The sequence below is a fragment of the Chromohalobacter sp. HP20-39 genome (assembly GCF_033052815.1).
Lineage (GTDB): Bacteria > Pseudomonadota > Gammaproteobacteria > Pseudomonadales > Halomonadaceae > Chromohalobacter.
This window is the reverse complement of sequence record NZ_JAWHTP010000009.1, coordinates 1-55,962: the sequence shown is the minus strand read 5'-3', so window position 1 is coordinate 55,962 and position 55,962 is coordinate 1. Positions and strand designations below refer to the sequence as shown.

At 63.5% G+C, this 55,962-nt stretch carries 52 protein-coding genes and 4 tRNA genes (1 of these 56 only partly in view); 30 read left to right on the top strand and 26 right to left on the bottom strand.

What is annotated here, in order from left to right:
- The 6 genes from RVY79_RS14770 to RVY79_RS14745 form a co-directional block, all read left to right on the top strand.
- Positions 1–2,616, top strand: partial view of a [protein-PII] uridylyltransferase gene (locus tag RVY79_RS14770; protein ID WP_317465150.1) — the 3' portion only. 60 nt of this gene lie to the left of the window's left edge; 2,616 of the gene's 2,676 nt are visible here — the last part of the coding sequence; its start codon lies off the left edge, out of view; it ends in the stop codon at positions 2,614–2,616.
- Between the two features lie 116 nt (positions 2,617–2,732).
- The gene (gene dapC, locus RVY79_RS14765; protein ID WP_317465149.1) at positions 2,733–3,932 is read left to right on the top strand and encodes a succinyldiaminopimelate transaminase; all 1,200 of its coding nucleotides are present in this window, start codon (positions 2,733–2,735) and stop codon (positions 3,930–3,932) included.
- Positions 3,896–4,321 (top strand): ArsC family reductase, encoded by a 426-nt coding sequence (locus tag RVY79_RS14760; RefSeq protein WP_317465148.1) that lies wholly within the window; start codon positions 3,896–3,898, stop codon positions 4,319–4,321. Before dapC ends, RVY79_RS14760 begins: the two co-directional genes overlap by 37 nt.
- Before the next feature lie 59 nt (positions 4,322–4,380).
- The gene (gene dapD, locus RVY79_RS14755; RefSeq protein WP_317465147.1) at positions 4,381–5,406 is read left to right on the top strand and encodes a 2,3,4,5-tetrahydropyridine-2,6-dicarboxylate N-succinyltransferase; all 1,026 of its coding nucleotides are present in this window, start codon (positions 4,381–4,383) and stop codon (positions 5,404–5,406) included.
- Positions 5,393–6,550, top strand: a complete 1,158-nt coding sequence (gene dapE, locus RVY79_RS14750; protein ID WP_317465146.1) for a succinyl-diaminopimelate desuccinylase — start codon at positions 5,393–5,395, stop codon at positions 6,548–6,550. Before dapD ends, dapE begins: the two co-directional genes overlap by 14 nt.
- Positions 6,551–6,558: 8 nt before the next feature.
- The gene (locus tag RVY79_RS14745; protein ID WP_317465145.1) at positions 6,559–6,948 is read left to right on the top strand and encodes a hypothetical protein; all 390 of its coding nucleotides are present in this window, start codon (positions 6,559–6,561) and stop codon (positions 6,946–6,948) included.
- 77 nt (positions 6,949–7,025) lie between these two features.
- On the opposite strand, the gene RVY79_RS14740 is transcribed toward RVY79_RS14745, so the two are convergent.
- Positions 7,026–7,493, bottom strand: coding sequence for a cold shock domain-containing protein (locus tag RVY79_RS14740; protein WP_317465144.1), 468 nt, complete (start codon positions 7,491–7,493; stop codon positions 7,026–7,028).
- Between the two features lie 183 nt (positions 7,494–7,676).
- Between RVY79_RS14740 and RVY79_RS14735 the strand changes: the two genes are divergently transcribed.
- Positions 7,677–7,913: a SlyX family protein gene (locus RVY79_RS14735; protein ID WP_317465143.1), complete on the top strand. Its 237-nt coding sequence runs from the start codon at positions 7,677–7,679 to the stop codon at positions 7,911–7,913.
- Between the two features lie 31 nt (positions 7,914–7,944).
- On the opposite strand, the gene RVY79_RS14730 is transcribed toward RVY79_RS14735, so the two are convergent.
- The 3 genes from RVY79_RS14730 to polA form a co-directional block, all read right to left on the bottom strand.
- Positions 7,945–9,495 (bottom strand): DHA2 family efflux MFS transporter permease subunit, encoded by a 1,551-nt coding sequence (locus tag RVY79_RS14730; RefSeq protein ID WP_317465141.1) that lies wholly within the window; start codon positions 9,493–9,495, stop codon positions 7,945–7,947.
- A complete protein-coding gene (locus tag RVY79_RS14725) occupies positions 9,496–10,554 on the bottom strand; it encodes an HlyD family secretion protein (protein WP_317465140.1) in 1,059 nt (352 codons plus the stop codon).
- A 191-nt stretch (positions 10,555–10,745) separates the two neighbouring features.
- Positions 10,746–13,520 (bottom strand): DNA polymerase I, encoded by a 2,775-nt coding sequence (polA, locus tag RVY79_RS14720; protein ID WP_317465138.1) that lies wholly within the window; start codon positions 13,518–13,520, stop codon positions 10,746–10,748.
- Positions 13,521–13,700: 180 nt separating this feature from the next.
- On the opposite strand from polA, the gene RVY79_RS14715 reads away from it, so the two are divergent.
- The 4 genes from RVY79_RS14715 (at position 13,701) to speA (ending at position 17,437) form a co-directional block, all read left to right on the top strand.
- On the top strand, positions 13,701–13,979 hold the full coding sequence (locus RVY79_RS14715) for a DUF2782 domain-containing protein (protein ID WP_317465137.1): 279 nt from the start codon (positions 13,701–13,703) through the stop codon (positions 13,977–13,979).
- 96 nt (positions 13,980–14,075) lie between these two features.
- On the top strand, positions 14,076–15,041 hold the full coding sequence (locus RVY79_RS14710) for a homoserine kinase (protein WP_317465136.1): 966 nt from the start codon (positions 14,076–14,078) through the stop codon (positions 15,039–15,041).
- 99 nt (positions 15,042–15,140) lie between these two features.
- Positions 15,141–15,446 (top strand): hypothetical protein, encoded by a 306-nt coding sequence (locus RVY79_RS14705; RefSeq protein WP_317465135.1) that lies wholly within the window; start codon positions 15,141–15,143, stop codon positions 15,444–15,446.
- An 89-nt stretch (positions 15,447–15,535) separates the two neighbouring features.
- Positions 15,536–17,437 (top strand): biosynthetic arginine decarboxylase, encoded by a 1,902-nt coding sequence (gene speA, locus RVY79_RS14700; protein WP_317465134.1) that lies wholly within the window; start codon positions 15,536–15,538, stop codon positions 17,435–17,437.
- A 23-nt stretch (positions 17,438–17,460) separates the two neighbouring features.
- On the opposite strand, the gene RVY79_RS14695 is transcribed toward speA, so the two are convergent.
- Entirely contained in the window at positions 17,461–18,132 is a 672-nt protein-coding gene (locus tag RVY79_RS14695) for a fumarylacetoacetate hydrolase family protein (protein WP_317465133.1), read from the bottom strand.
- 68 nt (positions 18,133–18,200) lie between these two features.
- On the bottom strand, positions 18,201–19,214 hold the full coding sequence (locus RVY79_RS14690; protein ID WP_317465131.1) for a GlxA family transcriptional regulator: 1,014 nt from the start codon (positions 19,212–19,214) through the stop codon (positions 18,201–18,203).
- Between the two features lie 128 nt (positions 19,215–19,342).
- Between RVY79_RS14690 and RVY79_RS14685 the strand changes: the two genes are divergently transcribed.
- The 11 genes from RVY79_RS14685 (at position 19,343) to RVY79_RS14635 (ending at position 29,833) form a co-directional block, all read left to right on the top strand.
- Entirely contained in the window at positions 19,343–20,506 is a 1,164-nt protein-coding gene (locus RVY79_RS14685; RefSeq protein ID WP_317465129.1) for a TauD/TfdA family dioxygenase, read from the top strand.
- Entirely contained in the window at positions 20,503–21,081 is a 579-nt protein-coding gene (locus RVY79_RS14680; RefSeq protein ID WP_317465127.1) for an HD domain-containing protein, read from the top strand. The genes RVY79_RS14685 and RVY79_RS14680 overlap by 4 nt, the downstream gene beginning before the upstream one ends.
- Positions 21,078–22,670, top strand: coding sequence for a 5-guanidino-2-oxopentanoate decarboxylase (locus RVY79_RS14675; RefSeq protein WP_317465126.1), 1,593 nt, complete (start codon positions 21,078–21,080; stop codon positions 22,668–22,670). Before RVY79_RS14680 ends, RVY79_RS14675 begins: the two co-directional genes overlap by 4 nt.
- A 26-nt stretch (positions 22,671–22,696) precedes the next feature.
- The gene (locus RVY79_RS14670; RefSeq protein ID WP_317465124.1) at positions 22,697–23,635 is read left to right on the top strand and encodes an ABC transporter substrate-binding protein; all 939 of its coding nucleotides are present in this window, start codon (positions 22,697–22,699) and stop codon (positions 23,633–23,635) included.
- 43 nt (positions 23,636–23,678) lie between these two features.
- Complete coding sequence (locus tag RVY79_RS14665; RefSeq protein ID WP_317465122.1) at positions 23,679–24,869, top strand: pyridoxal phosphate-dependent aminotransferase; 1,191 nt, start codon at positions 23,679–23,681, stop codon at positions 24,867–24,869.
- Between the two features lie 61 nt (positions 24,870–24,930).
- On the top strand, positions 24,931–25,722 hold the full coding sequence (locus tag RVY79_RS14660) for an amino acid ABC transporter ATP-binding protein (protein ID WP_317465120.1): 792 nt from the start codon (positions 24,931–24,933) through the stop codon (positions 25,720–25,722).
- A gap of 76 nt (positions 25,723–25,798) precedes the next feature.
- Positions 25,799–26,587 (top strand): transporter substrate-binding domain-containing protein, encoded by a 789-nt coding sequence (locus tag RVY79_RS14655; protein WP_317465119.1) that lies wholly within the window; start codon positions 25,799–25,801, stop codon positions 26,585–26,587.
- Positions 26,588–26,653: 66 nt separating this feature from the next.
- Positions 26,654–27,358 (top strand): ABC transporter permease subunit, encoded by a 705-nt coding sequence (locus tag RVY79_RS14650; protein ID WP_317465117.1) that lies wholly within the window; start codon positions 26,654–26,656, stop codon positions 27,356–27,358.
- A gap of 12 nt (positions 27,359–27,370) precedes the next feature.
- Complete coding sequence (locus tag RVY79_RS14645) at positions 27,371–28,102, top strand: ABC transporter permease subunit (protein ID WP_317465115.1); 732 nt, start codon at positions 27,371–27,373, stop codon at positions 28,100–28,102.
- Positions 28,103–28,251: 149 nt separating this feature from the next.
- The gene (locus RVY79_RS14640; protein ID WP_317465113.1) at positions 28,252–29,223 is read left to right on the top strand and encodes an XdhC family protein; all 972 of its coding nucleotides are present in this window, start codon (positions 28,252–28,254) and stop codon (positions 29,221–29,223) included.
- Positions 29,213–29,833 carry a nucleotidyltransferase family protein gene (locus RVY79_RS14635; RefSeq protein WP_317465111.1) on the top strand — a complete coding sequence of 207 codons (621 nt, stop codon included), beginning with the start codon at positions 29,213–29,215 and terminating at the stop codon, positions 29,831–29,833. Before RVY79_RS14640 ends, RVY79_RS14635 begins: the two co-directional genes overlap by 11 nt.
- Before the next feature lie 12 nt (positions 29,834–29,845).
- Here the strand turns inward: RVY79_RS14635 and RVY79_RS14630 are convergent, their stop codons facing one another.
- The 5 genes from RVY79_RS14630 to RVY79_RS14610 all read right to left on the bottom strand — a co-directional run bounded on the left by RVY79_RS14630 (position 29,846) and on the right by RVY79_RS14610 (position 34,378).
- Positions 29,846–32,074 (bottom strand): xanthine dehydrogenase family protein molybdopterin-binding subunit, encoded by a 2,229-nt coding sequence (locus tag RVY79_RS14630; protein ID WP_317465109.1) that lies wholly within the window; start codon positions 32,072–32,074, stop codon positions 29,846–29,848.
- Positions 32,075–32,097: 23 nt separating this feature from the next.
- On the bottom strand, positions 32,098–33,084 hold the full coding sequence (locus RVY79_RS14625; RefSeq protein ID WP_317465108.1) for a xanthine dehydrogenase family protein subunit M: 987 nt from the start codon (positions 33,082–33,084) through the stop codon (positions 32,098–32,100).
- The gene (locus RVY79_RS14620) at positions 33,081–33,764 is read right to left on the bottom strand and encodes a (2Fe-2S)-binding protein (RefSeq protein ID WP_317465107.1); all 684 of its coding nucleotides are present in this window, start codon (positions 33,762–33,764) and stop codon (positions 33,081–33,083) included. The genes RVY79_RS14625 and RVY79_RS14620 overlap by 4 nt, the downstream gene beginning before the upstream one ends.
- 279 nt (positions 33,765–34,043) lie before the next feature.
- A tRNA-Thr gene (locus RVY79_RS14615) sits at positions 34,044–34,119 on the bottom strand.
- Positions 34,120–34,177: 58 nt separating this feature from the next.
- Positions 34,178–34,378, bottom strand: a complete 201-nt coding sequence (locus RVY79_RS14610) for a hypothetical protein (RefSeq protein ID WP_317465105.1) — start codon at positions 34,376–34,378, stop codon at positions 34,178–34,180.
- 353 nt (positions 34,379–34,731) lie between these two features.
- Here RVY79_RS14610 and RVY79_RS14605 point away from each other — a divergent pair, with 353 nt between their 5' ends.
- Positions 34,732–36,966, top strand: coding sequence for an NADP-dependent isocitrate dehydrogenase (locus RVY79_RS14605; RefSeq protein ID WP_317465103.1), 2,235 nt, complete (start codon positions 34,732–34,734; stop codon positions 36,964–36,966).
- A 629-nt stretch (positions 36,967–37,595) separates the two neighbouring features.
- Positions 37,596–38,150, top strand: a complete 555-nt coding sequence (locus tag RVY79_RS14600; RefSeq protein ID WP_317465101.1) for a flavin reductase family protein — start codon at positions 37,596–37,598, stop codon at positions 38,148–38,150.
- Positions 38,151–38,246: 96 nt separating this feature from the next.
- Here the strand turns inward: RVY79_RS14600 and RVY79_RS14595 are convergent.
- The 7 genes from RVY79_RS14595 to RVY79_RS14565 all read right to left on the bottom strand — a co-directional run bounded on the left by RVY79_RS14595 (position 38,247) and on the right by RVY79_RS14565 (position 42,891).
- Positions 38,247–38,322, bottom strand: a tRNA-Thr gene (locus RVY79_RS14595).
- Between the two features lie 21 nt (positions 38,323–38,343).
- Positions 38,344–38,418: transfer RNA gene (locus tag RVY79_RS14590), tRNA-Gln, on the bottom strand.
- Positions 38,419–38,424: 6 nt separating this feature from the next.
- A tRNA-Phe gene (locus RVY79_RS14585) sits at positions 38,425–38,500 on the bottom strand.
- Between the two features lie 84 nt (positions 38,501–38,584).
- Positions 38,585–38,857 carry an oxidative damage protection protein gene (locus RVY79_RS14580; RefSeq protein ID WP_317465100.1) on the bottom strand — a complete coding sequence of 91 codons (273 nt, stop codon included), beginning with the start codon at positions 38,855–38,857 and terminating at the stop codon, positions 38,585–38,587.
- Between the two features lie 42 nt (positions 38,858–38,899).
- Positions 38,900–39,958: an A/G-specific adenine glycosylase gene (gene mutY / locus RVY79_RS14575; RefSeq protein ID WP_317465099.1), complete on the bottom strand. Its 1,059-nt coding sequence runs from the start codon at positions 39,956–39,958 to the stop codon at positions 38,900–38,902.
- Positions 39,959–40,072: 114 nt separating this feature from the next.
- Positions 40,073–42,439, bottom strand: coding sequence for an AsmA family protein (locus tag RVY79_RS14570; RefSeq protein WP_317465098.1), 2,367 nt, complete (start codon positions 42,437–42,439; stop codon positions 40,073–40,075).
- Positions 42,436–42,891 carry an acetyl-CoA sensor PanZ family protein gene (locus RVY79_RS14565; protein ID WP_317465097.1) on the bottom strand — a complete coding sequence of 152 codons (456 nt, stop codon included), beginning with the start codon at positions 42,889–42,891 and terminating at the stop codon, positions 42,436–42,438. Before RVY79_RS14565 ends, RVY79_RS14570 begins: the two co-directional genes overlap by 4 nt.
- Positions 42,892–43,096: 205 nt before the next feature.
- Between RVY79_RS14565 and hisB the strand changes: the two genes are divergently transcribed.
- The 4 genes from hisB to hisF all read left to right on the top strand — a co-directional run bounded on the left by hisB (position 43,097) and on the right by hisF (position 45,949).
- Entirely contained in the window at positions 43,097–43,690 is a 594-nt protein-coding gene (gene hisB / locus RVY79_RS14560; RefSeq protein ID WP_317465096.1) for an imidazoleglycerol-phosphate dehydratase HisB, read from the top strand.
- Between the two features lie 28 nt (positions 43,691–43,718).
- A complete protein-coding gene (gene hisH, locus RVY79_RS14555) occupies positions 43,719–44,360 on the top strand; it encodes an imidazole glycerol phosphate synthase subunit HisH (RefSeq protein ID WP_317465095.1) in 642 nt (213 codons plus the stop codon).
- Between the two features lie 63 nt (positions 44,361–44,423).
- Entirely contained in the window at positions 44,424–45,173 is a 750-nt protein-coding gene (gene hisA, locus RVY79_RS14550) for a 1-(5-phosphoribosyl)-5-[(5-phosphoribosylamino)methylideneamino]imidazole-4-carboxamide isomerase (protein ID WP_317465094.1), read from the top strand.
- Between the two features lie 2 nt (positions 45,174–45,175).
- Positions 45,176–45,949, top strand: coding sequence for an imidazole glycerol phosphate synthase subunit HisF (gene hisF, locus RVY79_RS14545; RefSeq protein ID WP_317465092.1), 774 nt, complete (start codon positions 45,176–45,178; stop codon positions 45,947–45,949).
- A 10-nt stretch (positions 45,950–45,959) separates the two neighbouring features.
- Here hisF and RVY79_RS14540 read toward each other — a convergent pair whose 3' ends face one another.
- Both RVY79_RS14540 and RVY79_RS14535 read right to left on the bottom strand, forming a co-directional pair.
- The gene (locus tag RVY79_RS14540; RefSeq protein WP_317465091.1) at positions 45,960–46,556 is read right to left on the bottom strand and encodes a YjaG family protein; all 597 of its coding nucleotides are present in this window, start codon (positions 46,554–46,556) and stop codon (positions 45,960–45,962) included.
- A gap of 29 nt (positions 46,557–46,585) precedes the next feature.
- Entirely contained in the window at positions 46,586–46,882 is a 297-nt protein-coding gene (locus tag RVY79_RS14535) for an MGMT family protein (RefSeq protein WP_317465089.1), read from the bottom strand.
- Between the two features lie 62 nt (positions 46,883–46,944).
- On the opposite strand from RVY79_RS14535, the gene RVY79_RS14530 reads away from it, so the two are divergent.
- Positions 46,945–47,646, top strand: a complete 702-nt coding sequence (locus RVY79_RS14530) for a type 1 glutamine amidotransferase (RefSeq protein WP_317465087.1) — start codon at positions 46,945–46,947, stop codon at positions 47,644–47,646.
- Positions 47,647–47,670: 24 nt separating this feature from the next.
- On the opposite strand, the gene mnmH is transcribed toward RVY79_RS14530, so the two are convergent.
- The 5 genes from mnmH to RVY79_RS14505 form a co-directional block, all read right to left on the bottom strand.
- Positions 47,671–48,756: a tRNA 2-selenouridine(34) synthase MnmH gene (gene mnmH / locus RVY79_RS14525; RefSeq protein WP_317465086.1), complete on the bottom strand. Its 1,086-nt coding sequence runs from the start codon at positions 48,754–48,756 to the stop codon at positions 47,671–47,673.
- Positions 48,753–49,790: a selenide, water dikinase SelD gene (selD, locus tag RVY79_RS14520; protein WP_317465085.1), complete on the bottom strand. Its 1,038-nt coding sequence runs from the start codon at positions 49,788–49,790 to the stop codon at positions 48,753–48,755. The genes mnmH and selD overlap by 4 nt, the downstream gene beginning before the upstream one ends.
- Positions 49,791–49,844: 54 nt before the next feature.
- Positions 49,845–51,221 (bottom strand): DNA repair protein RadA, encoded by a 1,377-nt coding sequence (gene radA / locus RVY79_RS14515; RefSeq protein ID WP_317465084.1) that lies wholly within the window; start codon positions 51,219–51,221, stop codon positions 49,845–49,847.
- Between the two features lie 133 nt (positions 51,222–51,354).
- Positions 51,355–51,813, bottom strand: coding sequence for a copper resistance protein NlpE N-terminal domain-containing protein (locus tag RVY79_RS14510; protein ID WP_317465083.1), 459 nt, complete (start codon positions 51,811–51,813; stop codon positions 51,355–51,357).
- Between the two features lie 102 nt (positions 51,814–51,915).
- The gene (locus tag RVY79_RS14505) at positions 51,916–53,013 is read right to left on the bottom strand and encodes an alkene reductase (RefSeq protein WP_317465082.1); all 1,098 of its coding nucleotides are present in this window, start codon (positions 53,011–53,013) and stop codon (positions 51,916–51,918) included.
- 196 nt (positions 53,014–53,209) lie between these two features.
- On the opposite strand from RVY79_RS14505, the gene hisC reads away from it, so the two are divergent.
- Positions 53,210–54,265 carry a histidinol-phosphate transaminase gene (gene hisC / locus RVY79_RS14500; RefSeq protein ID WP_317465081.1) on the top strand — a complete coding sequence of 352 codons (1,056 nt, stop codon included), beginning with the start codon at positions 53,210–53,212 and terminating at the stop codon, positions 54,263–54,265.
- A gap of 71 nt (positions 54,266–54,336) precedes the next feature.
- Here the strand turns inward: hisC and fliD are convergent, their stop codons facing one another.
- Positions 54,337–55,665, bottom strand: coding sequence for a flagellar filament capping protein FliD (fliD, locus tag RVY79_RS14495; protein WP_317465079.1), 1,329 nt, complete (start codon positions 55,663–55,665; stop codon positions 54,337–54,339).
- Between the last annotated feature and the right edge of the window lie 297 nt (positions 55,666–55,962).

The window sequence follows — 55,962 nt, the reverse complement described above, 5'->3', positions numbered from 1 at the left end:
CGCGAAGCGCTAGCCGCCAGCCGCACGCCGATCGTCGTATTCAAGGAGGCGCTACGCGAGCTGCAGGCACGCCTGGACGCACGCTTTCACGCCGGCAGCGACATTCGCGACCTGGTCCATGGCCGTGCCTGGTGCCTGGACCAGCTACTGGCCATCGCCTGGGAGCGCTATGACTGGCCCGACGACGGCATCGCCCTGCTCGCCGTCGGCGGTTATGGCCGCGGCGAGCTGCACCCGCATTCCGACATCGACTTGTTGCTGCTGCTCGAACACGATGACGACACCCCCTACCGCGAAGGCCTGACCGGCTTCATCACCTTCCTCTGGGATATCGGCCTGGAAATCGGCCATAGCGTGCGCTCACTGGCCGATTGCGAGCGCGAAGCGAGCGCGGACCTCACGGTCATCACCAACCTGCTGGAATCGCGCACCCTCGCCGGCCCCGAGCACCTGCGCGAAACGATGCGCGGGCGCCTCTCCAACGAGGCGATGTGGCCGAGCGATGCCTTCTTCGAGGCCAAGTGGCAGGAGCAGATCGCCCGTCACTATCGCTACAACAACTCCGAGTACCACCTCGAGCCCAACATCAAGAGCTCGCCGGGCGGGCTACGCGACATTCAGATGATCGGCTGGGTGGCCAAGCGCCACTTCGGTGAGCTGCGCTACGAGGATGTCGTCGACCAGGGCTTCATGAACGACGCCGAGTTACGCATCCTTAGCCAAGGCCAGTCCTTCTTGTGGCAGGTGCGCTATGCGCTGCACATGCTCAACGGCCGCGCCGAGGACCGCTTGCTGTTCGACCATCAGCGCGCCATTGCCGAGCTGTTCGGTCATCGCGATACGCCGGAGCGTCTCGCTGTCGAGCAGTTCATGAAGCGCTACTATCGCCACGTCACCGCGCTGGCGGGGCTCAACGACATGCTGCTGCAGCATTTCGACGAGGTCATCCTGCGCGCCCACGAAACCCCGGACATAACGCCGCTCAACGCGCGCTTCGAAGTTCTTGGCGGCTATATCCAGGTGCGCCACGCCAACGTGTTTCGCCACCGCCCCGGCGCCCTGCTCGAGCTGTTCCTGTTGATGGCCCAGCATCCCGAGATCGAGGGCGTACGCGCCGAGACCATCCGCCTGATCCGCGATCATCGCCATCTGATCGACGAGAGCTTTCGCGATGACCTTCGCCATCAGAGCCTGTTCATGGAACTTCTGCGCAGCGGGGGCAACATTCCGCGTCAATTGCGGCGCATGAACCGTTACGGCATCCTCGGCAAGTATCTACCCGAGTTCGGTCAGGCCGTAGGACTGATGCAGCACGACCTGTTCCATCTCTATACCGTCGATGCCCACACATTGCGCCTTTTGAAGTTCGTGCAACGCTTCCGCGAGCCCGAAGGCCATGAGGACTTCCCCGTCGCCGCGACCCTGATACACCAGTTGCCCAAGCTCGAGCTACTGTGGATCGCCGGGCTCTACCACGATATCGGCAAGGGCCGCGGTGGCGATCACTCCGAGCTCGGCGCCATCGATGCCACCGCCTTCTGCGAGCGCCACGGCCTCTCGCCACGCGATACCCGTCTGGTCGCCTGGCTGGTCGAACATCACTTGCTGATGTCCAAGACCGCTCAGAAGCGTGATATTTCCGACCCCGATGTCATCCACGAATTCGCGCTGGCGATGCGCGACGAGGTCCACCTCGACTATCTCTACGTACTCACCGTGGCCGACATCACCGCCACCAACCCCTCGTTGTGGAACGGCTGGCGCGCCGCGCTGTTGCGTCAACTGCATACCGAGACCAAGCGTGCCTTGCGGCGTGGCCTCGACCACGCCATCGACCGCGACGAATGGGCCCGCGAGTCGCGCGAAGAAGCCCGTGGCCTGCTCGGCACGATGGGCATCGATGCCACCAGCGCGGACGCCTTGTGGGCCTCGTTCGGCGACGATTATTTCCTCCAGTACGCGCCCAGCGAGATCATCTGGCAGACGCAGGGCATTCTCGAGCACCAACCCTCGGAGTTGCCGCTGATCCTCGCCAACGCGCCCACCGAAGACATGGCCGAGGGCGGCACCAAGGTGTTCATCCATACCCGCTCGGTCAACGACCTGTTCGCCGCCACTGCGGCCGCCATGGAGCAACTGGGACTGTCGATCCACGATGCACGCATCGCGACCTCCAGCAACGACTGGACACTCAACACCTTCATCGTGCTCGACGATGAAGGCGAACCGATTCGCGACCCGCAGCGCCTCGAGGAAATCCGCCACCATCTGGTGGAAGAACTCGACGACCCCGCCGACTACCCGCGCATCGTCACTCGCCATACGTCGCGCCAGCTCAAGCACTTCAAGGTCCCCACCCGGGTAACGATCGAGCAGGATGAAGCCAACGCCCGCACTATCGTCGAACTCATTGCCCCCGACCGCCCCGGCCTGCTGGCCCGCGTCGGGCGTATCTTCATGGAGCAGGACATCGCCCTCTCGGCGGCCAAGATCGCCACCCTGGGCGAGCGCGTCGAGGACGTCTTCTTCATCACCGACAAGGCCGGCGAACCACTCACCGACCCCGACCGTCAGGCGCAACTACGCGAGCGCCTCTGCGAGACGCTCGACGTCTGAATCAGCCTCATTTGAGGCCCTTGGCCGGCTTGCCTATAATCGGGCCTTCCCAATGGTGCTGCGCGCCTTCATGACAACGCCACGTCCGGCATGCCGGACCCGCTGCTGGATTGCCGATGAACCCTGATCTCGACGCCCTCAAGCCCTACCCCTTCGAGAGACTTGCCACCCTCAAGGCCGAGGTGGAATCGCCCGCGCTATCGCCCATCGCGCTATCCATCGGCGAGCCGCGTCATGCGCCGCCGACGGCCGTGCTCGAGGCGCTGCGTCGCTTCGAGGGCGAGGTCGCGCGCTATCCCGCCACGGCGGGGCTTCCCGAACTGCGCGACGCCATCGCCCGATGGGCGACGCAACGTTATGCGCTGACACCCGGCTCGCTCGACCCCGAGCGCCATGTGTTGCCGGTCAACGGCACCCGCGAGGCTATTTTCGCCTTCGTCCAGGCCGCACTGGACCGAACACGACCCGCCAAGGTAGCGATGCCCAATCCGTTCTATCAGATCTACGAAGGTGCGACCCTGCTGGCCGGCGGCGAGCCGTTGTATCTGGATTGCGCACCCGAAAACGGCTGCCTGCCCGATCTCGATAGCGTGCCCGCCGCCACCTGGCGCGACGTGCAACTGGTCTTCGTCTGTTCGCCGGGCAACCCCACCGGCGCCGTCACACCGCTGGCCGAGTATCAAAAGCTGATCGCCCTGGCCGACGAGCACGACTTCCTGATCGCCTCGGACGAATGCTATTCGGAGCTCTATCTCGACGAAACCGCACCGCCGCCGGGGCTGCTCGAGGCTTGCCGCTCGCTGGGGCGCGACGACTACCACCGCTGCCTGGTGTTTCATTCGCTGTCCAAACGCTCCAACCTGCCCGGGCTGCGTTCAGGCTTCGTCGCTGGGGATGCCGAGTTGATCGCCCCCTTCAAGCGCTACCGCACCTATCACGGCTGCGCCATGCCGCTGACGACCCAGCACGCCTCCATCGTCGCCTGGAACGACGAAGCGCATGTGCGTGCCAACCGCGATGCCTATCGCGAGAAATTCAGCGCGGTGGGCGACATTCTGGCGCCGGTCATGGAGTTCCCCACACCGCACGCCAGCTTCTATCTGTGGCCAGCGGTGCCCGGCGGCGACGATGAAGCCTTCGCTCGCGATCTATTCGCCGAGGAGCACGTCACCGTGCTGCCCGGGCGCTACATGTCGCGCGACGGCGCTCGGGGCAACCCCGGCGCGGGTCGCGTACGCCTGGCGCTGGTCGCCGAGCTCGACGCCACCGTGGAAGCCGCATGGCGCATCCGACGCTTCATCGAGCGCCACGCCTGATCCACCGCGCCACACCGCCACCCATTCATGAGGAGGCCGTCATGGTCACGCTCTACGGCATCAAGACCTGCGATACTTGCCGCAAGGCACGCCGCACACTCGACGACCTGGGCATCGCGTATCGTTATCATGACCTGCGCGAGGACGGCCTCGATGCCGCACGCCTGGATGCCTTCCTGGCACGCAGCGACTGGAGCACGCTACTCAACACGCGCAGCACTACCTGGCGCGGACTGGACGACGCCGACAAGCGTGATCTCGACGCCGATCGGGCCCGTGCGCTACTGCTGGCGCATCCGACGCTGCTCAAGCGTCCCGTGCTGGAAACGCCGGAACATTTCCTGGTGGGCTTCAAGACCGACGCCTATCGCGCCCTTCAGGCAGCCTAGGCGCCCACCGGCATCACACGTATCGCATCCCTTTTTACCTGACCCACGAGGACTTCCCCATGCTGAGCTTTGCTCTCGGAACCGGCCACCAGAACACCCAAGGCGAGTGGCTGGACGTCTACTACCCGACGCCGCTGCTCAACCCCGATGACACCCTGGTCGCGGCGGCGCGCCAGGCACTGAACGCGCCGGTGGGCAATGCCGTGGTCAGCTTCCTGCCCGAGCACTGCCAGGCGCTCGCCGAGGCACTGCGCCAGGCCGGTGGTACCGAGCAAGCCGAATTGGCCGAGGCCTTCTCCGCCGGCCAGCGGCCACTCGTCGCCGTCTTCCTCGACGAGGACAACGCACCGGCCAGCGTGCCCGAGGTCTACCTCAAGCTGCACCTGCTCTCGCATCGGCTGGTCAAGCCTCACGGCATCAAGCTCGACGGCATGTTCGGCCTGCTCAAGAACATCGCCTGGACCAACGAAGGCCCCATCGATGTCGACGAACTTGGCGCACGCCGCCTCAAGGCGCGTCTCGAAGGCCGCCCGCTCACGGTCGACTGCGTCGACAAGTTCCCCAAGATGGCCGACTACGTGGTGCCCAAGGGCGTGCGTATCGGCGACACCGCCCGCGTGCGCCTGGGCGCCTACCTCGGCGAGGGCACCACGGTCATGCATGAAGGCTTCTGCAACTTCAATGCCGGCACCGAAGGCCCAGGCATGGTCGAAGGACGCATTTCCGCCGGGGTGGTGATCGGCAAGGGCTCGGATCTCGGCGGCGGCAGCTCGACCATGGGCACGCTTTCGGGCGGCGGCAACATCATCATCTCCATCGGCGAGGGTTGCCTGATCGGCGCCAACGCCGGCATCGGCATCCCGCTGGGCGACCGCTGCACGGTGGAAGCCGGCCTTTACGTCACCGCCGGTGCCAAGATCGCCGTGCTCGACGATCAGGGCGAGCTGGTACGTACCGTCAGCGGCCGCGACCTGGCCAACCAAAGCGACCTGCTGCTACGTCGCAACTCGCAGAACGGCCGCATCGAGTGCCTGACCAACAAGAGCGCTGTGGCGCTCAACGAGGCACTGCATGCCCACAACTGATCGCACCACGCCAGCGTCACCGACCCTGGCGCTGGCCTTCGAGTTGCTGCGTCGTCGTTCGGTAACCCCGGATGACGCCGGCTGCCAGGCGCTGATGATCGCGCGCCTGGAGCAGTTGGGGTTTCATGTCGAACGTTTGCGTATCGGCGAGGTGGACAACTTCTGGGCCACACGCGGTGACAGCGGCCCCATGCTGGTGTTCGCCGGGCATACCGATGTGGTACCCACCGGTCCCGAAAGCGACTGGGAACATCCGCCCTTCGAGCCGTGCATCGACGCCGAAGGCATGCTCTGTGGACGCGGCGCGGCGGACATGAAAGGCAGCCTGGCGGCGATGATCACCGCCGTGGAAGACTTCCTCGCCGCGCACCCGGAGCACCCCGGTCAGTTAGGGTTTTTGATCACCGCCGACGAGGAAGGCCCCGCCGTTCACGGCACCCGGGCAGTGGTCGAGCACCTGCGTGAACGTGGTATTGCCCCGGATTACTGCATCGTCGGCGAGCCCTCCTCCAGCGAACGCCTGGGCGATACCCTCAAGAACGGCCGCCGCGGTTCACTGGGGGGCGTGCTGCGCGTCAAGGGCGTCCAGGGGCATGTCGCCTACCCGCACCTGGCGCGCAACCCCGTGCACGAGGCGACCCCGGCACTGGCCGCGCTGGCTGCCGAGCACTGGGATGCCGGCAACGCGTTCTTCCCCGCGACCAGTTTCCAGATCTCCAACCTTCAGGCCGGCACCGGGGCCACCAACGTGATTCCCGGTCAACTGGAAGTGGTTTTCAATTTCCGCTTCTCCACGGAGGTCACCGCCGAGGCGTTGAAGGCGCGTACCGCCGAGATCCTGGACGGTTTCGCACTCGACTACACGCTCGATTGGACGCTCAACGGCGAGCCCTTCCTCACTGCCGAAGGTGCTCTGGTCGATGCCACTGTGGCCAGCGTGGAAGACATGCTGGGCTATCGGCCGCAGCTGTCGACCGGCGGCGGCACCTCGGATGGCCGTTTCGTCGCCACGCTGGGCGCGCAAGTCATCGAACTGGGCCCGGCCAACGCCACGATACACAAGGTCGACGAGCGCATACGCGCCGCCGACCTGGAGACGCTGAGCCGTCTCTATGCGACCATCATGCAACGCTTGCTTACCTGAGGCCCGCCGTGGAGCGCTACCCCGACATCGAGATCTATCTGGCCAACGCCGACATCGAGGCCGTGCAACGCTGGCTCTCCGAACACTTCGACGAACTACCCGCGCTGGTCAAGCGCGGCAAGTCCCAGTGGCGGGCCCGGGCACGTCACGCCGATAGTGAGATCCCCATTCTGCTGGTGACCCATGCCGCCGACGGCTTCTCCAGCCTGTGGTTCGACAGTCCGCATACCCCCTGGTCACGCGATGTGGACTGCGCGCGCGATGCCGCGCGGGCGCTCGGCTGCGAGGTGCGTTGCTCGTTGGGCGGATGGCAGCCCGGCGACGAGCCGGACCGCTTCTGGCGCGTCCGTGCGGACGGCGAGGAAGGCGCTATCGACTGGCCGGACTCGGGACAATAGCGCGACGCATGACGTGAAACGCCCCGTCCGATGCAAACGGACGGGGCGTTGTCATGCCTGCGTGGCAGGCTCTGCGGTCAGGAAATCACGGTCACATCATCGGCCTGCAGGCCACGTTCGTTCTCGATGACGTGATAGCGGACCTTCTGACCCTCCGCGAGCGTGCGATGCCCCTTTCCACGGATGGCGCGAAAGTGCACGAATACGTCCTCGCCACTATCGCGGGTGATGAAGCCGTACCCTTTATTGACGTTGAACCACTTCACCTCGCCGATCTCGCGGTCGTCGTTTTCCAGTTCAGCAAGATGCGCCAACTGGCTCGACCGCGGGGCCAAGGCCTGAGTGCTCAGCGTTCCCAACAACAACAGTACGAATACTGCCAAGGCCGTGGCGCTATAGGCGATGGCAATGCCATCGGCTTCGAGCAGCAGGGAAAACTCCAGCACGCTGCCGCTCAACGTCACGAACAGCGCGATCAACAGTGGAGAAGGAATGGCCAACAGGACACTGATGAAACTACAACGTAGGAATATCTTACGATTCATGGACCTCGATATCTCTTGTTGTCCGACGGAAACGCTCCTCTGCGCCTGGGCGCGTGCGGAGCCGACAGGGGTTGCGCAGTGAATACGCAACGCTATGAACACAACGTTTGAATACAATGCTTTTGAACACACTGCATAAGGTGCCAGAAAATGAACGGTGACACACCGCCAAGTGATTCTAACATGACCGAGGACACCACGCGCGACCGCCTCGACGCACTGGAAACCCGGCTCGCCTATCAGGAAGACTGGCTGGATACGCTCGATCGTGCCTTGGCCGCGCAAGACCGTCGCGTGGCTCAACTCGAACGCACTAATGACATGCTGCGCGAACGCCTGCGGAGCCTGCGTCAAAGCGTCGATCACATGAGCGATGACGACGTCCCGGCACCTGGCGACGAACTCCCTCCGCATTACTGAGCGGCCAACGTCTCGACCGTTGGCGCCTGGCTCAAGCGTGCTGGGGTTTCTTCAGCAGCAGAATCAACGGCGCCACCAGCAGGTACAACATACCCAGCCACAAGAAGATATCGTTATAGGCCATGACCATGCTCTGCTCGAGCAGGGTCCGCGCCAGCATCTCGACCGAGGCTGTCTGCGGGTCGCCGGTCGAGGCCAGCAACTGCTGATATTGCGCCTGGGTCGCGTTGACCACTTCGCGACCTTGATCGATGGCGGGAATCAGTTGATTCCAATGGTAATCCTCACGCCAATCGCGAATCGTGTCCAGCAACGCCAGGCCCACCGCCCCGCCGAGATTGCGCATCACGTTGAACAGGCCACTGGCGTTGCCGACCTCGCTTGGCGGCAGGGTGCCGAAGGCGATGCGCGAGGTCGGAATCAAGCACATCACCAGTCCCACCCCGCGCACCACCTGGGGCCAGAAGAACGCGTCGAATCCCGACTCGGCAGTCAAGTTGGCATTCATCACCGTGCCGATACCGGTCAACAACATGCCCAGCAGCAAGAGCCCCCGCAGGTCGACCTTGTCCGAGGCACGCCCGACCAGGGGCGCGGTCAAAAACATCGCCACCCCGGTCACGATCATCACCTCGCCGATCTGCAAGGCCGAATAGCCGCGCACGTTACCCAGAAACAGCGGCAGCAGATACACCAGGCCATACAAACCGATACCCACTACGAATCCCAGCCAGGCGCCCACGGCGAAATTGAGGTTGGTAAAGGCGCGTAGGTCGACGATGGGATGACGGTGGCGCAAGGTGCGCCAGAAGAACCCCGCCGAGGTGAGCGCGCAGACGAAGGCGGCGATAAGGATCGTGCGGCTGGCGAACCAATCTTCGCCGGGGCCTTCTTCCAGCGAAAATTCCAGCGTGCCTAAAAACAGCGCCAAAAGCGCCAGACCGATGAGATCGAGATGACGCAGCGCTCGATGATCAGGACGGTCGATATCCAGAAGTCGCCACACCGCCACCGACACCAGCACACCGGGCACGAGGTTGGCGAGGAATAGCCAATGCCAGCTCGCGAACTCGGTAATATAGCCACCCACGGTCGGCCCGATAGAGGGCGCCAGTGTCGCCACCAGGCCCATGACCGCCTGCACCGAGCCCATCATGCGCCGCGGAAAGACACTGAAGCTGATGGCATAGGCGATGGGGATCATCGCGCCCCCCATGAAGCCCTGAATGGCCCGCAGCACGATCAGCGACTCGATGGAATTGGCCATGGCGCAGCCGAGGCTCGCCAGCGTGAACCCCAGGCACGAGACCACGAAGGCCACCCGAGTGGACAGAATACGCGTCAGCATCCCCGACAGCGGGATCATGATGATCTCGGCGATCAGGTAAGACGTCTGAACCCAGGATATCTCGTCGGCGCTGGCCGAGACCCCGGCCTGAATCTCGTTGAGAGAACTGGCAACGATCTGGATATCCAGAATCGCCATGAACATCCCGAACACGGCGGCCACGAAACCCAGTTGGGTACGTCGTGAAGGTGCCTCCTGCGGACTCGCCGAGGCGGTTGCGGTCGCCTCGGCCATTTAGCCGTCGTCCTGGGTATCGGGGGCGAGGTCGCGCGTATCCACCGACGGCACCACCGAGAGGCCATCGCGCAAGCGCTCCAGGGCATCATCGGGGCCCGTCACACGGATACGCACCGGCACTCGCTGGACGATCTTATTGAAATTGCCGGTGGCATTGTCCTGCGGCAACAGGCTGAAACGCGCCCCCGTGGCGGGCGCCAAGCTATCGACGACGCCCTCGAACTCGGTATCGGGATAGGCATCGACATGCAACGATACCGGCTGCCCCGGCCGCATGCGCGCGATCTGGGTTTCCTTGTAATTGGCGACGACATAGGCCGAACGAATCGGTACCAGTTGCATCAAGGTCAACGACGGCTGGGCCAGCGTACCGACCTCGACCGTCTTGTTGCCGATCACACCCGCTACCGGCGCCGTCAGACGCGTCTTGTCGAGTTGGTGGCGTGCGTTGTCGACATCGGCCCGGGCAGACTCGATATTCGCCTCGGCACTGTCACGTTCGGCCTCGAGGACAGCGAGCTGCTTGCGCGATGACGCCAGCATGGCGCGTCGTGCCGCAAGCGTCGCTTCCGCGACCTGCACCGCCGCCTGATCATCCTGATAGGCCTGTTGAGAGGCGTAATTCTTCTCGGCCAGTCGCTTCGAGCGTTGGAGATGCAAACGCGCCTGTTCGAGATCCGCCTGCGCCGAGGTAACCTGTGCCTTGGCTTCGTCGATCGACGCGCGTTGCTGCTCGACCTGGCGACCGGCACTGATAGCGTTGGCCTGCGCGACGGCCAATGCCGCCCGGGCCTGAGCCAACTCGGACTTGGCATCGCTGGGATCGAGCTTCACCAGGACATCACCGGCCTCGACCCGCTGATTGTTGGCGACTGCCACTTCGGCGACACGCCCCGTCATCTCGGAGCGTAGCGCAACACTGTCGGCATGCACATAAGCGTTATCGGTCTCTTCGAAGAAACGGCCGGTCTGCCACCAATGTATCCCCCACGCCAGGGCCGCCAGCACCAACACGACCATTGCCAGCGCCGTATAAAGTCGCTTCTTGATTTTCATATATCCAGTTCACCGGACGGTCTACAGAGGTCGTGCAGGATACACTAATCCACCCAGCGGACGCTCGGGGAGCTGCCCTGGCGCTACTTATGTTGTCCCTGCTGTCCCACTTCGTCGAGGCGTGTCTGGGCGTCCTCGCGCTGTTGCTGCAGGTATTCACGCTCGCCCTCCGCCATGCCCACATGGCAACCTCAGTGAGCTTCGTCCCAGTTGGCGCCGGCGTTGGCTTCGACGGTCAACGGCACGTCAAGCTTAGCGGCGTCTTCCATGCGTTGACGGACGGCGTCGGTGAAAGCGTCGACCTGGCTTTCCGCGACTTCGAAGACGAGTTCGTCGTGAACCTGCATCACCATCCAGGCGTCGAAGTCGCCATCACGAAGCCAGCGGTCGACGTCGATCATCGCCAGTTTGATGATATCGGCGGCGGTGCCCTGCATCGGAGCGTTGATGGCGGTGCGCTCGGCGGCCTGGCGCCGGGTGCGGTTCTGGGCGTTGATCTCGGGCAGATAGAGGCGCCGCCCGAACACCGTCTCGACATAACCGTCGTCGGCGGCCTGGGCACGAATACGCTCCATAAAGCGTGCCACGCCGGGATAACGGTCAAAGTAGCGGTCGATGTAGGTCTGCGCCTGATTGCGCTCGATATGCAACTGCCGCCCCAACCCCCAAGCGCTCATGCCGTAGATCAGCCCGAAGTTGATGGCCTTGGCGCTGCGCCGTTGCTCGCCATTGACGGCGTCTAGCGCCACGCCGAACACTTCCGCCGCGGTGGCGGTGTGGATGTCGCGACCCTCGGCGAACGCCTCGAGCAATCCCTTGTCACCGGAGAGATGCGCCATGATACGCAGCTCGATCTGCGAATAGTCGGCGGCGACGATGCGATAACCGGGACGCGCGACGAAGGCCTGGCGAATCTTGCGGCCTTCGTCGGTGCGGATGGGAATGTTCTGCAGGTTAGGATCGGACGATGACAAGCGCCCGGTGGCCGTGACCGCCTGGTGATAGCTGGTATGCAAACGCCGGGTCGTGGGATTGACCAGTTGCGGCAGCTTGTCGGTGTAGGTCGACTTCAACTTGGCGAAGCCGCGATGCTCGATGATTACCTTGGGCAACGGATAATCCAGTGCCAGCTCCTCGAGCACCGCCTCGGCGGTGCTCGGCGCGCCCTTGGGCGTCTTCTTGATCACTGGGATCTTCAATTCATTGAAGAGGATCTCGCCGAGTTGCTTGGGCGAGCCCAGGTTGAACTCACGCCCGGCCAGCTCGTACGCACGCGTTTCCAATTCCCGCAGCCGCTTGTCCAGGGCGCGACTCTGGGTGTGCAGGCGCTCGGCGTCCAGTGCCACGCCGTTGCGTTCCATATGCGAGAGCACCGGCACCAACGGCAGCTCAATCTTATCCAGCACCGCCGCCAGGCGGCCTTCGCCGTCCACGCGTGGGCGCAGTTCACGGTGCAAGCGCAAGGTGATGTCGACGTCCTCGCAGGCGTAGGGAACGGCTTCTTCGAGTGCGACCTGATCGAAGGTCAACTGCTTGGCACCCTTGCCGGCGATCTCTTCGAAGGTGATGGTCTTCTCACCGAGGTACTTGAGCGCCAGCGAGTTCATGTCGTGGCGCGTCGCCGTGGAATCGAGCACGTAAGACGCCAGCATGGTGTCCTCGAGCCGCCCCGCGACCTCGATGTCGTAACGCGCCAGCACGGAGATGTCGTACTTGAGATTCTGGCCGATCTTGGCCTTGGCGGCGTCTTCCCACAGCGGTTTGAGCGCGGCCAGCACCGTGTCGCGGTCGAGTTGGTCGGGGGCATCGAGATAGCTGTGTGCTACCGGGATATAGGCGGCCTCGCCGGCCTCCAGCGCCAGGCCGATGCCGACGATCTCGGCCTCCATGTAGTTGAGGCTGGTAGTTTCCAGGTCAAAGCAGAAGATGTCCGCCTGCGCCAGACGATCGCGCCAGGCATCGAAAGCCTCCTGCGTGACGATGACATGATCCTCGCGCGACGCTGAGCCTGTGTCGGCCGCCGCCGGTGCGTCATCTTCCTCCTTCGCTGGCGCCCCCGTGGCCACATCATCGACGCCCTCGTCGCGCCCCTCGAGCAACTCGCCCAGCCAGTTCTTGAATTCCAGCTCGGTATAAAGCGCCTTGAGCGCTTCGCGGTCAGGATGCGCGATATCCAAATCGTCGAGCCCCACCGGTAGCTCGCAATCGGTCTTGATCGTCGCCAGTCGATAGGACAGGAAGGCCTGATCGCGATTGGCGTCGAGCTTCTTGCCCAGCGTCTTGGCGCCGCGAAAGTCGAGGGTCTTGATACGTTCGAGATCGGCGTAGAGAGTCTCGAGTCCACCCTGCATGCCTTGCAGCAGACCGAGCGCGGTCTTCTCGCCGACGCCCGGCACGCCGGGAATGTTGTCGACCTTGTCGCCCATCAACGCTAGATAATCGATGATCAGCGACGGCGGGATGCCGAACTTGGCCTCGACGCCGGCCACGTCGAGGGTCTCGCCCTTCATGGTGTTGACCAGGGTGATGTGCGCGTTGACGAGCTGCGCCATGTCCTTGTCGCCGGTAGAGATCACCGCATCACGTCCCGCCTCGGTAGCATGCCGTGCCAGGGTGCCGATCACGTCGTCGGCCTCGACGCCCTCGATGCACAAAAGCGGCAGGCCCAGTGCGCGGATACAGTCGTGCAACGGCTCGACCTGAGGCCGCAGGTCGTCGGGCATCGGTGGGCGGTGCGCCTTGTACTCGGCGTAGATCTCGTCGCGGAAGGTCTTGCCCTTGGCGTCGAAGACCACCGCCATGGGGCTGTCGGGATACTGCTTGAGCAGGCTCTTGAGCATGTTGAGCACGCCCTTCACCGCGCCGGTGGGATTACCCTTGGACGTGGTCAGCGGCGGCAAGGCGTGAAAAGCCCGATATAGATACGACGAGCCGTCGACGAGAACGATGGGGGGCGTAGTGGCCATGGCATCAGCATCCATTGAAAATTCGCGATGTCGTCATGATACGCAAGGCATTGCGCAGCGTCAGGCTAAACCCGGTTCACATGCGCCGAACGCACATGATGTGGGAGAATGACCTTTCATTACCTCAAAGGCTCGAGGCGCAATCTCACCGCATTTGCCCCGACAGCCGAGGAGACCGCCATGAAACGTCTCTCTATTATTCTCTGCCTGGGGCTCGGCCTCATTATCGGCGCCACTGCATCGCTTGCCGTCGCGCAGCCCTCCCCGGACATCACCGTGCGCCAGGACGATAACCGGACTATCAAGGAATACCGCGTCAACGGCGAACTCTATGCCATCGAGATCGTTCCTCAGCAAGGCGCCAGCTACTTCCTGATCGACGATGACGGCGACGGCAACTTCGAACGCCGCGATGCCTCGCGCGTCGAGGTGCCGGACTGGGTCGCCGGTGACGAATGATGTCGCCTGCCATACATCAACGTCCTCGCCAACGGCGGTAGGACTGCCCGCGCCAAGCGGCTACAATGCGCGCTTGGCATCCTGGGCGAGACACACATGGCCGTATTCACTCCTTTGACCGAGACTCAGGTCGCGGACTTTCTCGAACGCTTCGACGTAGGCACGTTACGCGCCCTGGAAGGCGTACCCAGTGGCACGGAGAACTCCACCTTCTTCGTCACCACCGACCAAGGGCGCTTCGTGCTCACCCTGTTCGAGCAGGGCGAAAGCGATGAACTGCCCTTCTTCGTGGCGCTGCTCGACTATTTCGACGAACACCGGCTGCCCGTCGCGGGGCCCGTTCACGACCGTGATGGCGTCGCCCTGCAAGAACTCGCCGAGCGTCCGGCGCTGCTGTTCCCACGCCTTCCGGGTCGGCATCCCGAATCACCGACACTCGCCCAGTGCCGCGAACTCGGCGATGCCCTGGGACGCATGCACAAGGTCTCGCAGCGCTTCGAAGGCCAGCGCCCCAATCCCCGCGACCTGCACTGGCTGGCCAGTGCGCAACACAAGGTCATGAGCTATCTTTCCGAGGCCGACCAGCGCTTGATGGGCGATGAGATCGATGCCTATCAGGGCATTTTCGGCGATGCCTCGTCGCTTCCCCAAGGGGCGATCCATGGCGACCTGTTTCGCGACAACACCCTCTTCGACGGCGACCGGCTGGGCGGCATCATCGACTTTTACAACGGCTGCACGGGCGATCTGCTCTTCGATCTGGCCATCGTCGTCAACGACTGGGCCAGCGACGCAGACGGCCACCTCAACCAGGAACGCTACGCGGCGCTGCTCGCGGCCTACCAGGCACGCCGCCCGCTGACCGAGGATGAGCAGGCGTTGTGGCCGGTCATGCTGCGTATGACGGCATTGCGCTACTGGCTCTCGCGGCTGCTGGTCGTCTACGTTGACCCGCCCGCGCACGACCTCACCCCCAAGGACCCCAGCCAGTACCGCAACCTGCTCTTGACGCGCCTTGAGCACGGCGCCCCGCCCTTGCCGCCCGCCAGCCAAGCGCTGTAGACCTTCTTTGCGCTGTAAGGTTTCTTTAAGAAACGCAGCATAGCCTGGAACCGTCATTGCCGGCGGAGCACGACGCTCCGCCTTGGACGGGAGCCCGCCATGCCCACCTTCACGCACATCGTTACGAGCGTACGCCCCCTTCGCGTCGTCTCTGCCGCCCAGCATCGCTACCTGCGCTACGGCTACGCGTTGCTGGCCCTGGCACTCACGGCCCTGTCCTGGCAATCCCAAGGCACGGTGCCCGCCCTAGTACTCACCTTCGGCCTGGGCAGTGCGCTACTGGGTGACGCTCTGCAACGCACAGGCGCGACTTCCGAACGCTTGGATGCCGCATTCGGGGAGGCATTAACGCATCTCGGCATGGCCAGTGTCGCCACTCTCGTAGTGCTGCTGCTTCTGCGCTGAACGCGCCCCTCTTTGCAGCCCTGCATGCGAGCGGCATAATGCCCCCCCGTTCGTTCACCGGGCCGCACCGGCCCGTCCAGGAGTGCGCCATGACCTCGCCCGCCGATCAGGCCCGCCGCACCTACAATATCGATCAGTGGGGCAGCGGCTACTTCGACGTCGACGATGCCGGCCATGCCGTCGTGCGTCCGCGAGGTAGCGATACCGCAGGCCCCGCCCTACCGCTCAAGGCTCTGGTCGACGAGTTGCGCCGCGCAGGATTGCGTCTGCCGGTGCTGGTGCGTTTCACTGACATCCTCCACGATCGTGTCGAGCAGTTGTGCGCCGCCTTCGACACCGCCATGCAGGATGAAACCTATACCGGCGGCTACACCGCCGTGTATCCCATCAAGGTCAATCAGCAGCGCCGCGTGGTGGAAGAAATGCTCGCCACCCAGGCGCGCGGCCATGGACGAGTCGGCCTCGAGGCCGGCAGCAAGCCGGAACTGCTGGCGGTGCTGGCGCTCTCCGGTGACGGTCCCTCGCTGATCGTCTGCAATGGCTACAAGGACCGCGAGTACGTGCGCCTGGCGCTGATGGGCGAGAAGCTCGGCCATCGCGTCTACCTGGTGGTCGAGAAACATTCGGAACTCACGCTGATCCTAGAGGAAGCCGCGCGCCTGCAAGTCACGCCGCGTATCGGCCTGCGCGCACGGCTGGCCTCGGTGGGCAAGGGCAAGTGGCAGAACTCGGGTGGCGAGAAGTCCAAGTTCGGGCTCACCGCCAGCCAGATTCGCGACGTCGTCGAACGCCTGCGCGACGCCGACGCCCTGGCCAGCCTGCAATTGGTGCATTTCCACCTCGGCTCGCAGATCGCCAACATTCGCGATATCCAGCGCGGACTGCGCGAATGCGCGCGCTTCTATCAAAGCCTGCGTGCGCTGGGCGCACCGGTGGATACCGTCGATGTCGGCGGCGGCCTGGGAATCGACTACGAAGGCACACGCTCGCGGAGCTTCTGCTCGATCAACTACTCGATGCACGAATACGCCAGCAACGTGGTGTGGGCCTTCCGCCAGGTCTGCGACGCCGAAGACTTGCCGCATCCGCACCTGATTTCCGAATCGGGGCGCGCCCTGACCGCGCATCACGCGGTGCTGATCACCAACGTCATCGGCGAGGAACGCTTGAGCGAGGAAACGCCCACGCAACGCCTCGACGGCGATGCCGAACTCGATGAACTATGGCGCGTACACGCCAAGCTGGATAACACGCAGGAACCGCGCGGCCTCGCCGAAGCCTACCACGACCTGGTGCAGGCCATTGGTGAACTGCAGGATCGCTTCGTGCTGGGTCTGGCTACCCTCGACGCACGCGCCGAGGGTGAGACGGTCTACTTCGCCGCCTGCCGACGCCTGAGCGCACAGCTCGACCCACGCAACCGCGCACATCGCGAAATCGCCGATGAACTCGCCGAGAAGCTCGCCGACAAGTTGTTCGTCAACTTCTCGCTGTTCCAGTCGGTGCCCGATGTGTGGGGTATCAAACAGGTCTTTCCGGTGCTGCCGCTCACCGGCCTCGATCGTCCGCCCACTCGCCGCGGGGTCATCCAGGACATCACATGCGACAGCGACGGGCGCATCGACTGCTATGTCGACGGCCAAGGGCTGGAAGCGACGCTCCCGCTGCCCGAATGGCAGGACGGCGAGGACAAGCTGCTGGGCCTGTTTCTGGTCGGCGCCTATCAAGAAATCCTCGGCGACCTGCACAACCTGTTCGGTGACACCGACGCCGTGGATGCCACGCTGGACGCTAACGACCGATGGCGGCTCAGCAATCACCAACAGGGCGATACCGTCGCCGACGTCCTGCGTTACGTGAACTTCGACGCCGACGAACTCAGCCAACGCTTGTCGCGCCAGCTCCGTGACAGCGCGCTGAGCGAGGCCCAGCGTGACGACTTCATGCGCAATCTCGCCGCCGGTCTGGAAGGCTACACCTATCTGGAGTGAGCGGGCGTGACGCCGCTCGCCCGTCACCGCGTCTGCGTGGACGCCTCCAGCCCGAACGAGCCCCACAGCGACAACTGGGCATTGCGGGGTAACGGCCCGACCCCGGCCGGCGTGCCGGTGAGCACCACATCGCCGGGCTGCAACGTGAAGTGCCGCGACATCTCGGCCAGCAGCGCGGGAATGGCGAACAGCATGTCGCGCGTCTCGCCGGTCTGACGGCGCTCGCCGTCGATCTCCAGTGTGAAGCGCAACGCCGCCCAGTCGGGGACCTCATCCAACGCCACGAACGGCGACAGCGGGCAGGCACCGTCGAAGGCCTTGGCGACTTCCCAGGGGTGGCCCTTTTCCTTCAATTGCGCTTGCACGTCGCGCAGCGTCAGATCCAGCGCCAGGCCGAGTCCAGCGACGGCACGCTCGGCCTGTTCGGCGCTGGCCTCGCTCAAGCGCTTGCCGATGAGCAGCGCCAGCTCGGTTTCGAAATGCACCTCACCACGCGTGAATTGCTCGGTGATGTCGCGTGCCATGGGCACCGCGCTGGTCGCGGGCTTGATGAACAATAGCGGCGCACTGGGCACCGGGTTGTCGAGTTCGCGGGCGTGCTCGGCGTAGTTGCGCCCCACGCAGACGATCTTGCCCAGCATATGGGGAAAGACACCGCCATCGGCCAGGCGGGTCACGAAGGGTTGGGCAGACATGCAGACTCCTTGCAAACGATAAAGCGCCGCAGGGGCGAAGCCCCGAGTCTAACGCGACCGCAGGCGCTTCACACGGTACCGCGTTCGGCCGTGGCGCTGGGCCGCTCGCCGAAACGTGCCTGGTAGACGCGCGAGAAGTGGGCCAGATGCACAAAGCCGCTGGTCAAGGCCGCCTCGGTGACCCGGCAACGGCTATCGGCGAGCAGGCGTCGGGCATAGTCGAGGCGCATCCCCACATAGCACTGCTTGGGCGTCTCGCCGAAATGTGCCATGAACAGGCGCGTCAACTGCCGCTGGGACTGGCCGATCAGGCGACATATCTCGGGGATCGACAAGACCTGGTCGAGGTGGGTTTCCATCACCGCCAGCGCGCGCACCACGCTGCGCGGCAAATTTTCCAGAGTGCGCGCTGCACCGGCCTTCCAGGCTTCTTCCTCGGAAACACGCTGGTGCACGAGCTGCCGCCCTACGGCGTTGGCCAGCGCCGGGCCGTAATCGTGCTCGATCCATTGCAGCATCATGTCGATGCCCGCCGCGCCGCCGGAGCCAGTCAAGCGCTGTCCGGCGAATTCGAAGCGTGCTTCGCTGACGCTGATATGCGGAAACTCCGCGCGGAAGGCCGGCACGCTCTCCCAGTGCAGCGCCACGCGATGCTGGTCGAGCAAACCCGCCCGGGCAAGGATGAAAGGCCCGGTATCGAGCCCACCGACACGCCCGCCATGCGCCGCGACGTGGCGCAACACCGCACGCTCGGCACCGGTCACGCTGACTTCCGCCTCGTACGAGGAAATCACCATCAGCAAATCGCCGGGAGCGTGTTCCGCCAGGACGCCCTCAACCTCGATGCGCACGCCGTTGCTGGCCACGACCGCCTCGCCATCCGCCGACAGCAGCCGCCAGGCGAACAGCTCGCGACCGAAGCGATTGGCCACGCGCAACGGCTCGAGCAGACAAAAAAGCGTCAACATCGAGAAATTGGGCACCAGCCAGACATTCACGGTATGCGCCGCGTCGCCGGGCCTGGGAACCGGCGGTTGCTCAGGACGGGGATAGGGCCAATCGGTTCGGGTATTCTCGCTCATGGCCAGAATCGTCTATTAAATGGCGAATTAGTGCAAATCCCGTTCGATCAATCCGCCTAGGGTAGGGAAACGCTCCGGCTCGCCGGTCGGGGCCATCGATCCCATGCCAGCAGTGGAGAGCATCGTTCATGTCCATTTCCGCCGACGTCGAACTCCAGGACGAGGGGCGCCGTTTAATCCTGCACGCCGCCGGCCAGCGGCGTGAATTCGCCGCCCTCTGGCTGCGTGAGCGAGCGCCGGATGCGACCACGCTCGACACCCGCACCGGGCAGCGCTTGATCGAGGCCGCCCAACTGCCCCTGACACTGCACGTCGAGTCGGCAAGCAGCGACGCGCAGACCCTGCACGTGCGCTTCAGCGATGGCCACGTCACCACCTACGCGCTGGACGACCTGCTCGCCGACACCGCGCCCGACAATGCCGACGTGGCGCCCGGGCTCAGCTTATGGGACGCCGATCTCAAGACGCTTCCCCAGGCCCGCTTCGACGCAGCGCTCGAGGACGACGACTCCCTGCTGGCGATGCTCGAGGCCTTGCACCGTTACGGCTTCGTCAAGGTCAGTGGCGTGCCGTGCGAGGAAGATGGCATGCAGCCGTTGATCGACCGTATCGGCCCGCTGCGCCGCACCAACTGGGGCGGCATCGCCGACGTCAAGTCGGTGGCCGACGCTTATGATCTGACCATGACGCAACGCGGGCTCGAGCCGCACACCGACAACCCCTATCGCGATCCGATTCCCGGCTACATCTGGCTGCATTGCCTGAGCAACGCCGCCGCCGGGGGCGACAGCACGCTCACCGACGGTTTCAGGGCGGCGCAGCGCCTCAAGGCGGAAGCGCCCGAGGATTTCGACTGCTTGACGCGCCTCTCGACACAGTTTCGCTATACCGACGCCACCACCGATCTGGCAAGCGAAGGGCCTTTGATCGAACTCGACAGCCAAGGACGGCTGGCACGCGTGCGCTACTCCAACCGCACCGAACGCATCGCCGCCCACGACGCGGCGCTGCTGGAGCGCTACTACGCCGCGCGGCAGCGCTTCTATCGCTTGATCACCGATGAGGCGTTGACCGTGCATCTCAAGCTCGGCCCCGGCGACATGCTGATCATGGACAACTACCGGCTGCTGCACGGACGCACCGCTTACCAGCTCGAAGGCGGCGTGCGCCATCTCCGCCAGGGCTATGTCGACCGCGACAGCACCGCCAGCCGGCGCCGCGTACTCGCCGCCCAGCACGCCGGCAGCGCCCAGGATGCCGCACCGCGATCCGCCCAAGGAGCCAACGCATGAACCAGGCGACATTTACCCGCTTCGACGAGAGCACCCGCGACGACTGGGCGCTGATCGACGCGCATTTCCAGCGTTATCAGAACGATGCCAGCCGCCGCGTGCTCGAACATCTTCTGCGCCTCAAGGGCGATACCCACGGCTACCCCGTCGACCGCTACGAACACTGCCTGCAGACCGCGACCCGCGCGCTTGCAGCCGGTGCCGACGAGGAAACCGTGGTCTGCGCCCTGCTTCACGACATCGGCGACGACCTGGCGCCCGCCAATCACGCGGAAATCGCCGCGGCGATCCTCGAGCCGTTCATCGACCCGCTCAACGTATGGATGATCCGTCATCACGAGCTGTTTCAGGGCTACCACTACCGCACCTTCTACGGCCTCGATCCACACGCCCGCGACGCCTATCGGGAGCATCCCGCCTACGCGCGCACCGTACGCTTCTGCGATGAGTGGGATCAGTGCTCATTCGACCCCGACTATCCCACTCGCCCCCTCGAGGACTTCATCCCCATGGTCGAGCGTGTCATGTCGCGGCCGCCATTCGGCGAGACCACCAGCGTCGAGGACACGCCATGAGCAATTGCGCGCAACGCTTGCTCGACCTGCTCGTCGCCTACGGTATCGATACCGTCTTCGGCATCCCCGGCGTGCATACCGTCGAGCTGTATCGCGGCTTGCCCGACAGCGGCCTCAAGCACGTCACCCCGCGCCACGAGCAGGGCGCCGGCTTCATGGCCGACGGCTACGCCCGGGCAACCGGCAAACCGGCCGCCTGCTTCATCATCAGCGGGCCGGGCATGACCAATATCGCCACCGCCATGGGCCAGGCGCTGGCCGACTCGGTGCCGATGCTGGTGATTTCCAGCGTCAATCGCCGCGATACCCTGGGGCGCGGTCAAGGACGCCTCCATGAGCTGCCCGACCAGCAACGCACCCTGGCCGGCGTCAGCGTGTTCAGCCATACCCTGCACACGCCCGAGGCACTGCCCGAGGTGCTGGCCCGCGCATTCGCCATCTTCAAGAGCGCCCGCCCCGGCCCCGTGCACATCGAGATTCCACTGGATGTGATGCCACAGGCTTGCCCGGCGCTCGTGCCCAAGACCACCGAGGTGTTCCCTCCGGCGGCGCCGGATGCCGCACTGGCCTGGGCCGCCGATTGGCTGGCCGACGCAAAACACCCGCTGCTGCTGCTCGGGGGCGGCTGCGCTGCGGCCAGCGACGCGGTACGCACCCTCGTCGAACGCCTCGACGCCCCCGCCATGACCACCATCAACGCCAAGGGCGTGCTGGGCTGCGACCACCCGCTGGATCTCGGTGCCTGCGCGAGCCTGCCCGCCGGACGCAAACTCGCGCGCCACGCCGACGTGGTGCTGGCGCTGGGCACGGAACTCGGTGAGACTGACTACGACCTGACCTTCGACGGCGGCTTCCATCTCGACGGACGGCTGATCCGCGTGGACATCGACGCCCAGCAATTGGCGCGCAACCAGGCCGCCGACCTTGCCCTGCTCGCCGATGTCAGCGAGGTCGCTCACGGGCTGCTCGCACGCTTGCCGACGCAGGCCTCGCGCGCCGGCGCCGAGCGTGTCGCATACACCAGAACAGCCTTGGCGCTGCGTGACGCCGAAGACGTCGCGCCCTACGCCGCCTTCCTCGATACGCTGCGCGAGGCGCTGCCCGATGCCACTATCGTCGGCGACTCCACGGGGCCTGTGTATGCCGGTAACTTCATCGCCGAGATGCCTGCACCACGCCGCTGGTTCAACGCCGCCACCGGCTACGGCACGCTGGGCTACGGCCTGCCCGCCGCGCTGGGCGCCGCACTGGGCGTGCCCGAACGACCGGTGATCGCCCTGGTCGGCGACGGCGGGCTAATGTTCACTCTCGGCGAACTCGCCACCGCCCGCGCGTGCCGCGTGCCCCTGGCGGTGGTGATCTGGAATAACGCGGGCTATGGCGAGATCCGCCGCTACATGGACGCCCAGGACGTGCCACGCCTCGGCGTCGACCTGCCTGCACCGGACTTCGTGACGTTGGCCAAGTCGCTCGACTGTTACGGCGTGCGCGTGTCGACGGGGGCCGCGCTGCACCAGGCGTTGGTCGCCTCGCGTCAGGCACCGGGGCCGACCCTGATCGAGGTCGAGGCGCACCGATGGTCCGCTTGAATTCATCGTATTCACCAGGAGAGATCATGCGACGTACCACCACGCGGCTGATGGCCGCCCTTGCCCTAATGCCCTTGGCAGCTCACGCCCATGCCACCGACGAGGCCACCCAGGTCTCCTTCATCGCGCCGCCGTGGCCCGGCGTCACGGTCAAGACCGAAATCATGGCACAGATCCTCGCCCCGCTGGGCTATACCAACGAACGCCAGGAGCTCAGCAGCACGGTGGGCTACAAGACCTTGCAAACCGGCGACAGCGACGTTTTTCTCGCCGGCTGGCTCCCCGCCCAGCAGAGTAGCTATGACGCCGCGATGGATGACGGCAGCATCGTCGACCTGGGCAACAACGTTACCGGCGCGCGCATGGGCTTCGCAGTCCCGGGCTACGTCTATGATGCCGGCGTGACCAGCGCCGAGCAGCTCGACGACCCCGAAAATCGTAAGCGTTTCGGGGGGCGTTACTATTCCATCGAGACCGGCTCGACGGTCAGCGACTTCGTCCATGCCGCCAAGCGCAACGACACCTACGGCCTGGGCGACTGGGAAATGCTGGAGTCCTCGACGCCGGGGATGCTCAGCGCGGTGCGCAGCGCTTACGACGAACAGCGCTGGATCGCCTTCTACGGCTGGACGCCGCACTGGATGGTGCCGGAATTCGACATGCATATCCTCGACGACCCTGAAGGCATCTATGGCAAAAACCAAGGTCGCAGCGACGTGCGCACTATCGTCGCCAAGCCCTTCAGCGAGGCCAACCCCAACCTAACGCGCTTGCTCGATCAGTTCGTGCTCAGCGCCGAACAACAAAGCGATTTCATCCGCGAATATGGTTTGGAAGAGCGCGAACTCGAAACGGTGGCCCATGAATGGTTGCAAAACCATCCCGACGAACTGGCCAAGTTCCTCGACGGCGTCACCACGCGTGACGGCGAACCCGGGCTGGCAGCGGTCAAGGCCAGCTTGTAACGCACGGCGTGTAACGCTCCGACGACGCCAACGAGGAACCTGCATGCACTACTCCCGACTGACCCAGCGTATCGCCGGCGAAGGTGCCGCCGCCTGGGACATCCACTACCGGGCCCTGGCGCGGCAAGCCGAGGGCGAGGACGTGATCATCCTCTCGGTGGGCGACCCGGATTTCGCCACGCCGACGCCCATCGTCGACAGCGCCGTAGCGAGCCTGCGCGCGGGCGCCACGCACTATGCCGATGTGCAGGGCAAAGCCCGGCTGCGCGAACTGATCGCCCACCATCATCGCCAAACCGGCGGCGCCCCGGCGGCCCACGCCGACAACGTGGCGGTACTGGCCGGCGCCCAGTGCGGTCTGTATGCGGTGGCGCAGTGCGTGCTCGATCCCGGCGACGAGGTGATCGTGCCCGAGCCGATGTACGTCACCTACGAGGCGGCTCTGCAAGCCGCGGGCGCAACTCTGGTGCGCGTCCCGCTGCGCGCGGCGAACGCCTTCCAGCCCGACCCGGCCGACTTCGCCGCTGCGGTGACCACGCGCACCCGGGCACTGCTGCTCAACAGCCCGCACAATCCCACCGGCCAGGTATTCACGCGGTCGCACTGGGAGGCGCTGGCCACGCTGTGCCGCGAGCACGACCTGTGGCTGCTTTCCGATGCGGTCTACGCCGAGTTGGTCCACGACGGCGAACCGTTCTCGCCGGACAGCCTATCCGGCATGCATGAGCGCACTGCCATCATCAATAGCCTTTCCAAATCGCACGCCATGACCGGCTGGCGGCTGGGCTGGGTGATCGGCCCCGAGCCTTTGATCCAGCACCTGACCCACCTGGCGCTATGCATGCTCTACGGCTGCCCCGATTTCATTCAGGACGCCGCCTGCGAGGCGCTGGCCAACCCGCCTGCGGCGCTCGACGAGATGCGCCACGCCTACCGGACACGTCGCGACACCGTGCTCGAGGCGCTCGCCGATAGCCCGAACGTCGAGGCGCTGTGCCCGGCAGCCGGCATGTTCATGATGATCGATATACGCCGCACCGGGCTTTCCGCGCAGGCCTTCGCCGACCGTCTGCTCGACGAGCAGGGCGTCTCGGCACTCGCCGGCGACGCCTTCGGTCCCTCGGCGGCAGGTTTTGTGCGCTTGAGCCTGACGGTGGACGCCGAGCGCCTGCGCGAGGCCTGCCGACGCCTGGCGCGCTGCGCCGATGAATGTCGAGCGACGACCCAAGCATGACCCACGCGCGGCCCAGTGACGATACCCGGATCGCGATCTTTTCACCCACTGCAGGAGGGGTATGGCTAATCACAACAATCTGGCCATCGAGGCCCGTCACCTAGTCAAGCGCTACGCCGAGCTGGAAGTCATCAAGGACGTCTCGCTCGACGTGCGCGAGGGCCACGTGGCCTCGATCATCGGCTCCAGCGGCTCCGGCAAGAGCACCTTGCTGCGCTGCATGAACCTCCTCGAGACGCCCGACAGCGGCGATCTGACCATCGCCGGCGAGTCACTTAGTTTTTCCCAGGACACTCGCCACGGCGCCTTCCAAGGCACGCGCGCCGGCATCAAGCGTCGTCAACTGCAACGCCTACGTACCCAGGTCAGCATGGTCTTTCAGCAATTCAATCTATGGCCGCATCTGAGCGTGCTCGGCAACGTCATCGAGGCGCCCATGCGCGTACGTGGCCTGTCCAAACGCGAGGCCGTGACGCTGGGTGAGCATTACCTGGAACGGGTCGGCATGGCCGATAAGCGCGACCAATATCCCGCCTATCTTTCCGGCGGTCAGCAACAGCGCGTCGCCATCGCTCGTGCCCTGGCCATGGAGCCGCGCGTGCTGCTGTTCGACGAACCCACCTCGGCCCTCGATCCGGAACTCGTCAACGAGGTCCTCGGCGTCATCCACGGCCTCGCCGAGGAGGGCCGCACCATGCTGCTGGTCACCCACGAGATGGGCTTCGCCCGTGACGTCTCTCATCAAGTGGCCTTCCTGCACCAGGGCTGCGTCGAGGAAATCGGCACCCCCGCGCATGTGTTCGAAACTGCGACCAGCGAGCGCTGCCGTCAGTTCGTCTCGAGCGTGGCCTGAGCCTTTCACGTGGCGCCGCCCACGGCGCCATATCATCCCGGGCCCTCATGGCCCGACACAACAACGATGGGGAACCATGATGATCAAACAACTGAAAGCGACCTTGATGCAGACAGCGGGCCTCATCCTGCTGGCGCTGAGCGCGAGCTCGGCGATGGCGGACGAGCCGCTCAAGATCGGCATCTCCGCGGAACCCTACCCACCGTTCACCTACAAGGATGCCGACGGCAGCTGGACCGGCTTCGAAGTCGAGCTGGGCCAGGCGATCTGCGCGCAGATGGACGCCGCCTGTGAAATCACCCCGACGGGCTGGAGCGGGATCTTCCCCGCGCTCAACAGCGGCAAGATCGACATGATCATGAATTCGCTGTCGATCACCGAGAAGCGCAAGCGGGTCATTGCCTTCAGCGATCCGTACTACTTCACGCCCTCGGCCTACGTCACCGCCAAGGCCAACGACATGCAAATCCCCGACGACCTCGACGGCAAGATTCTCGGCGTTCAGGGATCGACCACCAACGCCACTTTCGCCCGCCGCTCGCTGGCTGATACAGGCGTCGAGCTCAACGTCTACGACCGGCAAGAGCAAGCCAATCGCGACCTGATCGCCGGGCGTGTCGATGCCATTCTCGCCGACAAGATCGCCATGACGGAATTTCTCGAACGCGATTCAGCGCAGGACTTCGAGATTCGCGCCATCGCACCGCGTGACGATGCCTTCGGCAATGGCGTGGGCATCGGTCTGCGCCAGGAAGACGACTCCCTGCGCGACAAGCTCAACGCCGCGATCGCCAGCGTGCTCGACAACGGCCGCTGCACCGAGCTCTCCCAGCAGTACTTCGGTACCGACATCTGCGGCGGTTGATCCGCCTCACGATCCTCCGGCCGGGTCTGCCCGGCCGGCCCCGTTCCGACACTGCGAGATTCGACCATGCCAAGCGATCATAGCGATGACCTGCTGGAATGGCTCGGCCCGATCCTGCAAGGCGCCCTGGTAACACTGGAAATCGCCTTGCTGGCTTATGCCATCGGGCTCGGCCTGGGGCTCGTCGGCGCCACGGCCCGACTCAGTCCTTGGCGCCCCCTGCGCGCCCTGGGGACGGCGTATTCCACGCTGGTCCGCGCCATTCCCGAATTACTGCTGATCATCCTGCTGTATTACGCCGGCAGCCAGGCGCTCAACGCCTTGCTCGCCGAATTCGGCGGCGACACGCACATCGAGATCAGCGGCTTCGTCACCGCTGTGGGCGTGCTCGCCTTCGTTCAAGGGGCCTACATGACCGAGGTCTTTCGGGGCGCCATCCAGGCGATCCCCAAAGGACAATTGGAAGCCGCCGACGCCTATGGCTTTTCGCGCCCGACACGCTTTTACCGCATCGTGCTACCCGGCATGCTGCCCAACGCCCTGCCCGGGATGTCCAACCTGTGGCTGATCCTGGTCAAGGACACCGCATTGATCAGCGTGATCGGCTTCGAGGAATTGTTCTTCACCGCCCAACAAGCGGCCGCCAGCACCCGCGACTATGCCCTGTTCTACGCCCTCGCCGGGGCGCTGTACCTGGTCATGACGCTGGGCTCCAACGCCTTGTTCGCCCGCGCGGAGCGTCACGTCCGCCGCGGCCAACCCAGCACCTAGGAGCCCCCAGACATGGACTTTTCCTGGCTGAGCGATCCGTTCTATCAAAAGGCCCTGTGGACCGGCTTCGTCAATACCCTGTGGCTGGTCGCCGTCTCGGCCGTCTGCGGTTTCGCGCTGGCAGTGACCTTCGCCATGATCCGCCTGCGCGGCCCACGCCCGTTGGCCATGCTGGTCACCGGACTGACCACGGTAGTACGCGGCACGCCACTACTGGTGCAGCTATTCTTTTTCTACGACGGCGTGGGGCGCCTGCTGCCGGAGATCCCCGGCCTGCAGGAGAGCCTGATCTGGCCGCTGCTGCGCGATCCGTTCTTCTACGGCGCGCTGACCTTCACGCTGAGCGTCGGGGCCTACACCGGCGAGGTCCTGCGCGGGGCGCTATTAAGCGTGCCCGAAGGCGAGCTCGCCGCCGGCCGCGCCTTCGGCCTGAACCACTGGCAGATCCTTTATCGGCTGTGGCTGCCGCGCGCCATTCAGATGTGCCTGCCCACGCTGACCGGCGAGTTGATCCTGCTGCTCAAGTCGGTGCCGCTGGTCTCGACCATCGCAATGATGGATCTACTCAAGGCCGCCAACATGGTGCGCGACGAAACCTTCCTGGTGTACGAGCCGCTACTGCTCATCGCCGGCATCTACCTGGCCCTGACCCTGGTGCTCACCAGCGTGATGCGCCTCATCGAGCACCGCTTCCCCGGTGCACGGCCTGCCGCCCCCAAGCGGCGGCGCCTGCTGCCCGGCTAGCGTCGCCGAGCAGTGGGCATCCCTCCCCACAGCGCGCGTCATGCGCGGTATAGTAGGCCCATGAAATAAATACCATGCCCCGCCAGGGCAAGCGTCAACGACAATCCTGGCGGGGCATGACAACACAGTCATGGGTGAGCGTATTGAGCATGCAACACTTGGATTTGCAGGTCATCGAGCGAGCGCTCGACTGGGCCCGCGACGGTGAAACGGTGTGGTTGTGCACGGTACTGGCGACGTTCGGCTCGTCACCCCGCGAGCCCGGTTCATTGTTCGTCGCGCGTGCGGATGGCCGCCACGAGGGATCCTTGTCGGGCGGCTGTATCGAGGAGGACTTCCTCGAGCGCCTGACACAGGGCGCCTTCGAGGCGCCGATCACCACGCTGCGCTACGGCGACGGGCACGCCGAGGGACCGTCGGTCACCCTGCCCTGCGACGGCATTCTCGATGTCATGATCGAGCGCCTGCCGCCAACCCCCGAGCACCTCGCCCATCTCGAGGCCTTGTACGATGTACTGCGTGGGCAGCGCCCGGCTATTCGCCAGGTCGATCTCGCCACCGGACAAACAGCGCTCGTCGATGACGACAGCGGAGGGCCACGGGTGACGCTTGATGAGCACCAAGCCCGGATGCGCTTGGGGCCGGTGGCGCGCTTGATCGTGGCCGGCCTCTCGCCGGTATCGATCGCTTGCGCCGAGTTCGCGCGCTCGCTGGGCTTCGAGGTCATCGTCTGCGACCCGCGTGAGGACGCCTGGCGGAATGTCGCGATCCCGGGCGTCCAGACGCAGGTCACGCTGCCTTCCTCGTTCATTGCCTCGGGGGGATGTCATGCGGCGACGGCCGTGGTCGCCCTGACCCACGACCCGCGCCTCGACGACCTGACGATGATCGAGGCCGTGCGTACGTCGGCGTTTTATATCGGCGTCATGGGTTCGCGGCGCACCTCCACCGCACGCGCCGAACGCTTGCAACGCATCGGTGGGCTCAGTGAGGCCGATATCGAGCGCCTGCACATGCCAATCGGTCTTTCCCTGGGGAGCAAGACGCCCGCCGAGATCGCACTGGCGGTGATGGCCGATATCGTACGCGTGCGACGCGGCAAGGCACGCGATGCACTCTGAACGGGTGGTGGCCATCGTCATGGCCGCCGGCGGGTCGCGGCGGTACGGCGATGCGGACAAACGCCGCGCGAGCGGGCCTTGGGAAGGCACGCTACTGGGCGCCTCGCTGGCCAAGGCGCGCGCAGCGTTTGCATGCCATCGCGTTGTGGTGCGTGCCGGGGACGATCCCGTGTCCCTGGGGCTTGCCGACGACACGCCGCTGATTCGCGCGACACGCGCCGAGCACGGCCTGGGCGCCAGCCTGGCCGAGGCCTTCGCGGCGCTCGAAAGTGACCCCGCGCTACGCGGCGTTCAGGCAGCGGCGATCCTGCTCGGCGACATGCCCGCCATCCGGCGCGATACCTTGGTTCACCTACAACGTCTCGCCGATGCCGAACACATCCTGCGCCCCTGCCACGCCGGTCATCCCGGCCACCCGGTGCTATTCGGGCGCGCGTTCTGGCCGGCACTCACACGCCTGGACGGCGACGCCGGGGCGCGGCGACTTATCCGCCAGCACCCCGAACGCTACCGAGAAGTCGAGGTCGATGACCCCGGCATCCTGTTGGATATCGACACGCCCGCGGACCTGCAACGCATCACGCCGACGGACGGCGACGCAACGCGCTGACCCCGGCGATCCTCAAGCGCTTTGCGCCTGGGGCACATCGTCCATCAGCTTATCGAGGGTAATAGGCAGCTCGCGGATGCGCTTGCCGGTGGCATGGTGCACCGCATTGCCGATGGCGGCGGCCAGCCCGGTGATGCCGATCTCGCCGATGCCGCGTGCGCCGTATTCATTGAAGGCCAGATCGGGATAATCGAGCAGGATGACGTCGATCTCCGGCTGGTCGGCATGCACCGGCACCACGTACTCGGCGTAGTCGTTATTCACAGGGCGGCCGTTGCGCTCGTCGTACTCGGTGGCTTCGAAAAGCCCCATGCCGATACCCATCACGACCGCGCCTTCGACCTGGTTGCGCGCGGTGGTCGCGTTGATCACCTTGCCCACGTCGATGGCGCTGACCACCCGCGCCACGCGCAGATGCGAGATGCCCGGATCCCAGCGTACCTCGACGAAATGGGCACCGAAGGAGCGGTAGGAGTATTTCGAGTCGGCGGCCTCGGTGTGGACCTTGCCATCGGCACTGCCGTAACGTGCGGCGTCAAGCACCTCGGCGAAACTCGCCTGCTTGCCGTCATAACGCAGGGCACCATCGGCCACGCTCAGATCATCCGCGTTGGCCTCGGCGAAGATGCCATTACTGCCGGTGGCATAACGCTTGAGCTCGTCAAGCGCATTGCGCGCCGCGCCGGCGATCGCCGGGAGCGTCGTCGCCGTGGCCCAGGAGCCGCCGGAAATAGGGCCATCAGGGTAGGAGGAATCCCCCAGCTTGACGGTAATACGATCCAACGGCACTCCGGTCACGTCGCTCACCGCCTGCGCCACGATGGTGTAGGTGCCGGTGCCGATATCCTGGGTCGCGCAGGAAGCGAAGACGGTGCCATCGGCACGCAGCGACACGCGTGCATCGCAGGGCCGCTTCAGGGCTTCCCAGTTGCAGGCCGCCATGCCGTAGCCGACGATCTCGCGGCCCTCGCGCATGCTGCCGATCTCGGGATTGCGATCATGCCACCCGAAACGCTCGGCGGCCCGCTGCGTCGCTTCGACGATGTGATTGCTGGAGAAGTCGAGATCCTTGCTCTCATCGCGCTCGGCATAGTTATCGAGACGAAACTGCACCGGATCGACACCCGCCGACAGTGCCATCTCGTCGATGGCGGATTCCAGCGCGAACAACCCCGGCGCCGCACCCGGCGCACGCATCGAGGTCGGCGTGCCACGATTCACCTGTGTCGTGGCATGGCTCACCGTCAGGTCGGGGCAACTGTAGAGGCTCTTGGTCACGCTGCCGCAGGTTTCCACGTACTGGTCGGTGAACGAGGTCGTGTTGATCGCCTCGTGACGCAGCGACACCAGCTTGCCGTTGGCGTCGGTCGCCAAGCGCATGTGCTGGCGGGTTTCAGGGCGGTGCCCGGTGGTGGTGAACATCTGCTGACGTGGCACGACGAGCTGCACCGGACGCCCCAGCTCGCGCGACACCGCTGCCGTGGCAATCGCATGCGGCCATGTCCACAACTTGCTGCCGAACCCCGAGCCGATGTAGGGCGCGTGCACGGTGATGCGCTCGGGCGCAATGGCAAAGATCTTGGACAGCGCATTGCGCTCGAACACCACGCCCTGCGACGCGTCATAGATGGTCAAATCGCCCTGCGCATCCCAGTACGCCACCGAGGCGTGCATTTCCATCGGGTTATGGGTCTCCACCGGCGTGTGGTAAGTAACGTCGATGGTCGTGTCGGCGCTGTCGAAGGCCGAGGCGGCATCGCCACGCGAATGACCGCCACCCGCCTGCGTGCCGTTGTCCTCGAGGCCTTGGGCAAGATTGGCGACGGCCGATTCGGCGGCGTATTCCACCTTGACGTGTCGCGCGGCGGCACGTGCGTTCTCGAAACTGTCGGCGACCACCAGCGCCACGAACTGGCCTTCGTAGTACACGCGCTCATCCTCGAACGGCAGCCGTGTTTCCTCCACCTTGTTGCCCTGCACGAAGCTCGATGGCGTTCGGTACAGCGACGGAAAGTGACCGTGGTGGAAGATATCGATGACGCCTGGCATTTGCTTCGCCGCATCGACATCCAGCCGCGTCACCTTGCCCTTGGCGATGGTGCTGAAGACGCCGTAGCCGTATGCCATGTTGGCCGGCAAGTTGTCAGCGGCGTAGTTGGCACGCCCGGCGAGCTTGTCGGGACCGTCGATGCGCGGTACGCCCGCGCCGATAATGGGCTCTTTCGTATCCGTGTCGCTCATGTTCCATTCTCCTCGCGGGCGATTCAGGCGGCGGTCAGATCGGTGAGATTACGCACGATGGCCTGCTGACCGAGCGGAATCTTGTAGCCGTTGTGGGCGTAGGCAACGGCGTTCTCGAAGGCGCGCTTGGCCGCTTCCGCGAACAGCGCCTCACTGGCGGTCTTGCCCTTGAGCGCCGCTTCCACTTCCGGCGCGCGCCACGGCTTGGTGCCGACACCGCCCATGGCCACCCGTGCCTCGCGAATGGTGTTGCCGTCCATGCGCACGATCACCGCGCTGGAGGCGAGCGCGAACTGATACGACTGGCGGTCGCGCAGCTTTAGATAGGCGGACCGGCTGCCCTCGAGCGGCGCGTCCAGCGTCACATGGGTGATCAACTCACCGGATTCCAGCGCATGCTCGCGTGCCGGTGTGTCACCAGGCAGCAGGTGGAAATCGGCGAAGTCGATCTCGCGCCGGCCTTCCGGCCCCTGTACCTCGACGGTGGCCCCGATGGCGGCCATCGCCACGCACATGTCCGAGGGATGCGTCGCAATACAGTTGTCGCTGGTGCCGAGCACCGCGTGGACGCTGCGATTGACGCCGCCGATGGCCGCGCAGCCGCTGCCCGGCTCGCGCTTGTTGCAGGCGGACACGCCATCGCGGAAATACGGGCAACGTACGCGCTGCATCACGTTGCCGCCAGTCGTCGCCTTGTTGCGCAGTTGGGTCGAGGCGCCGGCCAGCAAGGCCTGGGAGAGTACGGCGTAGTCGTTAACCACGCGCTCATCACGCGCCAGCGCCGTGTTGGTCACCATCGCGCCGATACGTAGCCGGCCGTCGTCGAGGCGTTCGATGGTATCGAGATCGACACCGTTGATATCGACCACCTTCTGCGGCTGCATGACATCGAGCTTGATCAGATCCAGTAGCGTGGTGCCGCCTGCCAGAAACGCGGCGTCGCGTTCGCTGCCATGCGCCGCCACCGCCTGCTGCGCGCTTTCGGCACGAGCGTAATCGAAGTGTCTCATGCGTTGCCTCCTTGCATTGCACCGCGAGCGGACTGAATCGCCGCGACGATGTTCTTGTAGGCACCGCAACGACAGATATTGCCGCTCATCGCCTCGCGCACGTCGGCGTCACGGGTACCGATGTCGTCATCCTGCAGGATCGCCAGCGCGCTCATCATCTGACCCGCCGTGCAGTAACCGCACTGATAGGCATCGTGCTCGAGAAACGCCTGCTGCAACGGATGCTGCCGGCCGTTCTTCTCCAGCCCTTCGACGGTGGTGATCTCATCGCCGTCGTGAGTCACGGCAAGACTCAAACAGGAATTGATCGACGTACCGTTGACCAGGATCGTACAGGCGCCGCACTGGCCGTGGTCGCAGCCTTTCTTGGTGCCGGTCAATTGCAGGGCGTGGCGCAGCGCATCGAGCAGGATCACGTTGGGCGTGACATCGAGCTGTTCGCGCCGGCCGTTGACGGTCAGCGTGATGCGGCGCTGGCCTTCGGCGGGGGGAACCTCGGCTTGCGTATCCGGATCATCCGGCGAACCGGCATAGCTCACCGGCGACAACGCCGGCGCAGCCGCCACCGCAAGCCCGGAGACACCGGCGGATTTTAGAAAGCGTCGCCGCGACGGCGATACGGGGTGTCGCTGGGGATCAAAATACGAAACCTCAGTCTTGAGGTGCTCACGGTCATCCATGTCTTATCCTCGCCATTCACCAGTCAGGGCTGGCATGGTGCTGGGACGACGCCCGAGACGCGCAATTTGGCACTGGCGGGCGCTCGCCATCAGAAAACATTGTGCGGGGCCGGGCCGTGTCAGGCAGCTCGACCAACCTTAACGTTAGGAGAGGACATGCGGTGCCGCAAAGCCTGCGGCGCAAACTCCAGAGGAATCCGGCAGGATGCCAGAGGATCAGGCATGAAACGCAAAACCGCCGCCCGGAAGCTCCGTGGCGGCGGTTTGCGGATGTCTGGCTGGTGCCGGTGAGTGGACTCGAACCACCGACCTACGCATTACGAGTGCGTTGCTCTTCCAACTGAGCTACACCGGCGACGGCGCATGATGATAATCAGGTTCGCATGGCCAGACAAGCCTCTCGGCCTGTCGCCCTATGCAGGCAATACCGGCATGGTCAGCAGCAGCCAAAGGTACACCGCAATCAATGCCGCGATGACTGCCGCGATGGCCCAGGCCATGCGTTCTCGCGTCGCTTGATCCCGGGCGACAAGGTGCTTGAGCGCTATTCGTGCGCCCCACCAGACGCCTACCAGCACCAGCAATGGAATGCCTACGCCAATCAGAAATGTCATATCGCCTCCCTCTTTCCGGCCATGCCCGACTATCATGACGCAACGCCCGCGAGTCTCGCAGGGGTCGCTAAACTCGACAAGCGCATGCCTTCTGGTTACAAGATTGTCGACAGTGTATATGCGCAACAAACACTGCACTGGTATAATCTGGCACGACCGCTGGGTCGCCGGCACCATGACGGGCCAACCGAATTCACCATCTGCATGATGATCCAAGCGCTTTCGCGGGGACGGCATCATCGCCGCACGAGCGGGGCTGCCCAAGACCGCCGGCAAGCACTTGTATCGCCCCAAACCACCCCGCACCGCTGAAGATTCGTGCAACCGCTGTGACAAGAGAGGTCAATATCCAAATGTCCAACACGCCGAAGATCATCTATACGCTCACTGATGAAGCCCCCGCGCTGGCGACCCATTCCCTGCTTCCGATCATCGCCGCTTACACGAGTACGGCCGGCGTCAGCGTCGAGACCCGCGATATCTCGTTGGCCGGCCGTATTCTCGCTCAATTCCCGGATCTTTTGAGCGACGAGCAGCGCATCAGCGACGATCTGGCCGAGCTCGGCGAGCTGGCCAAGACGCCGGAAGCCAACATCATCAAGCTGCCCAACATCAGCGCTTCCGGCCCGCAGCTCAAGGCCGCGATCAAGGAACTGCAGAGCCAGGGCTATCCGCTGCCGGACTATCCGGACGAGCCGAAAAACGACGAAGAGAAGGCGATCAAGGCCGCTTTCGACAAGGCCAAGGGCAGCGCGGTCAACCCGGTTCTGCGCGAAGGCAACTCCGACCGCCGCGCACCGCAATCGGTCAAGAACTACGTTCGCAAGTACCCGCACCGCATGGGCGAGTGGAGCGCCGACTCTCAGTCGCATGTCGCGCACATGAGCGAAGGCGACTTCTATGGCAGCGAGCAGTCCGCCACCATCGAAAAAGCCGGCAAGCTCAAGATCGAACTCAAGCAGAAAGACGGCACCACCAGCGTCCTCAAGGAAGGCCTGGCGGTTCAGGAAGGCGAAGTCGTCGACGCCTCACGCATGAGCAGCCGCCGTCTGCGCAACTTCATCGACAGCGAGATCAAGGATGCCAAGAAGCGCGGCGTGCTGTTCTCTCTGCACCTGAAAGCCACCATGATGAAGGTCTCCGACCCGATCATGTTCGGCATGGTGGTCGAGGAATTCTACAAGGACGTGCTCGAGAAGCACGCCGACGCCCTCGACCTGGCCGGCTTCAATCCCAACAGCGGTATCGGCGACCTCTACAGCGCGATCGAGTCCCTGCCCAGCGAGCAACAGGACGCGATCAAGAGTGATATCGACGCGCTCTACAAAGAGCGCCCGCCGATGGCGATGGTCAACTCGCACAAGGGCATCACCAACCTGCACGTGCCCAGCGACGTGATCATCGACGCCTCCATGCCGGCGATGATTCGCGACTCCGGCAAGATGTGGGGCGCCGACGATGCGCTGCACGATGCCAAGGCCGTGATTCCGGACCGCTGCTACGCCGGTATCTATCAGGTCACCATCGACGACTGCAAAAAGAACGGCGCCTTCAACCCGACCACCATGGGCAGCGTGCCCAACGTCGGCCTGATGGCACAGAAGGCCGAGGAATACGGCTCTCACGACAAGACCTTCCAGGCCGCGGCGGACGGCACCATCGTCGTCACCGACGAGAACGGTCATCAACTGTTCAGCCACGACGTGGAAGCCGGCGACATCTGGCGCATGTGCCAGACCAAGGACGCGCCGATTCAGGATTGGGTCAAGCTTGCCGTGACCCGTGCCCGCGACAGTGCCACTCCCGCCATCTTCTGGCTGGACGCCAACCGTGCGCATGATGCGAAGCTGATCGAGAAGGTCGAAACCTACCTCAAGGATCACGACACCAGCGGCCTGGATATCCGCATCATGGCACCGGAAGATGCCATGCGCTTCTCCCTGGAGCGCACTCGCAAGGGCGAAGACACCATCTCCGTTACCGGCAACGTGCTGCGCGACTACCTGACCGACCTGTTCCCGATCATGGAGCTCGGCACCAGCGCCAAGATGCTCTCCATCGTCCCGCTGATGCAGGGCGGCGGCCTGTTCGAGACCGGCGCCGGTGGCAGCGCGCCCAAGCACGTCGAACAGCTCCTGGAGCAGAACCACCTGCGCTGGGACTCGCTGGGTGAATTCCTCGCCCTGGCCGCGTCGCTCGAGCACCTCGCCAAGACATACGACAACGCCAAGGCCAAGGTTCTCGCCAAGACGCTGGATCAAGCCACCGGTGAATTCCTCAACAGCAACAAGTCGCCGTCACGCAAGATCGGCGAAATCGACAACCGCGGCAGCCACTTTTACCTCTCGCTCTACTGGGCCCAAGCACTCGCCTCTCAGGACGAAGACGCCGAGTTGAAGGAGCAGTTCAGCGAGCTGGCCAAATCGCTGCAAGCCGACGAAGACAAGGTCGTCAAGGAGCTCACCGAGGTGCAAGGCAAGCCGGTAGAAATCAACGGCTACTACCACCCCGATTATGACCTGACCAGCAAGGTCATGCGTCCCAGCGCTACGCTGAACGCCGCGCTGGATGCCCTCATGAAGCGTTAAACGTTTTCTGCCGGGGCAAATTCCCCGCACAGTAAAAGCATCAGAACAGGCCCATGCCCCCGTGCATGGGCCTGCTTCGTTCAGGGGCATGGAACGGAAGATCCGCTTCACCACCTTCCAGACAGAAAAAAGCCCTCCGCAACGGGAGGGCTAAAACGTCGTACGCAGTGTGAGCCACTACGCGATGGAATGGCGACTTCCTTGAAGCATCCTCGCCGTCCATGGCTCACGGTTACAAAACATAACACATTAGAGACGAAACGTTTACCTACATTCGATGTCTTTTTAGTAAGCGAATGACGACGTAACGGGTGAGCATGGACGCCATCCCGAGTGAAATTTCAGAGCGGGTGATAACCGAGTAAAATCGTCGGGTATTTAACCCAGATCATTTCAACCACCTGATCACTATGACACTGTGAGCACCGTCGAGCAGGGATACGACCTCGGTGCTCAGCACCGCTGCACAAGGAAGTGTGGAAAGGTCGCAAGGAGCTCGACAGGACATGCAGTGACGCAACGTCCGCAGCCCGGCCTAGGCCGGGCTTATTTATGTCTGGCCCCCGCCAACGCCTTTCTCTGCCGCAATGGTCTATTTTAGTCGGAGTGCCATCGTGCAAGGAGAAGGTATGACATCACGCAAGACCGATTTCCCACTCGATCAATGCCGCTGTCATCTGGAAACCGGCCCCATCGTACTGGTGGGCTCGCAATGGCAGGCAGAACGTAACCTGATGGTGATGGGCTGGCACATGATGCTCGGCTTCACGCCGGCACACTTTGCTTGCCTGATCACCGCCACCAATCACAGCCATCGCCTCGTGCGCGAAAGCCGCGAATGCACGATCAACATACCCACACTGGAACTGGCCGACGCCGTGGTCGGGGTAGGCAATAGCGATGGTGATACGCTCGATAAGTTCGACGCCTTCGGGCTGACACCGACACCAGGTCAGATCGTCTCTGCACCGCTCGTGGAGGAATGCTATGCCAGCTTCGAGTGCCGCCTGGTCGACGACAGCCAGATAGATCGCCACGAGCTGTTCATCTGGGAGATCGTCAAGGCCCATGTCGACACCTCGGTCGAGCTCCCCCGCACACTGCATTATCGCGGGCACGGCCGCTTCATGGTCGCCGGCGACGACGTCGATCGCTCGGCGGATTTCCGGGTGCAGAATTTGTAATGCTTAAACGAGCGCTGTGGACACCCACAAAAAAACCGCCCTGAGAGGCGGTTTCTTTCAAGGCCAAAAAAGCCTTTAGAATCAGTCGCTAAGCTATGGTGCCGACACCAGGAGTCGAACCCGGGACCTACTGATTACAAGTCAGTTGCTCTACCAACTGAGCTATGTCGGCATAACATAAAGCCGTTAGCGATGGCTGGGGTAGCAGGACTCGAACCTGCGAATGCCGATACCAAAAACCGGTGCCTTACCACTTGGCTATACCCCAGCAAATTGGTGGCCAGAGACGGAATCGAACCGCCGACACGAGGATTTTCAATCCACTGCTCTACCGACTGAGCTATCTGGCCCTTCCAACGGGGACGCATTAAACCGAATTCTTCGGTTCGGGTCAAGCCTTTTAATTCAAAAAGATGCTGGCCACCGGACCTCCCCTACTGGCTCGGCGGCACGTAGCCTTCGGCCTGGTCGGTATCGCGGTTGTCGAGGAAACGCTCCATCTGTTCCATCAGATAGGCACGCGCTTCGGGGTCCAGCAAGCTGAGGTGCTTTTCGTTGATCAGACGGGTCTGCTGCGCCTGCCATTCGTCCCAGGCTTGCTTGGAAACCGTCTGCTGGATCTCCTGCCCCTTGGCACCGGGTAGCGGCGGAAACGGCAGGGCTTCGAGCTCCTGTTGGTATTTACGGCAAAAGACGGTCTGGCTCATGGCGCTTGCTCCTAACGTATTGCGGTTCGTCATGACACGGGGTTAAGAAACTCGGTCGAGTAGTGTCTTGACCGGCGCTGCCAATCCTACACTAGCGGGCGCCTTGGCGTCGTACCATAGCGCCCCTTCCTCGCCGACCTCTGCAGGCAGCTCATCCAGACGCGCCGGTGAGGGCGTGATCTTCAAACGAAAATGGCTGAAGGTATGCGTGAACGCCTCGCCCTCCGTCTCGCGCTTTGCGTAGGGGAAGCGCTGATCGAGCCAGGCGTGTAGCGCTTGCTCGTCATCGAACTGGGGCAGGCTCCAAAGGCCGCCCCATAGGCCGCTGGCCGGGCGCTGCTGGAGGAAGACGCGTCCCGATGGGTCACGCAATACCAGCATCCGTGTGGCGCGCTCAGGCAGCGCCTTGCGCGGTTTTGATTCGGGGAAGCGCGTTTCTTCGCTACGCGAATGCGCCACACAGACATCTTCGAAGGGGCATAGCAGACATGCCGGTTTACTTCGCGTGCACAGCGTCGCTCCCAGGTCCATCATCGCCTGGGTATAGTCGGCCAGGCGTTCTTCCGGTGTGTAACGCTCCGCCAGCGTCCATAATTCACGCTCCACGGCAGGACGGCCGGGCCAGCCTTCCACGGCGTGCAGACGGGTCAGCACACGCTTGACGTTGCCATCCAGGATCGGCGCGCGCCGGCCGGTGCTGATGCTGATGATGGCGCCAGCTGTGGAACGCCCAATGCCGGGCAGTGTGGAAAGCGCCTCGACGCTGTCCATCGGAAACTCGCCGCCATGTTCATCCATCACTACCTGGGCTGCCTTGTGCAGGTTACGCGCCCGTGCGTAATACCCCAGCCCCGTCCACAGATGCAGCACCTCGTCTTGCGGGGCTCGCGCCAGGGCGGCGACGTCGGGAAAACGCTCCATGAAGCGCTGATAGTAGGGAATTACCGTGGCGACTTGCGTCTGCTGCAGCATGATCTCGGACACCCAGATGCGATAGGGCGTCTTGTCGAACTGCCAGGGCAGTGTCTTGCGACCGTGAACGTCGAACCATTCGAAGACCCGGCGACGGAAGGTGTCGGCGGTGAGCGGAATTTCTTGCATGCGCGTTATCGTCCAGCCGTTAGCGGCGCCATCAGATCATGGGGATGAGAGGTCATGGACATACTAAAAAAAGCGCCGACAGATGTCGGCGCAGGGACTGGCTTTGGGCTTTGCTCATTTGAATAGACCACGCAACTTGTCCCCGAGTTCCTTGGCGGTGCCTTCTCCAAGTGCTTCATCGATCTTACGCGCAGTGTCGCTGTCGAGCTTGTCTTCCAGCGCCTCGTCTAGTTGCTCGCCAGCTTCGCGCTTGGCCTTGTCCTTGGCCAGCGCTTCCAATGTGTCCTGGAAGGCCTCGCGATCGAAACGGCACCATTCGCCCGGCTTACCGCCCAATTGCCCTTCACAGTGCACCGGCAGGCTTACCTGCTGCAAACGCGACGTCACTCGGCAGGCGCTCTGGTCGGCGGTATCGATGAAGCGCGCCTTGAGATCATAAGCGAAACGCTCAGTAGGAATGTTGAACATGCCCGCGCCGGTCATCTCGATGCCCGGAATGCGCACCTCTAGATCGTCGTTGCGGGCCACGCCATCGGTGATATCAAGGCTCGCCGACAGCGTGTCGAAGGGTGTGTCATCGCTCCATTCGCGATCCGACTGCTCGCCGTCCAGAATCGCGGCGGCAGTGCATAGCTGACGCGAGACATTGACGTCGAGCATCGCGCCATCGTCGATGCGTAGCGCGGCCGTGCCGTTGAGGTGGTGCTTGAGCGACTCGAGTTGATTGGTCCGCGAGGTCACGTCACTCTTCAGATAGAGCTGGCCGCGCACTGGCGATTCCTTGCCGGTGACGTCCGCGTAAAGCGGCGCAATCTGCACATTGGAGAGAGACTCCGTGAAAGCCATGCGCAGCGGTGACTCGCGGACATTCAGGCTACCCTGAGCGTCGAGCGTGCCACCATAGAGCTTGGCCGACAGGGACTCCAGGTTCAGACGCCCGTTTTCTCCCGTCACGCGTAGCGCGACATCGGTCAGCGTCATGCCCTTGAGGAGCAGGGTCTCCAGCGCCAGTCGGCCCTCGAGCGTCAAGCCGGAAAGCCACTCGACGGGCAACAGCCCCGCACCCTCGGCGGCGGCATACGCCGGGGCGACGCCCAGCGCTTCGAGAATCGCCGCCGTGTCCTCGGTATCCGCAGCACTTTTTCCGCCTTGGTTGTCAGCGGGTGGCAGATAGGCATCCAGGTCGAGACGTTCACCTTGCAGATCGAAGCGCAACCACTGTCCAGCAAAACCGGCCCCTAGCTCGCCGGTGAAGGTTTGGCCATCGAGCAGCAAATTCAGGTCCGCGAAGTTGATACCTTGGAGATCCCCATGCACCGGGCTGGTCAACGACACCTTGCTCAGTGCTTTGTCGTCGCCGGTCTCTGGCAAGGCATCGAAACGCTTGAGCCAGTCTCGCAGTGACAGCGGCGCGAGTTTGAGCTGTCCGGTGTATTGCGGGGTCTCGAGCAGTTCGGTAAAGCTCAACGTTCCCGTGAGATTCAGACCATCATCGCCGCTCAGGGCGATATTACGCAGTTGCGCGGTTTGGGTATCGAGATTGGCCTCGCCGTCGAACCCGAGACTCAAACCGAGCGGTTTCCCCTCCACAGCGGGATGGTGCAGGCGCGTATCGAGCTTGACCCCGTCGAAACGGTAATGTTGTTGCTGGGTTTCGGCGAGCAAATGCCCGACCTGCAGGTTGATACCTTGGGCTTGCTCGGAGAGCGCCGGCCATTGCGTGCTGGTTTCAAGGGTCATTTTGTTCAATTCGTAACGACCATCGCTCAGCCCCAGGCGCACTTGGCTCTTCAAGTGCACATCGCTGGTCAACGCGGGCGTTTGACTGACGAGTTCGAACCCCATCTGCAAGGGGAAGGCTGCGTCAGGGCTGACGTTACTTGCATCCAGGCTGAGATTTTTCAGCGTCAGGTCCAGGTTGCGCTGCGCGTCGCGGTAACTGACGTGGCTATCCCGCACTTTTATGCTGGCGATCTCCAGCGCCACGGGCAGACTGTCGGGATTCTGCTCCAGCCCCGGACCCGCCGATGCCGGTGCCAAAGCCTCCTCGGCCTGCTCTCCACCGTCTTTCATGCGGTCTAGCAAAACTTCCCAATTGCCTTGACCTTGCGCGTCACGCTGCAGATTGAGTCGCATGCCATCCAGCATCAGCCCTTCCACGGCCACCTCGCCGGAGAGCAGCGGCGCGAACGCGACGCTGACCTCGGCGCGATCGAACGCGGCAAAGGCGGCGGCGTCATGGGACTGCTTGGGCAACCAGGCTTCGGCCTGCTCGACACTGAAGCCCAGACGCGGATAGAAGGACCACGACAAGGGGCCATCCAGGTCGAGTTCCAGACCGCTCTGCTCGCGCACCGCCTCGACAAGCCGGGGCTTGAGCTCGTTGGGATCGAAGAAAGTGGTGATATAGACCACGGCGCCGACCACGATCAAGGCCAACACCCCGACCACCGCCAGCAATGCTCTCAGCAGCGCTCTCATCGGCGCCCTCCCTGTGACGCTAATGAATGAAGTTCGTAGTACGTCCCATCGGCGGCAGGGTGATAGCCAAGCCGGGTCAACAGCAACTGGTCCCCCATCATCAGCACAGAGGTGGGAACGCGAGGCATGCATGACTCGTCACGCGCCCGTTCGGCAATCAGCGTCAACAAACGCGAGCCGACACCGCGATGCCGTGTTTCGGTACGTACGCAGAAGTGTGACAACCACCATACGCGAGTTTCGCGACGCACGGCGACCGCTCCCAGGCGCCGTGCGTTGAATAACGCGCAGCAGAACGTGCCGCCTTGGGTGAAATGATCGTCGATGAAGCGCTCGACGGGCGCGGGAAGACGCTCGGCGGGCGCATCGTGATAGATGCGCGCGAGATCCTGCGCCACCTGAACATCCTGTTCCCATTGGGCGCGGTCGATTTCCTGCAAGGTCACCGGCATGCCTCTCTCCCTGGACGGTCTCCCTGGCCCCTGTCACAGACCCTCGAGCGTTGATGGTGGGACACGGGAATCACCCCTTAACTCCTGGCATTGTAGCGGATGGTCGGGGCGATTCTCTATAATGAGCGTTCCATGGCGCCGCGAGCCTTGCGCATACACGCCTTCATCGCGCGCCCCGTTCACGTCCGAAGTGCTGGAGACCCCTATGGCCGAGCGCGTCGCCACCGTGTCCCGCGACACCCACGAGACTCAGATCCAGGTCCGTATCAACCTCGACGGCGAGGGCCATTTCCAATCCGAAACGGGCGTCGCGTTTCTCGACCACATGCTCGATCAGGTGGCGCGCCACGGCCTGATCGACCTGGAAATCAATGCCCAGGGCGACCTGCACATCGACGATCACCATACCGTCGAGGATCTTGGCATCACCCTAGGCCAGGCCTGCGCCCAGGCTATCGGCGACAAACGCGGTATCCGGCGTTACGGCCATGCCTACGTGCCACTGGACGAGGCGCTCTCGCGTGTCGTGGTAGACTTCTCGGGCCGCCCGGGTCTAAGCATGAATGTCGAGTTCACACGTGCCAACATCGGCCGATTCGACACGCAGCTGTTCTGGGAGTTCTTCCAGGGCTTCGTCAATCACGCCCAGGTGACGCTGCACATCGACAACCTCAAGGGCTTCAATGCCCACCACCAGGCGGAAACCATCTTCAAGGCCTTCGGCCGCGCACTGCGCATGGCGGTGGAACCCGACCCCCGCATGACCGGGCGGATGCCCTCTACCAAAGGCAGCCTGTGAGGCTCTCACGACGCGCTAAGGAGCGAGCATGACGATTGCGGTCATCGATTACGGCATGGGTAACCTTCACTCCGTCGCCAAGGCGTTGGAGCACGTCACGCATGAAAACGTGGTCATCACCGACGATTCGCGCAGTATTCGAGGCGCCAGTCGCCTGGTACTGCCCGGCCAGGGCGCGATTCGCGACTGCATGGGCGAATTGCAACGCAACGACCTGCAGGGCATTGTTCACGAAGTGTTACGTGTCCAAGCCAAGCCGTTGCTGGGCATCTGTGTCGGCCAACAGATGTTGATGGACGAAAGCGAAGAAAACGGCGGCGTGACCTGCCTCGGCCATCTGCCCGGACGCGTGCGCTATTTTGGGCGCGATCTGCGCGACGCTCAGAACCAACGCTTGAAAGTACCTCACATGGGCTGGAACCGGGTTACCCAGCACCACACGCATCCGCTCTGGGCGGGCATCGACGACGATGCACGCTTTTATTTCGTGCACAGTTACTACGTCGAGGCTCAGGAAGACAGCGACATCTTCGGCACCACTGAATATGGTGGGCATACCGCGCATGTCGCCACCGGCCGTGGCCCGGTCTTCGCCGTGCAGTTCCATCCTGAGAAAAGCGCGCGTGACGGGTTACGCTTGCTCGAAAATTTCGTCACCTGGACGCCCTGAGCGTCCAGGTCGGACATGCCGCCTTGCGATGGCGGCGCCACACGTATACCGAGAGGACACGTCATGCTGGTGATTCCCGCCATCGATCTCAAGGACGGCCAGTGCGTCCGCCTCAAGCAGGGGCGGATGGACGACTCGACCACCTACGGTGACGATCCGGTGGCCATGGCCGCGCGCTGGGTCGAGACCGGAGCCCGCCGGCTGCATCTGGTGGATCTCAACGGTGCCTTCGAAGGCCAGCCGGTTAACGCCGAGGCGGTGACCGCCATCGCTCGCGCCTATCCCGAGCTGCCGATCCAGATCGGCGGTGGCATTCGCACCGCCGCGACCATCGAGGCCTATCTCGAGGCCGGCGTTTCCTATGTGATCATCGGCACCCAGGCCGTCAAAGATCCGGCCTTCGTCACCGAGATGTGCCATGCTTTTCCGGGCCGCGTCATCGTGGGACTCGACGCCCGCGACGGTTATGTCGCCACCGATGGCTGGGCCGAGGTGTCGACACTCAAGGCCGTGGACCTGGCCAAGCGTTTCGCCGACGATGGCGTCACCTCGATCGTGTACACGGATATCGCCCGCGACGGCATGATGCAGGGCGTCAACATCGCGGCCACCGCCGAACTGGCACGCGAAGGCGGTCTCCCGGTGATCGCGTCCGGGGGAGTCACCCATCTGGGCGACATCGAGGCCCTGCTCGAGGTGGAGCACGAAGGCATTCTCGGCGCCATTACCGGACGCGCCATTTACGAAGGCAAACTCGACGTCGCCGAGGCCCAGCGCCTGTGCGACGCCGCGCCAGCCACACGGAGAAGCTGATCATGGCACTCGCCAAGCGCATCATTCCTTGTCTCGACGTCGATGCCGGTCGCGTGGTCAAAGGCGTCAATTTCGTCGGCATCCGCGATGCCGGCGACCCGGTCGAGGTCGCCAAGCGCTACAACCAGCAAGGCGCCGACGAGATTACCTTCCTCGATATTACCGCCAGCCACGAGGATCGCGGCACTACGGTGGAAATGGTCGAACGTATCGCCGGGGAGGTCTTCATTCCGTTGACGGTGGGCGGCGGCATCCGCACCTGCGACGACATCCGCACCATGCTCAACGCCGGCGCCGATAAGGTGTCGATCAACACCGCCGCGGTGACCAACCCCGATTTCGTCCACGAAGCGGCGGAACGCTTCGGGAGCCAGTGCATCGTCGTCGCCATCGATGCCAAGCGGGTCTCGGCTGAGGGCGAGCCACCGCGCTGGGAGATCTTCACCCATGGCGGACGCAAGTCCACCGGACTCGATGCCGTGGAATGGGCGTGCAAGATGGTCGAGCTCGGTGCGGGAGAATTGCTACTGACCAGCATGGACCGCGACGGCACCAAGGCCGGTTTCGACTTGGGAGTGACGCGCGCCATCGCCGATGCCGTCAGCGTTCCGATCATCGCCTCCGGCGGCGTCGGCGACCTCGATCACTTGGTCGCGGGGGTCAAGGAAGGCGGCGCGGATGCCGTGCTCGCCGCCAGTATCTTCCACTTCGGTGAATACACCATCCCCGATGCCAAACGTTATATGGCGGAGCATGGGATCGAGATGCGTTTATAGCGCGCGCCGCTTATCCCTCGGCACTGAGCCCCAGGTTGCTGACGCCTTCGTTACGCCCCAGGCGTCGCAGCGATTTGAGCGCGTCACGCGTCAGCGGCGCCTCGACGTGCTCTAGCACCGCTTCCTGGAAGCCGTGCTCGTCGTCCATCAACGGATGCTCACGCACACGTGCCGCCAGCCGCTCGGCATCATCGTCCGCGCCGTCGGTCATCTCGATGTAGGCATGCACGCCATCGCGTGACAGGCGACTCACGTCACGCGGCGACTCGGGCGCTTCACCACGCAAGGCATCGAGCAGTGCCGCCAAGGCCATCACCACTTCAACCGCCCGCCGCGCGCCGAAGCTGTCATCGGTTTCCGGCGGCTCCTGCTCGGCGAGTTTCTCGGCCTGCTTGTCGAAGTCGATCGCCGCATCCTTCACGGCCAGCGCTTCCCACGCCAGGTCGAGCACGTTGCGCAGCACCTTCGCGTCGCCGACGCCACTCATCTCGGCATACAACACATAGTTGGGCAACATGCGCTCGATCAAAGCCGCCATGAAGGCCAGCCGGGCGCGCGCGGGTAATTGATCCAGACGGGCATGGAAACCGTCGGCGGACGCTGTCATAGCATTACTCCTCGGTGAGTGCGTCAGGGTCAGGGCCAGAGTATGTCTTGGAGAACGCGGCCACGAGCATCGAACACGACACCCTCGGCGCGCAGTTTTTCATGCTGGCGCACGGCGCCGGTATGCTCGGTCACGCGTCGGTTGGCATTGATGACGCGATGCCAGGGCAGTCCGTGGCCGCTGGGCAGGTGGCGCATGGCGCTACCCACCATGCGTGCCGTGGCGCCATCGGTCATGTTCGCGATGCGCCCGTACGTGGTCACGCGCCCCTCAGGGATCTGGGCGACGATGGTATAAATCTGTTCAAGCACCTCGGCTCGCGGCATGCTAGCTCTCCTCGGCTACCCCACTTGCTGCGTGGGGATGGCTTTACCATCATGGGCACATCATGCATATCTATTTTCTTCAGCACGCTGATTACCTCGGCCCGGCACGCTTCGCCGATTGGCTGACGGGCATGGGCCACAGCCACAACACCTGCCATTTATACGCGGACGAGACACCGCCACTTTTCGACAACTTCGATGCCTTGATCGTGCTCGACGCACCGTTCGGGCTCCACGAGGACGTGCCACCGGCATGGCTCAAACGCGAGCGCAAGTTGATCGCACGTATGCTCAAGAGTGGCAAGCCGCTGCTGGGCGTCGGCGTCGGTGCGCAGTTGATTGCCGAGACACTGGGTGCCATTGTCTCCCGAGGTACCTATCCCGAGCGCGGCTGGCAGCCTATCACTCTGGCCGACGAGAGTCCCTTCGACCTGCCTGAACGCTTCGAGGCGTTCACTTGGCATCACGATGTCTTTGGCTTGCCGGACGAAGCCGTGCCCCTGGGGGGCAGCCCCGCTAGCCCGTTGCAAGGCTTCGCCTGGGACAGCGGCCGCGTGGTGGCGCTGCAATGTCATCTGGAGGCCACCACCGCCTCGGTCAGCGCCTTTTACGAGCATCTTGCAGCATTCGACGAGCGGCTCGCGGCCGCCGACGGCGCTTACCTGCAATCCCGCGAGGCGGTCATGGAGGACCCGCGGCGTTTCGACCGCCTGGCTGCCCTGCTCGACCGCGTCATGCTCGACTGGATGCGTCATGCTCGCTAGCCGTGAAGCGCAAGGCAGGTGCACCTAGCGCACAAGCGACGCCGACCAGTCCTGGGCAAAGGCCAGGCAGCTCTCCCAGTCGCCGACATGCAGCGCCTCGTGGGGAGACTGCTCGAGCTGATAGCGATACATGGGATCGTAGTATTCGAGCATCAGCGGCGCGAGCCAGGCTTCGTGTGCCTGGGTATTGCCCCGCCGGTGCTCGCGGAAGGCCAGGCCCTGCAGGCGTTGCAGACGCTGGAAGCGCGCACTGCCCAGGCGTTTACGAACGCGCTTGAGCGCACTGGATAGCTGCTTGCGCATCAGCGCCCAGCCCAGCCACTCACCATAGTGGCCACGGTAGGTCTGCCACAGGGTCTCGATATAGTCCTTGCGAATCTGCTCGAGGCGCCAGTCCAGCGGCATTTCCACGCGAATGCGCGGCGCCGCTTCCATGGTCCGCCAGAAGGACAAGGGAATATCCAGCCGCCCGATCATGCGTGACTCATCCTCCACCACGCAGCCATGCGGCATCCGCGACAACGCCACGCCCAGCGCATGCTCGAAGTCGATCTGCGACGGCCCCTGCAAGGGATGCCGCCCGAACGCGGAGCCCTTGTGTCGAGCATGACCCTCGAGATCGACTCCCGTATCGAGACGTTGAATCAACTCGGTCTTGGCGCTGCCGGTAAGGCCGGCCACGACCAGCACCGGCTGCCTTGCCGCCGAGATGATCTCGGTGCTCAGGCACTGGCGCATGGCCTTCCAGCCGCCCTGGATACGCGGCAGGGTGATGCCCGCCTCCTGCAGCCACTGCTGCGCGATTTGCGAACGCAGCCCGCCCCGAAAGCAATAGATCAGCGCTTGGGGATGACGCTCGGTAAATGCCTGCCACGCCGCCACACGACGCCGTTTGAGAGTACCATCCACCAAGTGCGTGCCCAACTCGATGGCGGCGGCCTGACCAGCTTCCTTGTAGCGGATTCCCACCGCCTGGCGCTCGGCATCGTCCATCAACGGCAGGTTGACGGCACCCGGCAAGGCGCCCTGGGCGAATTCCACCGGGGCACGCACATCGATCAGCGGGCGCTCGAGCAGCGCCAACCCTGGCGCGATCTGCGGTAGGTTCACCCACGCACCTCAATCACACTGGTGCCACTCGCGGGGCGCATCTCGCCGAAGGCTTCTAGCGTGAGGCCGTGTTGACGGCCGATGCGCTCGACGTCATCCGCCCAGGCGGGGTCGACGCTCAGCAGCAGGCCGCCCGAGGTCTGGGGATCGCACAACCACTGCCAATGCGCCGCATCCATATCGGGCAAGGCCTCGCCCAGGGCCTGTCGGTTACGCTGTGTGCCGCCGGGTACCGCCCCACGCCGCCGATATGCTTCGGCTTCGGCGAGCCTGGGCAGTTTGGAGAAGTCGATCCGTGCCTTGAGGCCGCTCGCCTGGCAGACCTCGCTGAGGTGCCCCGCCAAGCCAAAACCGGTGACATCGGTCATCGCATGCACGCCCTGAACCTTGGCCAGATCGACCCCGATCCGGTTGGCCTTCAGCATCGTTCGGCGCGCCAGCCCCTGGTGACCGGATTCCAGCCAGCCATGCTTCTCGGCCGTGGTCAGAAGCCCCACCCCCAGCGGCTTGGTGAGATACAGCAAGTCGCCTGCCTTGGCGTTGCTGTTGAGCTTGAGATGCTCGAGATCGACCAGACCATTCACTGCCAGGCCGAAGATCGGCTCGGGAGCATCGATGGAGTGCCCGCCGGCCAAGGCCAGGCCCAGCTCGCGGCAGATCGACTGCGCGCCGCCCACCACGTCGCCGGCGATTTCGGCGGCCAACTTATCGAGCGGCCAGCCGAGAATGCCGAGTGCCATGATCGGCGTACCGCCCATGGCGTAGACATCGCTGATGGCGTTGATGGCGGCGATACGCCCAAAATCGAAGGGATCGTCGACGATAGGCATGAAGAAGTCGGTGGTCGAGATCAGACCGCGACCGTCGCCGAGGTCATAGACAGCGGCGTCTTCGCGGCCCTGATTACCCACGATCAAGCGCTTGTCGGTGGCACCGGGGCCCGCCTTGGACAGGATGCTATCCAGTACGTCGGGGGCGATCTTGCAGCCACAACCGGCGCCGTGGCTGTATTGCGTCAGGCGAATGGCACTCATGGGGCACTCCTTGGCAATCGTTCACTCCATTCTACATCACCGGCGCGCCAGCGTTTACAGGGCTTCCAGGGCATCGCCGAGTTTATCGACGGCGATCACCTCCATGCCCTCGGGCGCCTGCCGGGGGGCGTTGGCCCGCGGCACGATGGCACGCGTAAAACCGTGCTTGGCGGCCTCGACGATACGCTCCTGACCGCTGGGCACCGGGCGAATCTCGCCCGACAGCCCCACTTCGCCGAAGGCCACCAGCTCACGCGGTAAATTACGATTCTGCAGACTAGAGACGACGGCCAGCAACACGGCCAGGTCGGCGCTGGTCTCGAGCACCTTGACGCCACCCACCACATTGAGGAAGACGTCCTGATCGCCGGTGAACAGGCCACCGTGCTTGTGCAGCACAGCCAGCAGCATCGCCAGGCGGTTCTGATCGAGCCCCACGGCAATGCGGCGCGGATTGCCCAGCGCCGAGTCATCGAGCAACGCCTGGACCTCGACGAGGATCGGACGCGTGCCTTCCCAGACCACCATCACCAGGCTGCCGGGCGCTTGTTCCTCAGCGCGCGACAGGAAGATGGCGCTGGGATTCTTGACCTCCTTGAGGCCGTGTTCGAGCATCGCGAACACGCCCAGCTCGTTGACCGCGCCGAAGCGATTCTTCTGCCCGCGCAAGGTACGAAATCGCGAGTCCGCCCCGCCCTCGAGCAGCAGCGACGCGTCGATCATGTGCTCCAGAACCTTGGGCCCGGCCAGCGTACCGTCCTTGGTGACGTGCCCGACCAGCATCAGCACGGTGTTCGACTGCTTGGCGAAACGCGTCAGCGCCGCCGAGGATTCGCGCACCTGGGCCACGCCCCCGGGCGCCGAGCTGATGTCCTCCAGGTGCATGGTCTGGATCGAGTCGATGATTAGCACGGCGGGCTTTTCACGCTCGGCGACCGCGAGCACCGTTTCGATGCTGGTCTCGGCGAGCATATTGAGCCCCTTGACCGGCAGTTGCAGCCGGTGCGCGCGCATCGCCACCTGAGAGAGCGATTCCTCGCCGGTGACGTACACCACCTTGTGGGACTGGGCGAGCTTGCAGGCGGTCTGCAGCAGCAACGTCGATTTGCCGGCACCAGGATTGCCCCCCAACAGTACGGCCGACCCTGGGACGAGGCCACCGCCCAGCACGCGATCGAATTCGCCGAAAGAGGACGAGAAACGCGGCACTTCAGTGAGGTCGACCGCTCCCAGGTCGACCACATCGCGCGAGACCAATCCCGCATAGCCGCTACGCCCCGTCGTAGACGGCGACGGGGCGTGGGATCGGGCACTGCCCAAGCGCACTTCGCTGAGCGTATTCCACTCGCGGCAGCTCGAACACTGCCCTTGCCACTTGCTGTATTCGGCACCGCACTCGGTGCACACGAAGGCGCTCTTCGCCTTGGCCATATCGTCGCTCCTTGCTGATCACCGGCATTCTATCATCGCGCCCGACGTCATCTCGCCAGGGTCGGCATTATCAGTGGGCCGGACATGCAAAAGACGGCCCGTGGGCCGCCTTTTCGGTGATACGAGAACGCGATTACTGCTGGCGTTGCAGACGCAGTGTTTCACCGTTCTCGAAGCGACGCAGTTGCGGGTCGATCAGCTCCAGCGTGTTGGCGTCGAGCTTCAGGAAGTAGTAGATCTGCCCTTCACCATTCGGCGTCAACTCGTAGACGGTCGCCTTGGGATCTTTCGCAGTGCCATCGATGACTTCCCACTGACCTTCGTATTCTTCGGCCGGCGGGTTCTCTGGATGATTTTGGTACTCGGCTTGCAACTCGAAGGTACGCTCATCCGCAGGCGCTCCCTCATCACCCATCAGTTGCACTTCAAGATCGATACCGTCACAGCTGCGGCACGGCAAGGTACCGCTGTAGACGGTCGGCTGTTCGGCTTGCTCCGGCGCACCAGGCTGGCCTTGCGGCGAGGTGCCCGTGGCACAACCGGCGAGTACAGCGAGCATGGCGGAACCGGCGAGCAACGTCCTGATCTGCATGATAGTCCTCCTAACCAATGGGTCCTGGGCCGCGCCAGCGGCCCCGTGGGTCACAGCATAGCGTCATGTGACGCCGTCGGACACCCTTTGCAGGCTTAGACCTCATGATAATGTCGGATAGTCCGTGTAACCCTCGGCGCCACCGCCGTAGAACGTTGCCGGGTCGGGTTCATTGAGCGTGCTATCGCGACGGAAGCGTTCGACCAGATCGGGGTTGGCGATATACGGACGCCCGAAGGCCGCGCCATCGCCCAGGCCATCGCGAATCAACGCCTCGGTGCGCTCGGCGGTGTAGTGGCCGCAGTAGATCAGCGTTCCTGGGAAGCGCTGGCGCAACTCGCGGCGGAAGGTGTCGGTCAGTTGCGGCCCCTCGCCGGTCCAATCGGGCTCGTTGACATGCAAGTAGGCAATGCCGCGACGCGTCAATTGCTCGGCCAGATAGAAAGCCATCGCCTCCGATTCGTCGTCGCTCAGGCCGAAGATCTCGATGAACGGCGAGACACGAATCCCGACCCGATCGGCACCCATCACCTCACTGACGGCATCGACGACTTCCAGCACCAGGCGCGCGCGGTTAACTAGGTTACCGCCATAGCGGTCAGTACGCTTATTCGAGCCCGTCGCCATGAACTGTTGCAGCAGGTACGCGTTGGCAGCATGCACCTCGACCATGTCGAACCCGGCACGCTTAGCGCGTTTGGCGGCCTGGCGATAGTCGTCGATCAGGGCAGGAATCTCGTCGGTCTCGAGTGCGCGTGGTGTGCTGGTCGGATGCTGACCCGAGCTGCCGTCATCGAACTTGAGAAAGCAGTTGGCGCCTTCTGCACGTAGCGCGCTCGGCGCCACCGGCGGCTGCTCGCCCGGCTGGATCTTGTGATGCGAAATCCGCCCGACGTGCCAGAGCTGCAAGGCGATCCGCCCGCCGGCGCGATGTACGCTATCCACGACACCCCGCCAACCGGCTTCCTGCTCATCGGTATAAATGCCCGGCGTATAGACATAGCCCCGCGCGGTAGGAGAAATGTTCGTCGCCTCGCTGATGATCAAGCCAGCATCGGCACGCTGCGAATAATAAGTCTGCTGCAGCGCTTTGGGCACCATGTCCGGCGTGCGAGCCCGAGTCAGCGGTGCCATCAGCACGCGGTTGGGGAGCGTCAGCTTGCCCATGGTGAGCGGTGAAAGCAGCGAATCGTAGGCCATGTCGCCTCCTGTAAAACTCTTGGGGATTATCACGATGTGCAAGAGATGAGGTCGTTAGAACACTAATCAAGGGCTAGCCGCATCGGAACGTCCTACATCGGCCAATAGCAGACCTGTGAAACACGGCGCACCTTGCGCGTCACGAGGCGTGGCGTCACCATGGACGTCTACCTCATCACTGCCTGTGCGAGCTTTCATGAGCAAGTTCTGGAGTCCCGCCGTGCGCGAACTCACTCCTTATGTACCGGGAGAGCAACCGCGCGAGCGTCTTATCAAACTCAATACCAACGAGAATCCCTATCCGCCCGCGCCCGGCGTCGAGCAGACGCTGCGCGATTTCCCTGCCGATCATTTGCGTCTCTATCCGGACCCTAATGCCACCGCGCTCCGCGAGGCACTGGCCAAGGAATACGACGTCGCAACCGAGCAGGTCTTCGTCGGCAACGGCTCCGACGAGGTACTGGCTCTAGCCTTCCAGGCGTTCTTTCGGCAACCGAAGCCGCTGCTGATGCCGGCGATTTCCTATAGCTTCTATCCGGTCTATTGCAAGCTCTACGATGTGGCCTACCGAAGCGTGGCGCTGGACGACCAGTGGCGTGTACCACTGACGGCCTTCGATACCGACAATGGCGGCATCGTCTTCGCCAACCCCAATGCACCGACCGGCCACGGGCACCCGCGCGAGGCGATCGCTGCCTTGCTCGAGCGTAATACCGAAAGCGTGGTGCTGGTCGATGAAGCCTACGTAGACTTCGGCGGTGAAAGCACGATCCCTCTGGTTTCGCGCTTTCCCAACCTGCTGGTGACGGGGACGTTTTCCAAATCACGCAGCTTGGCCGGGTTGCGCCTGGGTTTTGCGATCGGCTCGCGAGAACTGATCGAAGGGCTGGAGCGCGTCAAGGACTCCTTCAATTCCTTCCCTGTCGACAGCATCACCATCGAGGCGGGCATCGCCGCACTGCAGGATCAGGCATACTTCGATGCCTGCCGCGAACACGTCATCGCAACGCGCGAGTGGACACAACGCCAACTCGAAACGCTTGGCTTCGAGGTATTGCCTTCGCAAACCAATTTCCTGTTCGTACGGCACGACGCCTACCAGGCGAGCATGCTATTCGACGCGTTACGGGAACGAGGCATTCTGGTGCGTCATTTCAACAAGGAAGCGCTGAGCGACTTCTTGCGCATCAGCATCGGAACCGATGATGAAATGACGAGCCTCGTGGAAGCACTCGAGGCCGTATGTCGCTAGCGAGGGGCTACACAGCAAGACGCCCGCACAAGGCGGGCGTCGATCACGATAGGTGTCACGGCTGCGGGTAATTAGATCGCTGACAGTTGCTGCGTGAGATAGCTGCTGGTTTGATTCATTTCAGCCACCATACTATCGAGTTCCTGGAATTGAGTACGGTAACGATCCACCGTGCTCGCGATGCTTTCTTCCATCGAAGAATAGCGCTCGTCAAGACGGTCCATCTGGTTCTCGGCGCCGGTCACGGCACCCTCAACCATGCCATCCTCACCTAGCATGGTATTCAGTTCTTCCTCGACCTTACCGGCAATTCCCTGGGTATCTTCAGTACCCGTGAACAGCGTCTGAACTGCGTCTGGCTGGGTCGATAATGCATCGTCGAGTTTCTCATCGTCGATTTCCAACTCGCCCTCGACATTCATCGAGATGCCGATTTCATTCAGCGTCTGCACAGTGCCCTCGCCGACACTTTCGGTCATCGTACTGCGCAGACGCGACTCCGCCATGCGCGTCATGCTATCACCCAACAACTCCCCGGCTTGCGTTTCACCGTCCTCAGAACTGAAGCTCGTCAAATCGCTCGTGGTGGACTTCATGCTGTTGTAGCTATCGACAAATTCAGTGATGGCACCGCGGATCGACTTATCGTCCCGAGCCACCGTCACCGTGGACTCACCGGTGTCCGTCAAGCTCAGTGTCGTGCCCTGAATAGCTTCTTCCACTTGATTGCTGGCGCTGGTGATAGCGATGCCGTTGACGTTCAACTTGGCATCCTGTCCCGCGACTTTCGTGGCCGTATCAACCACTAGGCCATCGAGACCATTAAATGCAACAGTATCAATCGCCGCCTGCTGGCCGGTCTCTTTCGAGGCCAGCGCTAGCCGGTGTTGATCGCCATCGAAAACAATCGATGCAGAAACCCCGGAATCGCTTTCATTGATCGCATCGCGCACATCACTCAGAGTGCTATCTGCTTCGACCGTGATGTTCGTTGATGTGCCATCTTTTAGCGCGATGTCCAGACTAGCTTCGACACCGGCATTGAGAATCGCTTCTTGGTCCACCCCCTCGGTCGCGACACTGGATGCCGTCGCCAGACTCTCGACATTTACGGTATAACGCCCCGGCGACGCATCAGGCGTTGCAGCCGCTTCCACGCTCTCCCCTTCGACGCTGCTGGTCACACTATTGAAGAGCTCAGGATCAGTGAGGTCGCCTGCCGATGACTGAACTTTCGACAAGGCACTTTGCAACTTGCCATACGCCGATATTTTCGCTTGTAGATCAACCTGTTGCTGCTGTATGGGCACGAGCTTTTGTTGCTCGGCCTCTTTAAGCTGATCAAGAAGCCCGTTGAGATCCAGGCCGGAGCCAACGCCTAGTGACGAAATGGAAGCCATACAGCCTCTTCCTCTTTTAGATGCGTTTCATCGCACGCTTATATCTGCCGATGTCTGTGTCTCACCCTAGCAAACCTCACGCATATTAGGAAAAAAAATAGCGGTGAGAAAGGCGCTTTTACCCCGACTTCAAAAGGCTAAAGTTTTTCTCCTATCAGCCGATATTGCATATCTTTTTACGGCCCCAAACGACAACACCCCCGACCAATGGCCGGGGGTGTCGAAATAAATGCCTGACGATGACCTACTCTCGCATGGGGAGGCCCCACACTACCATCGGCGCTGAGCGGTTTCACT

What these genes read in the sequence shown, in the direction of transcription:
- RVY79_RS14685 (WP_317465129.1), top strand. Translation starts at nt 19,343, where the DNA reads ATGTCCATTTCCGCCGACGTCGAACTCCAGGACGAGGGGCGCCGTTTA.
- RVY79_RS14630 (WP_317465109.1), bottom strand. Translation starts at nt 32,074, where the DNA reads ATGAGCGACACGGATACGAAAGAGCCCATTATCGGCGCGGGCGTACCG.
- polA (WP_317465138.1), bottom strand. Translation starts at nt 13,520, where the DNA reads ATGGCCACTACGCCCCCCATCGTTCTCGTCGACGGCTCGTCGTATCTA.
- selD (WP_317465085.1), bottom strand. Translation starts at nt 49,790, where the DNA reads ATGAGTGCCATTCGCCTGACGCAATACAGCCACGGCGCCGGTTGTGGC.
- hisF (WP_317465092.1), top strand. Translation starts at nt 45,176, where the DNA reads ATGGCACTCGCCAAGCGCATCATTCCTTGTCTCGACGTCGATGCCGGT.
- RVY79_RS14620 (WP_317465107.1), bottom strand. Translation starts at nt 33,764, where the DNA reads ATGGATGACCGTGAGCACCTCAAGACTGAGGTTTCGTATTTTGATCCC.
- dapE (WP_317465146.1), top strand. Translation starts at nt 5,393, where the DNA reads ATGCCCACAACTGATCGCACCACGCCAGCGTCACCGACCCTGGCGCTG.
- RVY79_RS14510 (WP_317465083.1), bottom strand. Translation starts at nt 51,813, where the DNA reads ATGCAGATCAGGACGTTGCTCGCCGGTTCCGCCATGCTCGCTGTACTC.
- RVY79_RS14610 (WP_317465105.1), bottom strand. Translation starts at nt 34,378, where the DNA reads ATGACATTTCTGATTGGCGTAGGCATTCCATTGCTGGTGCTGGTAGGC.
- RVY79_RS14580 (WP_317465100.1), bottom strand. Translation starts at nt 38,857, where the DNA reads ATGAGCCAGACCGTCTTTTGCCGTAAATACCAACAGGAGCTCGAAGCC.
- RVY79_RS14565 (WP_317465097.1), bottom strand. Translation starts at nt 42,891, where the DNA reads ATGCCGGTGACCTTGCAGGAAATCGACCGCGCCCAATGGGAACAGGAT.
- RVY79_RS14605 (WP_317465103.1), top strand. Translation starts at nt 34,732, where the DNA reads ATGTCCAACACGCCGAAGATCATCTATACGCTCACTGATGAAGCCCCC.
- RVY79_RS14710 (WP_317465136.1), top strand. Translation starts at nt 14,076, where the DNA reads ATGGCCGTATTCACTCCTTTGACCGAGACTCAGGTCGCGGACTTTCTC.
- RVY79_RS14725 (WP_317465140.1), bottom strand. Translation starts at nt 10,554, where the DNA reads ATGAAAATCAAGAAGCGACTTTATACGGCGCTGGCAATGGTCGTGTTG.
- RVY79_RS14650 (WP_317465117.1), top strand. Translation starts at nt 26,654, where the DNA reads ATGCCAAGCGATCATAGCGATGACCTGCTGGAATGGCTCGGCCCGATC.
- mutY (WP_317465099.1), bottom strand. Translation starts at nt 39,958, where the DNA reads ATGCAAGAAATTCCGCTCACCGCCGACACCTTCCGTCGCCGGGTCTTC.
- RVY79_RS14635 (WP_317465111.1), top strand. Translation starts at nt 29,213, where the DNA reads ATGCACTCTGAACGGGTGGTGGCCATCGTCATGGCCGCCGGCGGGTCG.
- RVY79_RS14680 (WP_317465127.1), top strand. Translation starts at nt 20,503, where the DNA reads ATGAACCAGGCGACATTTACCCGCTTCGACGAGAGCACCCGCGACGAC.
- dapC (WP_317465149.1), top strand. Translation starts at nt 2,733, where the DNA reads ATGAACCCTGATCTCGACGCCCTCAAGCCCTACCCCTTCGAGAGACTT.
- RVY79_RS14705 (WP_317465135.1), top strand. Translation starts at nt 15,141, where the DNA reads ATGCCCACCTTCACGCACATCGTTACGAGCGTACGCCCCCTTCGCGTC.
- RVY79_RS14505 (WP_317465082.1), bottom strand. Translation starts at nt 53,013, where the DNA reads ATGGCCTACGATTCGCTGCTTTCACCGCTCACCATGGGCAAGCTGACG.
- hisC (WP_317465081.1), top strand. Translation starts at nt 53,210, where the DNA reads ATGAGCAAGTTCTGGAGTCCCGCCGTGCGCGAACTCACTCCTTATGTA.
- RVY79_RS14600 (WP_317465101.1), top strand. Translation starts at nt 37,596, where the DNA reads ATGACATCACGCAAGACCGATTTCCCACTCGATCAATGCCGCTGTCAT.
- fliD (WP_317465079.1), bottom strand. Translation starts at nt 55,665, where the DNA reads ATGGCTTCCATTTCGTCACTAGGCGTTGGCTCCGGCCTGGATCTCAAC.
- RVY79_RS14730 (WP_317465141.1), bottom strand. Translation starts at nt 9,495, where the DNA reads ATGGCCGAGGCGACCGCAACCGCCTCGGCGAGTCCGCAGGAGGCACCT.
- hisA (WP_317465094.1), top strand. Translation starts at nt 44,424, where the DNA reads ATGCTGGTGATTCCCGCCATCGATCTCAAGGACGGCCAGTGCGTCCGC.
- RVY79_RS14660 (WP_317465120.1), top strand. Translation starts at nt 24,931, where the DNA reads ATGGCTAATCACAACAATCTGGCCATCGAGGCCCGTCACCTAGTCAAG.
- RVY79_RS14640 (WP_317465113.1), top strand. Translation starts at nt 28,252, where the DNA reads ATGCAACACTTGGATTTGCAGGTCATCGAGCGAGCGCTCGACTGGGCC.
- dapD (WP_317465147.1), top strand. Translation starts at nt 4,381, where the DNA reads ATGCTGAGCTTTGCTCTCGGAACCGGCCACCAGAACACCCAAGGCGAG.
- RVY79_RS14645 (WP_317465115.1), top strand. Translation starts at nt 27,371, where the DNA reads ATGGACTTTTCCTGGCTGAGCGATCCGTTCTATCAAAAGGCCCTGTGG.
- speA (WP_317465134.1), top strand. Translation starts at nt 15,536, where the DNA reads ATGACCTCGCCCGCCGATCAGGCCCGCCGCACCTACAATATCGATCAG.
- RVY79_RS14735 (WP_317465143.1), top strand. Translation starts at nt 7,677, where the DNA reads ATGACCGAGGACACCACGCGCGACCGCCTCGACGCACTGGAAACCCGG.
- RVY79_RS14655 (WP_317465119.1), top strand. Translation starts at nt 25,799, where the DNA reads ATGATGATCAAACAACTGAAAGCGACCTTGATGCAGACAGCGGGCCTC.
- hisH (WP_317465095.1), top strand. Translation starts at nt 43,719, where the DNA reads ATGACGATTGCGGTCATCGATTACGGCATGGGTAACCTTCACTCCGTC.
- RVY79_RS14695 (WP_317465133.1), bottom strand. Translation starts at nt 18,132, where the DNA reads ATGTCTGCCCAACCCTTCGTGACCCGCCTGGCCGATGGCGGTGTCTTT.
- RVY79_RS14625 (WP_317465108.1), bottom strand. Translation starts at nt 33,084, where the DNA reads ATGAGACACTTCGATTACGCTCGTGCCGAAAGCGCGCAGCAGGCGGTG.
- RVY79_RS14665 (WP_317465122.1), top strand. Translation starts at nt 23,679, where the DNA reads ATGCACTACTCCCGACTGACCCAGCGTATCGCCGGCGAAGGTGCCGCC.
- RVY79_RS14675 (WP_317465126.1), top strand. Translation starts at nt 21,078, where the DNA reads ATGAGCAATTGCGCGCAACGCTTGCTCGACCTGCTCGTCGCCTACGGT.
- RVY79_RS14670 (WP_317465124.1), top strand. Translation starts at nt 22,697, where the DNA reads ATGCGACGTACCACCACGCGGCTGATGGCCGCCCTTGCCCTAATGCCC.
- RVY79_RS14740 (WP_317465144.1), bottom strand. Translation starts at nt 7,493, where the DNA reads ATGAATCGTAAGATATTCCTACGTTGTAGTTTCATCAGTGTCCTGTTG.
- RVY79_RS14760 (WP_317465148.1), top strand. Translation starts at nt 3,896, where the DNA reads ATGGCGCATCCGACGCTTCATCGAGCGCCACGCCTGATCCACCGCGCC.
- RVY79_RS14570 (WP_317465098.1), bottom strand. Translation starts at nt 42,439, where the DNA reads ATGAGAGCGCTGCTGAGAGCATTGCTGGCGGTGGTCGGGGTGTTGGCC.
- hisB (WP_317465096.1), top strand. Translation starts at nt 43,097, where the DNA reads ATGGCCGAGCGCGTCGCCACCGTGTCCCGCGACACCCACGAGACTCAG.
- RVY79_RS14530 (WP_317465087.1), top strand. Translation starts at nt 46,945, where the DNA reads ATGCATATCTATTTTCTTCAGCACGCTGATTACCTCGGCCCGGCACGC.
- RVY79_RS14690 (WP_317465131.1), bottom strand. Translation starts at nt 19,214, where the DNA reads ATGAGCGAGAATACCCGAACCGATTGGCCCTATCCCCGTCCTGAGCAA.
- radA (WP_317465084.1), bottom strand. Translation starts at nt 51,221, where the DNA reads ATGGCCAAGGCGAAGAGCGCCTTCGTGTGCACCGAGTGCGGTGCCGAA.
- RVY79_RS14540 (WP_317465091.1), bottom strand. Translation starts at nt 46,556, where the DNA reads ATGACAGCGTCCGCCGACGGTTTCCATGCCCGTCTGGATCAATTACCC.
- RVY79_RS14535 (WP_317465089.1), bottom strand. Translation starts at nt 46,882, where the DNA reads ATGCCGCGAGCCGAGGTGCTTGAACAGATTTATACCATCGTCGCCCAG.
- RVY79_RS14715 (WP_317465137.1), top strand. Translation starts at nt 13,701, where the DNA reads ATGAAACGTCTCTCTATTATTCTCTGCCTGGGGCTCGGCCTCATTATC.